The sequence below is a fragment of the uncultured Microbacterium sp. genome (assembly GCF_964244775.1).
Classification (GTDB): domain Bacteria; phylum Actinomycetota; class Actinomycetes; order Actinomycetales; family Microbacteriaceae; genus Microbacterium.
In genome coordinates this window covers 1-55,788 of the sequence record NZ_CAXTJR010000011.1, presented here as the reverse complement: position 1 = coordinate 55,788, position 55,788 = coordinate 1, and the positions used below count along the sequence as shown (strand labels likewise).

At 68.9% G+C, this 55,788-nt stretch carries 54 protein-coding genes (1 of these 54 only partly in view); 29 read left to right on the top strand and 25 right to left on the bottom strand.

Annotation, left to right across the window (positions count from 1 at the left end; genetic code table 11):
• Positions 1-128: the 5' end (the start) of a metal-dependent transcriptional regulator gene (locus ACFE6Z_RS14520; protein WP_375386411.1), read on the bottom strand. Its footprint begins 508 nt before the window's first position; only the first 128 of its 636 coding nucleotides appear in the window; it begins with the start codon at positions 126-128; its stop codon lies beyond the left edge, outside the window.
• Positions 129-160: 32 nt separating this feature from the next.
• Positions 161-1,471 carry an Nramp family divalent metal transporter gene (locus tag ACFE6Z_RS14515; RefSeq protein WP_375386410.1) on the bottom strand — a complete coding sequence of 437 codons (1,311 nt, stop codon included), beginning with the start codon at positions 1,469-1,471 and terminating at the stop codon, positions 161-163.
• A 207-nt stretch (positions 1,472-1,678) separates the two neighbouring features.
• Between ACFE6Z_RS14515 and ACFE6Z_RS14510 the strand changes: the two genes are divergently transcribed.
• The gene (locus ACFE6Z_RS14510; protein ID WP_375386409.1) at positions 1,679-2,326 is read left to right on the top strand and encodes a TrmH family RNA methyltransferase; all 648 of its coding nucleotides are present in this window, start codon (positions 1,679-1,681) and stop codon (positions 2,324-2,326) included.
• Between the two features lie 5 nt (positions 2,327-2,331).
• Here the strand turns inward: ACFE6Z_RS14510 and ACFE6Z_RS14505 are convergent, their stop codons facing one another.
• Both ACFE6Z_RS14505 and ACFE6Z_RS14500 read right to left on the bottom strand, forming a co-directional pair.
• Complete coding sequence (locus ACFE6Z_RS14505; RefSeq protein WP_375386408.1) at positions 2,332-3,654, bottom strand: MATE family efflux transporter; 1,323 nt, start codon at positions 3,652-3,654, stop codon at positions 2,332-2,334.
• 23 nt (positions 3,655-3,677) lie between these two features.
• Positions 3,678-4,229 carry an isochorismatase family protein gene (locus tag ACFE6Z_RS14500; protein ID WP_375386407.1) on the bottom strand — a complete coding sequence of 184 codons (552 nt, stop codon included), beginning with the start codon at positions 4,227-4,229 and terminating at the stop codon, positions 3,678-3,680.
• A 68-nt stretch (positions 4,230-4,297) separates the two neighbouring features.
• Between ACFE6Z_RS14500 and ACFE6Z_RS14495 the strand changes: the two genes are divergently transcribed.
• Positions 4,298-6,259 (top strand): M13 family metallopeptidase, encoded by a 1,962-nt coding sequence (locus ACFE6Z_RS14495; protein ID WP_375386406.1) that lies wholly within the window; start codon positions 4,298-4,300, stop codon positions 6,257-6,259.
• Positions 6,260-6,341: 82 nt separating this feature from the next.
• A complete protein-coding gene (locus ACFE6Z_RS14490) occupies positions 6,342-7,307 on the top strand; it encodes a serine hydrolase (protein WP_375386405.1) in 966 nt (321 codons plus the stop codon).
• Here ACFE6Z_RS14490 and ACFE6Z_RS14485 read toward each other — a convergent pair.
• The 5 genes from ACFE6Z_RS14485 to ACFE6Z_RS14465 all read right to left on the bottom strand — a co-directional run bounded on the left by ACFE6Z_RS14485 (position 7,304) and on the right by ACFE6Z_RS14465 (position 11,946).
• Positions 7,304-7,885, bottom strand: a complete 582-nt coding sequence (locus ACFE6Z_RS14485) for a PadR family transcriptional regulator (RefSeq protein WP_375386404.1) — start codon at positions 7,883-7,885, stop codon at positions 7,304-7,306. The two genes, ACFE6Z_RS14490 and ACFE6Z_RS14485, sit on opposite strands and share 4 nt — an antisense overlap.
• Positions 7,886-7,976: 91 nt before the next feature.
• Entirely contained in the window at positions 7,977-9,389 is a 1,413-nt protein-coding gene (locus ACFE6Z_RS14480; RefSeq protein WP_375386403.1) for an aminomethyl transferase family protein, read from the bottom strand.
• A gap of 63 nt (positions 9,390-9,452) precedes the next feature.
• Positions 9,453-10,337, bottom strand: coding sequence for a formyltetrahydrofolate deformylase (purU, locus tag ACFE6Z_RS14475; protein WP_375386402.1), 885 nt, complete (start codon positions 10,335-10,337; stop codon positions 9,453-9,455).
• A 12-nt stretch (positions 10,338-10,349) separates the two neighbouring features.
• A complete protein-coding gene (locus ACFE6Z_RS14470) occupies positions 10,350-11,156 on the bottom strand; it encodes a methylenetetrahydrofolate reductase (protein ID WP_375386459.1) in 807 nt (268 codons plus the stop codon).
• A 220-nt stretch (positions 11,157-11,376) separates the two neighbouring features.
• Positions 11,377-11,946, bottom strand: a complete 570-nt coding sequence (locus tag ACFE6Z_RS14465) for a MarR family winged helix-turn-helix transcriptional regulator (RefSeq protein WP_375386401.1) — start codon at positions 11,944-11,946, stop codon at positions 11,377-11,379.
• 192 nt (positions 11,947-12,138) lie between these two features.
• Between ACFE6Z_RS14465 and ACFE6Z_RS14460 the strand changes: the two genes are divergently transcribed.
• From ACFE6Z_RS14460 to ACFE6Z_RS14405, 12 genes are all read left to right on the top strand, one after another.
• Positions 12,139-13,017: a transketolase gene (locus ACFE6Z_RS14460; RefSeq protein WP_375386400.1), complete on the top strand. Its 879-nt coding sequence runs from the start codon at positions 12,139-12,141 to the stop codon at positions 13,015-13,017.
• Positions 13,017-13,982, top strand: a complete 966-nt coding sequence (locus tag ACFE6Z_RS14455; protein ID WP_375386399.1) for a transketolase family protein — start codon at positions 13,017-13,019, stop codon at positions 13,980-13,982. Before ACFE6Z_RS14460 ends, ACFE6Z_RS14455 begins: the two co-directional genes overlap by 1 nt.
• Before the next feature lie 45 nt (positions 13,983-14,027).
• The gene (locus ACFE6Z_RS14450; RefSeq protein ID WP_375386398.1) at positions 14,028-15,098 is read left to right on the top strand and encodes a zinc-binding dehydrogenase; all 1,071 of its coding nucleotides are present in this window, start codon (positions 14,028-14,030) and stop codon (positions 15,096-15,098) included.
• On the top strand, positions 15,095-16,624 hold the full coding sequence (locus tag ACFE6Z_RS14445) for a sugar ABC transporter ATP-binding protein (RefSeq protein ID WP_375386397.1): 1,530 nt from the start codon (positions 15,095-15,097) through the stop codon (positions 16,622-16,624). The genes ACFE6Z_RS14450 and ACFE6Z_RS14445 overlap by 4 nt, the downstream gene beginning before the upstream one ends.
• A complete protein-coding gene (locus ACFE6Z_RS14440; protein ID WP_375386396.1) occupies positions 16,621-17,610 on the top strand; it encodes an ABC transporter permease in 990 nt (329 codons plus the stop codon). The genes ACFE6Z_RS14445 and ACFE6Z_RS14440 overlap by 4 nt, the downstream gene beginning before the upstream one ends.
• A gap of 106 nt (positions 17,611-17,716) precedes the next feature.
• A complete protein-coding gene (locus ACFE6Z_RS14435) occupies positions 17,717-18,712 on the top strand; it encodes a sugar ABC transporter substrate-binding protein (protein ID WP_375386395.1) in 996 nt (331 codons plus the stop codon).
• 95 nt (positions 18,713-18,807) lie between these two features.
• The gene (locus ACFE6Z_RS14430) at positions 18,808-19,590 is read left to right on the top strand and encodes an SDR family NAD(P)-dependent oxidoreductase (protein WP_375386394.1); all 783 of its coding nucleotides are present in this window, start codon (positions 18,808-18,810) and stop codon (positions 19,588-19,590) included.
• A gap of 13 nt (positions 19,591-19,603) precedes the next feature.
• The gene (locus tag ACFE6Z_RS14425; protein ID WP_375386393.1) at positions 19,604-20,530 is read left to right on the top strand and encodes a sugar phosphate isomerase/epimerase family protein; all 927 of its coding nucleotides are present in this window, start codon (positions 19,604-19,606) and stop codon (positions 20,528-20,530) included.
• A 42-nt stretch (positions 20,531-20,572) separates the two neighbouring features.
• On the top strand, positions 20,573-22,072 hold the full coding sequence (locus ACFE6Z_RS14420; protein WP_375386392.1) for an aldehyde dehydrogenase family protein: 1,500 nt from the start codon (positions 20,573-20,575) through the stop codon (positions 22,070-22,072).
• Between the two features lie 33 nt (positions 22,073-22,105).
• The gene (locus ACFE6Z_RS14415) at positions 22,106-23,308 is read left to right on the top strand and encodes a cytochrome P450 (RefSeq protein ID WP_375386391.1); all 1,203 of its coding nucleotides are present in this window, start codon (positions 22,106-22,108) and stop codon (positions 23,306-23,308) included.
• 24 nt (positions 23,309-23,332) lie between these two features.
• The gene (locus tag ACFE6Z_RS14410; RefSeq protein WP_375386390.1) at positions 23,333-25,057 is read left to right on the top strand and encodes a dihydroxyacetone kinase family protein; all 1,725 of its coding nucleotides are present in this window, start codon (positions 23,333-23,335) and stop codon (positions 25,055-25,057) included.
• On the top strand, positions 25,057-25,998 hold the full coding sequence (locus ACFE6Z_RS14405) for a PDR/VanB family oxidoreductase (protein WP_375386389.1): 942 nt from the start codon (positions 25,057-25,059) through the stop codon (positions 25,996-25,998). Before ACFE6Z_RS14410 ends, ACFE6Z_RS14405 begins: the two co-directional genes overlap by 1 nt.
• A gap of 16 nt (positions 25,999-26,014) precedes the next feature.
• Here ACFE6Z_RS14405 and ACFE6Z_RS14400 read toward each other — a convergent pair whose 3' ends face one another.
• From ACFE6Z_RS14400 to ACFE6Z_RS14375, 6 genes are all read right to left on the bottom strand, one after another.
• Positions 26,015-27,238 carry a CynX/NimT family MFS transporter gene (locus ACFE6Z_RS14400; protein WP_375386388.1) on the bottom strand — a complete coding sequence of 408 codons (1,224 nt, stop codon included), beginning with the start codon at positions 27,236-27,238 and terminating at the stop codon, positions 26,015-26,017.
• 109 nt (positions 27,239-27,347) lie between these two features.
• Positions 27,348-28,835 (bottom strand): aldehyde dehydrogenase family protein, encoded by a 1,488-nt coding sequence (locus tag ACFE6Z_RS14395; RefSeq protein WP_375386387.1) that lies wholly within the window; start codon positions 28,833-28,835, stop codon positions 27,348-27,350.
• A 145-nt stretch (positions 28,836-28,980) separates the two neighbouring features.
• Positions 28,981-29,949: a VOC family protein gene (locus ACFE6Z_RS14390; RefSeq protein WP_375386386.1), complete on the bottom strand. Its 969-nt coding sequence runs from the start codon at positions 29,947-29,949 to the stop codon at positions 28,981-28,983.
• Positions 29,946-31,067, bottom strand: a complete 1,122-nt coding sequence (locus ACFE6Z_RS14385) for a PrpF domain-containing protein (protein ID WP_375386385.1) — start codon at positions 31,065-31,067, stop codon at positions 29,946-29,948. The genes ACFE6Z_RS14390 and ACFE6Z_RS14385 overlap by 4 nt, the downstream gene beginning before the upstream one ends.
• Positions 31,060-31,773 carry a 4-carboxy-4-hydroxy-2-oxoadipate aldolase/oxaloacetate decarboxylase gene (locus tag ACFE6Z_RS14380; protein WP_375386384.1) on the bottom strand — a complete coding sequence of 238 codons (714 nt, stop codon included), beginning with the start codon at positions 31,771-31,773 and terminating at the stop codon, positions 31,060-31,062. The genes ACFE6Z_RS14385 and ACFE6Z_RS14380 overlap by 8 nt, the downstream gene beginning before the upstream one ends.
• Entirely contained in the window at positions 31,770-32,540 is a 771-nt protein-coding gene (locus tag ACFE6Z_RS14375; RefSeq protein ID WP_375386383.1) for a PIG-L deacetylase family protein, read from the bottom strand. The genes ACFE6Z_RS14380 and ACFE6Z_RS14375 overlap by 4 nt, the downstream gene beginning before the upstream one ends.
• Positions 32,541-32,753: 213 nt before the next feature.
• On the opposite strand from ACFE6Z_RS14375, the gene ACFE6Z_RS14370 reads away from it, so the two are divergent.
• Both ACFE6Z_RS14370 and ACFE6Z_RS14365 read left to right on the top strand, forming a co-directional pair.
• A complete protein-coding gene (locus ACFE6Z_RS14370; RefSeq protein ID WP_375386382.1) occupies positions 32,754-34,154 on the top strand; it encodes an aminomethyl transferase family protein in 1,401 nt (466 codons plus the stop codon).
• Positions 34,155-34,218: 64 nt separating this feature from the next.
• A complete protein-coding gene (locus ACFE6Z_RS14365; RefSeq protein ID WP_375386381.1) occupies positions 34,219-35,577 on the top strand; it encodes an aminomethyl transferase family protein in 1,359 nt (452 codons plus the stop codon).
• A gap of 224 nt (positions 35,578-35,801) precedes the next feature.
• On the opposite strand, the gene ACFE6Z_RS14360 is transcribed toward ACFE6Z_RS14365, so the two are convergent.
• Positions 35,802-37,172 (bottom strand): aminomethyl transferase family protein, encoded by a 1,371-nt coding sequence (locus ACFE6Z_RS14360; protein WP_375386380.1) that lies wholly within the window; start codon positions 37,170-37,172, stop codon positions 35,802-35,804.
• Positions 37,173-37,260: 88 nt separating this feature from the next.
• Positions 37,261-37,917, bottom strand: coding sequence for a GntR family transcriptional regulator (locus ACFE6Z_RS14355; RefSeq protein WP_375386379.1), 657 nt, complete (start codon positions 37,915-37,917; stop codon positions 37,261-37,263).
• 71 nt (positions 37,918-37,988) lie between these two features.
• Between ACFE6Z_RS14355 and ACFE6Z_RS14350 the strand changes: the two genes are divergently transcribed.
• Complete coding sequence (locus ACFE6Z_RS14350; RefSeq protein ID WP_375386378.1) at positions 37,989-38,798, top strand: NAD(P)-binding domain-containing protein; 810 nt, start codon at positions 37,989-37,991, stop codon at positions 38,796-38,798.
• Positions 38,799-38,936: 138 nt separating this feature from the next.
• On the opposite strand, the gene ACFE6Z_RS14345 is transcribed toward ACFE6Z_RS14350, so the two are convergent.
• Positions 38,937-40,049 carry a 5-methyltetrahydropteroyltriglutamate--homocysteine S-methyltransferase gene (locus ACFE6Z_RS14345; RefSeq protein WP_375386377.1) on the bottom strand — a complete coding sequence of 371 codons (1,113 nt, stop codon included), beginning with the start codon at positions 40,047-40,049 and terminating at the stop codon, positions 38,937-38,939.
• 52 nt (positions 40,050-40,101) lie between these two features.
• On the bottom strand, positions 40,102-40,965 hold the full coding sequence (locus ACFE6Z_RS14340; RefSeq protein ID WP_375386376.1) for an IclR family transcriptional regulator: 864 nt from the start codon (positions 40,963-40,965) through the stop codon (positions 40,102-40,104).
• Between the two features lie 272 nt (positions 40,966-41,237).
• Between ACFE6Z_RS14340 and ACFE6Z_RS14335 the strand changes: the two genes are divergently transcribed.
• Genes ACFE6Z_RS14335 through ACFE6Z_RS14315 form a run of 5 tightly spaced genes read left to right on the top strand, consistent with a single transcriptional unit; the run spans position 41,238 to position 45,952 of the window.
• A complete protein-coding gene (locus tag ACFE6Z_RS14335) occupies positions 41,238-42,020 on the top strand; it encodes an ABC transporter ATP-binding protein (protein WP_375386375.1) in 783 nt (260 codons plus the stop codon).
• A complete protein-coding gene (locus ACFE6Z_RS14330) occupies positions 42,010-42,717 on the top strand; it encodes an ABC transporter ATP-binding protein (protein WP_375386374.1) in 708 nt (235 codons plus the stop codon). The genes ACFE6Z_RS14335 and ACFE6Z_RS14330 overlap by 11 nt, the downstream gene beginning before the upstream one ends.
• A 3-nt stretch (positions 42,718-42,720) precedes the next feature.
• The gene (locus ACFE6Z_RS14325; RefSeq protein WP_375386373.1) at positions 42,721-43,602 is read left to right on the top strand and encodes a branched-chain amino acid ABC transporter permease; all 882 of its coding nucleotides are present in this window, start codon (positions 42,721-42,723) and stop codon (positions 43,600-43,602) included.
• Positions 43,603-43,613: 11 nt separating this feature from the next.
• Positions 43,614-44,687, top strand: coding sequence for a branched-chain amino acid ABC transporter permease (locus tag ACFE6Z_RS14320; RefSeq protein ID WP_375386372.1), 1,074 nt, complete (start codon positions 43,614-43,616; stop codon positions 44,685-44,687).
• On the top strand, positions 44,684-45,952 hold the full coding sequence (locus ACFE6Z_RS14315) for an ABC transporter substrate-binding protein (protein ID WP_375386371.1): 1,269 nt from the start codon (positions 44,684-44,686) through the stop codon (positions 45,950-45,952). The genes ACFE6Z_RS14320 and ACFE6Z_RS14315 overlap by 4 nt, the downstream gene beginning before the upstream one ends.
• A 62-nt stretch (positions 45,953-46,014) precedes the next feature.
• Here ACFE6Z_RS14315 and ACFE6Z_RS14310 read toward each other — a convergent pair whose 3' ends face one another.
• The 4 genes from ACFE6Z_RS14310 to ACFE6Z_RS14295 are packed head-to-tail and all read right to left on the bottom strand — an operon-like array spanning position 46,015 to position 48,293.
• Entirely contained in the window at positions 46,015-46,791 is a 777-nt protein-coding gene (locus tag ACFE6Z_RS14310) for an ABC transporter permease (RefSeq protein WP_375386370.1), read from the bottom strand.
• Positions 46,788-47,564 (bottom strand): ABC transporter ATP-binding protein, encoded by a 777-nt coding sequence (locus ACFE6Z_RS14305; protein WP_375386369.1) that lies wholly within the window; start codon positions 47,562-47,564, stop codon positions 46,788-46,790. The genes ACFE6Z_RS14310 and ACFE6Z_RS14305 overlap by 4 nt, the downstream gene beginning before the upstream one ends.
• A complete protein-coding gene (locus ACFE6Z_RS14300; RefSeq protein WP_375386368.1) occupies positions 47,564-47,935 on the bottom strand; it encodes a DUF1048 domain-containing protein in 372 nt (123 codons plus the stop codon). The genes ACFE6Z_RS14305 and ACFE6Z_RS14300 overlap by 1 nt, the downstream gene beginning before the upstream one ends.
• 1 nt (position 47,936) lies before the next feature.
• Positions 47,937-48,293 (bottom strand): PadR family transcriptional regulator, encoded by a 357-nt coding sequence (locus tag ACFE6Z_RS14295; protein ID WP_375386367.1) that lies wholly within the window; start codon positions 48,291-48,293, stop codon positions 47,937-47,939.
• A 161-nt stretch (positions 48,294-48,454) separates the two neighbouring features.
• Here ACFE6Z_RS14295 and ACFE6Z_RS14290 point away from each other — a divergent pair, with 161 nt between their 5' ends.
• The 6 genes from ACFE6Z_RS14290 (at position 48,455) to pcaC (ending at position 53,600) form a co-directional block, all read left to right on the top strand.
• Positions 48,455-49,216, top strand: coding sequence for an IclR family transcriptional regulator (locus tag ACFE6Z_RS14290; RefSeq protein ID WP_375386366.1), 762 nt, complete (start codon positions 48,455-48,457; stop codon positions 49,214-49,216).
• 400 nt (positions 49,217-49,616) lie between these two features.
• Entirely contained in the window at positions 49,617-50,465 is an 849-nt protein-coding gene (pcaH, locus tag ACFE6Z_RS14285) for a protocatechuate 3,4-dioxygenase subunit beta (RefSeq protein WP_375386365.1), read from the top strand.
• Position 50,466: 1 nt separating this feature from the next.
• A complete protein-coding gene (gene pcaG, locus ACFE6Z_RS14280) occupies positions 50,467-51,069 on the top strand; it encodes a protocatechuate 3,4-dioxygenase subunit alpha (RefSeq protein WP_375386364.1) in 603 nt (200 codons plus the stop codon).
• Complete coding sequence (locus tag ACFE6Z_RS14275) at positions 51,059-52,426, top strand: lyase family protein (protein ID WP_375386363.1); 1,368 nt, start codon at positions 51,059-51,061, stop codon at positions 52,424-52,426. Before pcaG ends, ACFE6Z_RS14275 begins: the two co-directional genes overlap by 11 nt.
• Positions 52,423-53,190 carry an alpha/beta fold hydrolase gene (locus tag ACFE6Z_RS14270; protein WP_375386362.1) on the top strand — a complete coding sequence of 256 codons (768 nt, stop codon included), beginning with the start codon at positions 52,423-52,425 and terminating at the stop codon, positions 53,188-53,190. Before ACFE6Z_RS14275 ends, ACFE6Z_RS14270 begins: the two co-directional genes overlap by 4 nt.
• Positions 53,190-53,600: a 4-carboxymuconolactone decarboxylase gene (pcaC, locus tag ACFE6Z_RS14265; RefSeq protein WP_375386361.1), complete on the top strand. Its 411-nt coding sequence runs from the start codon at positions 53,190-53,192 to the stop codon at positions 53,598-53,600. The genes ACFE6Z_RS14270 and pcaC overlap by 1 nt, the downstream gene beginning before the upstream one ends.
• Before the next feature lie 31 nt (positions 53,601-53,631).
• Here pcaC and ACFE6Z_RS14260 read toward each other — a convergent pair whose 3' ends face one another.
• Together ACFE6Z_RS14260 and ACFE6Z_RS14255 are read right to left on the bottom strand one after the other, a co-directional pair.
• Positions 53,632-54,837, bottom strand: a complete 1,206-nt coding sequence (locus ACFE6Z_RS14260; RefSeq protein ID WP_375386360.1) for a 4-hydroxybenzoate 3-monooxygenase — start codon at positions 54,835-54,837, stop codon at positions 53,632-53,634.
• A 122-nt stretch (positions 54,838-54,959) separates the two neighbouring features.
• Positions 54,960-55,712: an IclR family transcriptional regulator gene (locus ACFE6Z_RS14255; RefSeq protein WP_375386359.1), complete on the bottom strand. Its 753-nt coding sequence runs from the start codon at positions 55,710-55,712 to the stop codon at positions 54,960-54,962.
• Positions 55,713-55,788 lie beyond the last annotated feature (76 nt).

Sequence of the window (55,788 nt, the reverse complement as noted above, 5' to 3'; positions counted from 1 at the left end):
ATCTCGGTGACGCTCGAGGGGGCGAGGCCGAGTTCGAGCGCGAGCTGCGACGGGGTGATGTGCTCGCTCTGCCACTCGGTGTGGTGGTAGATCGTCTTGAGGTAGTCGTCGACCGCAGGAGATGCCACGGTTTCAGGCTACCGGTCGGCACCTGCGTGCTTCAGGTTCCGCTGATCACGAGCCACAGCAGCACGCCGTTGAGCGCGATGAGGAAGACGGATGCTGCGACCCCCGCCGCCGTCGTACCCCACCGGTTGCGGAAGGGCCCGAGCACGTCGCCGCGCGCAGTGAGCGCGACGAGCGGGATCAGCGCGAACGGAATGCCGAACGACAGCACGACCTGGCTCAGCACCAGGGCCACGGTGGGATCGACGCCGATGCCGAGCAGGATGAGCGCCGGGATCAGCGTGACCAGCCGGCGGGCGAGGAGCGGCACGCGCACATGGAGGAGGCCGCGCATGATCTCGGCGCCGGCGTAGGCGCCCACCGAGGTGCTCGCCAGTCCGCTGGCGAGCAGCCCCACCGCGAACAGGGTGGCCACGACCGGACCGATGCCGGCGCTGAGCGCGGCGTACGCGCCCTCCAGCGAATCCGTCCCGCGGACCCCCGCGAGGTTGGCGGCGGCCAGCAGCAGGATGCACAGATTCACGGTCCCCGCGATGATCATCGCGATGCTCACGTCCCAGCGGGTCGCGCGGAGCAGGCGAGCGGTGGGGATGCCGCGGGCGAGTGCGAGCGCAGCATCCGTGGTCTGCTCCGCACCCATGACATCCGCCGGCGCGGGGAATCGGTCGCGGGCGAGGGCGGAGTGCGCATAGATGGCGTGCGGCATGATGGTCGCGCCGAGGATGGATGCTGCCAGCAGCACCGAGCCGGACCCCTCGAAGCGGGGAACCAGCCCGCCGAGCACGGCGGCGCCGTCGGGCGGGGCGACGAAGACTCCGAACGTGAACCCGATCGCGATGATCGCGATCAGGCCGATGACGACGACCTCGAACGTGCGTGCGCCGTGACGCGACTGCAGGATCAGGAGGCCCAGCGAGACGACGCCGGTGATCACGCCGCCGAGGACCAGGGGGAGCCCGAAGAGCAGGTTCAGGGCCACGGCGCCGCCGATCACTTCGGCGATGTCGGTGGCCATCGCCACGAGTTCGGCCTGCAGCCAGTACGCGCGACGGCCCCAGGGATTGCGGATGCGACGGCCCAGCGCCTCCGGCAGGCTCTGACCCGTGACGATGCCCAGTTTGGCGGAGAGGTACTGGATGAGCCACGCCATGACGTTGCCGAGCACGACGACCCACACGAGGAGGTAGCCGAACCGCGCGCCTGCGGTCATGTTGCTCGCGACGTTGCCGGGGTCGAGATAGGCGACCCCGGCCACCAGCGCGGGACCGATGAGCCAGGCCACCCGCGGCACGGAGGTGCGCCGGGCAGAGGCGACCCGTCCTTCCATCCCGGCAGTTTTCGGCATACCGAAATCCTATACCCTTCATATTTCGGGTCACCGAAATATGGCGGCTACGCCGCGTCGTTGTGCCATAACTCCTCCTCGACTTCTCGGCCATCGGCGGGCTCACCCCACCGCACCTCGAGGGCCCGCCTCCCGCCGCTGCCCCAGGCGGAGTTATGGCACACCCCGCCGCGAGAAGACGCCGGGCGCGCGCGATACCGTGGACGGATGGGTCACACCGAACGGATCGCCGCAGAGCCGGACGAGCCGAGTGCTCCGGTCGGCGTCGGGCCGTGGCCCGGCGGGCCCGACGAGTGGCCCGACGACGAGCGGTACGACCCCGACCTGCTCGCCGGCGGCGACGCCCGCAACGTGATCGACCGCTACCGCTACTGGCGGATGGACGCGATCGTGGCCGATCTCGATGAGCGCCGGCACCCGTTCCACGTGGCGATCGAGAACTGGCAGCACGACATGAACATCGGCTCGATCGTGCGCAGCGCCAACGCGTTCCTCGCCGACACGGTCCACATCATCGGCCGCCGCCGCTGGAACCGCCGGGGCGCGATGGTCACCGACCGGTATCAGCACGTCGTGCATCATCCGGATGTCGCGTCCTTCGCCGCATGGGCGGCCGAGGCCGGGCTGCCCGTCGTCGCGGTCGACAACGTCGGCGGGTCGGTGCCGGTCGACCGCGCTGACCTCCCCCAGCGCTGCGTGCTGCTGTTCGGTCAGGAGGGGCCCGGGCTCAGCGATGAGGCGCTGGCCGCGGCATCCGGGATCGTCGAGATCACCCAGTACGGCTCGACCCGCTCGATCAACGCGAGTGCGGCGGCCGCCGTCGTGATGTACGAGTGGTGTCGCCGCTGGGCGTAGCCGGCTCAGGCGCCCGCGGTCATCCAGGCGGCGCCCCGGATGCGCCAGCCGAGCGTCGCCAGCCGGGCGAGCATGTACACGCCGAAGAACGACGCCGAGAGCCAGGCGAGGCCCGCCCACCCGTCCGGTGAGAGCACGGCCACGAGTGCCAGTGCGGGGGCGAAGACGACGAGATTGATGACGCCGGCCACCGCGAGGTACCGGCCGTCGCCCGCGCCGATGAGCACGCCGTCGAGCACGAACACGATGCCGCAGATCGGCTGGGCCACGGCCAGCACGATGAGCGCGGGCTGGATCAGGGCGGCGACCCCCGCATCCCCGGTGAAGACGATCCCGATGACTCCCGACAGCGCACCGACCACGAGCCCGACCGCGACGCCGAACCACGCCCCCCACGCGACCGTGCGGCCGAGCACGCGCCGCACGAGCGGCTGGTCGCCGGCACCGAGGCCCTTTCCGATGAGCGCCTGCGCGGCGATCGCGAGGGCGTCGAGGGCGAACGCGGTGGTCGTGAAAATCGTGAACACGACCTGCCATCCGGCGAGCTCGCCGGTGCCGAGCCCCACCGCTACCGCAACCGTCGCGAGCAGCGCCGTCCGGAGCGACAGCGTGCGCAGGAAGAGCCACCCGCCTGACCGCGCCGATGCGCGTACTGAATCGCGCTGCGGACGGATGGATGCCGAGTGCCGCCGCGCGAGACGCCCGATGACGTACGCATAGGCGCCGACCATGCCCCACTGGGCCAGCACCGTTCCGGCGGCCGATCCTGCGATACCCCAGCCGAACCCGTAGATCAGGAGCCAGTTGAGCAGCGCGTTGGCGGCGAAGCCGAGGCCGGCGATCCACAGGGGAGTGACGGTGTCCTGCATGCCGCGGAGGAGACCGGTGGCCGCGAACACGATCAGCATCGCGGGCAGGCCCCACATCGACAGGCCGAGGTAGATCTCGGCCTGTTCCGAGACCTCAGCACCCGCGCCGAAGAGCCCGACGAGGAACGGTGTCGTCACATACCCGACGAGCGCGAGCACCGCACCGAGCCCGAGGGCCAGCCACATCCCGTCTATCCCCACCGACACTGCGCGCGAGGGATCGCCCCCGCCGAACCGCCGGGCGACCGCCGGGGTGGTGGAGTAGGCCAAGAACACCATGAGCCCGACGATCGTCTGGAGCACCGCCGAGGCGATTCCGAGCCCCGCGAGCGGCACGACGCCTAGGTGCCCGACGAGCGCCGAGTCGACGATGAGAAACAGCGGCTCGGCGATCAGCGCCCCGAGCGCGGGCACCGCGAGCCGCAGGATGTCGCGGTTCAGCGTGTGGCCGGTGCTCACGGTCTGAGCCTAAGCGGGGTGGGTCAGGAGAACTCGACGTCCTCCGCGTCAACGACGCCTGCCGTCTTACCGGGCGCGGCCTGGTGCGACCAGTACAGGTTGGTGTGCGCGGTGACATCGGCCGGTGACGGCGCGCCCCACTGCGACTTGTCGTTGCTCGTATGCGCGTCGCCCACCAGGATCGTGTCGTAGCCGCGCGCGAACGCACCGTGGATCGTCGAGCGGATGCAGGCGTCGGTCTCGGCACCGGCGACGACGAGGCGCCCCACTGCGAGGCGCGCGAGCACTTCTTCGAGATCGGTGCCCTCGAACGAGTCGCCGTACTCCTTGCGCACCCGGGCGTCGCCCTCGGCGGGCACGAGCTCGGGCACGATCTGCCAGCCGGCCTCGTCGATCACGAGCTCTTCGTCGGAGTGCTGCACCCACACGACCGGCACGCCCGCGCCGCGCGCGCGATCGACCAGCCCGCGGATCCGGCCCACGACCGCGTCGCGCTCGTACGCGTCGGAGACCACGTCATGCTGCACATCGACCACGAGCAGCGCGGTGTTCTCTCTGTCGGGAAGCGTCGTCATAGCAAGGTCCTCTCATTTCTCCTGACGATACCGGCGGCGTCCGACATCCAGACGCATATCCTTGACGGATGACCGAGCCCCGAACCGGTCTCGCGCTCGACGATCTGAGCGCCGAGATCCGCCCGCAGGACGACCTCTTCCGCCACGTCAACGGACAGTGGCTGGAGCGCACCGAGATCCCCGAAGACAAGGCGCGCTGGGGGTCGTTCCACCTCATCGCCGAGCAGGCCGAGAAGCACGTTCGCACGATCATCGAAGAGTCGCAGGACGCCGAACCGGGCACCGAGACCCGCAAGATCGGCGACCTCTATGCGAGCTTCCTCGACACCGAGCGCATCGCCGAGCTGGGCGCCGCGCCGCTCGCGGAGAACCTCGCGCTCGTCGACGGGATCGACAGCATCCCCTCGCTCCTGCGCACGATCGGCACGCTCGAGCGCGACGGCGTCAGCGGCCTCATCGAGCTGTACGTCGAACCCGATCCGGGTGACCCCGAGCGCTACGTGCCGTTCCTCATCCAGGGCGGCCTGTCGCTGCCCGACGAGAGCTACTACCGCCTCGAGAACTTCACCGAGACGCGCATCGCGTACCGCGAGCACATCGAGCGGATCCTCGCCCTCGCCGGCATCGAGAACGCATCGGATGCCGCAGACCGCGTCGTCGGGATCGAAGCCGACCTCGCGACCCACCACTGGGACAACGTGCGCAGCCGCGACGCCGTCGCCACGTACAACCTCATGTCGTGGGACGACCTGCTGGCCCTCGCCGGCGTCGACCTCCAGCCGTGGCTCGAAGGCATCGCCGCTGATCACGCCGCCGCGTTCACCGAGGTCAACGTGTACCAGCCGAGCTTCGTCCAGGGTCTCGGCGCGGTGCTCGCGGAAGAGCGACTCGATGACTGGAAGGCGTGGCTGCGGTTCAAGATCGTGCACTCCGCCGCCGCGTTCCTCTCGGACGAGTTCGTCGCCGAGAACTTCGCCTTCTACGGCACGCAGCTCACCGGCGTACCGGTCAACCGCGAGCGGTGGAAGCGCGGCGTGAGCCTGGTCGAGGCGGCTCTCGGCGAAGCCGTCGGCAAGGTCTACGTCGAACGCCACTTCCCGCCGGCCGCCAAGGTCGCGATGGACGAGCTGGTCGGCAACCTCGTCGAGGCGTACCGCCAGAGCATCGCGGCGCTCGAGTGGATGACCCCCGAGACCCGTGAGCGTGCGCTCGCCAAGCTCGACGCCTTCACTCCGAAGATCGGCTTCCCCGTCACCTGGAAGGACTACGCGGCCCTCGAGATCGACGCGTCCGACCTGGTCGGCAACGTGCGTCGCGCGCACATCTGGGAGCACGACAGGCAGCTCGGCAAGGTCGGCCAGCCGATCGACCGCGACGAGTGGTTCATGACGCCGCAGACGGTCAATGCCTACTACAACCCGCTCATGAACGAGATCGTGTTCCCGGCGGCGATCCTGCAGTACCCGTTCTTCGAGCCCGATCGCGATGCCGCAGCCAACTACGGCGGGATCGGCGCCGTGATCGGTCATGAGATCGGCCACGGCTTCGACGACCAGGGCAGCCGCTTCGACGGCGACGGGTCGCTGCGCGACTGGTGGACGGATGCTGATCGCGAGGCGTTCGAGGAGCGCACGAAGGCACTGATAGAGCAGTACAACGCGCTGGTGCCCGTGGGGCTCGCGGATGAAAATACGGTGAACGGCGAGTTGACCATCGGCGAGAACATCGGCGACCTCGGCGGCCTGGGCATCGCGCTGAAGGCCTATGAGCTGTCGCTGCGCGGCGCCGAAGCCCCGGAAATCGACGGATTCACCGGCATCCAGAGACTGTTCCTCAGCTGGGGGCAGATCTGGCAGCAGAAGGGACGGGATGCTGAGACGATCCGCCTGCTGACGATCGACCCGCATTCTCCCAACGAATTCAGATGCAATCAGATCGTGCGCAACATCGACGCGTTCTACGATGCTTTCGGGGTCACCGAATCCGACCAGCTCTGGCTCGACGAGAGCAAGCGCGTCACGATCTGGTGATCGCACACCGAGGATGACGGAACCCGAACTCCCGATTCCCCGACCCCCGCCACTGCGTTCCCCCATCGGAAGGACCCCGCTCGTGGGCATGCCCCCTGAGCCCTTCGACTCGCCGGCCTCGCCGCCCCTGCAGATACCATCCCTTTCATCGCGTGAGCACGACCCTGCGCGAACCTCGCGCCGAGGCAACAGACGACTGCCGCGTCGCGCGGCCGCCGGTCGCCGGTCGTTCACCTCCACCCTCACCGCGCTCGACGGGCTCGCCGCCTCCGGCGCGAAGGTCTCGGTGCGCATCAACGACCTCGATCGCGGCACCTCGGTGCTCAGCGGCGACGACTTCGTCACGCTGCCGGTCGCCGGGCTCGGAGTGGTGCCGCTGCTCATCGAGCTCGCCGCCGCCTTCGAATCGGGCGCGCTCGACCCGCTCGAGATCATCGAGCGCAGCTCGGTGCCGCCGGTCACGGTCGGCGGGATATGGCAGCACCTCAAAGCGCCCGCACTGCCGCTGGCCGACCTCGCCGTCCTCACCGGCGCGGCGGGCGACGCCACCGCGGCCAACGCGCTGCTCCACCGCGTGGGCCTTCCCGCGGTCCGGGCGCGGATCGAGCAGCTCGGCCTTGCGCGCTTCGCACTCCTGGACGGTTTCCGTGATCAGCGCGGGCCCGATGACGCACCGCAGGTGGCGCTCGGCTCGGCGCGGGAGCTCGCCGAGATCTTCGCCGCGCTCGTCAACTCGCAGGTCGTCTCGGCCGGCGTGTCGGCGCAGGTCGCCGAGTGGTTGAGCCTCAACCACGACCTGTCGCTGGTCGCCGCGGCGACCGGGCTCGACCCGTTCACGCACGAGAACGACGAGCACGGGCTGCTCTTCATCAACAAGACGGGGCGGGATGCCGGCATCCGCGTCGAAGCGGGTGTGCTCGCGGGGCCTCGGGCAGGCGTCTCGTACGCGCTGATCGTGTGCTTCGACGACCTGTCGATCTCGCACCGGCTGCGGGCGCACGAGGCGTTCCGCGTGCTCGGCCTCGACCTGATGGAGTACGTCTTCTAACCGTCGAGCCGGTCGATCAGCTCCAGGCCGCGACGGGCCCACTCGATCTCGATGCGGGCGCGTTCGACCAGGCCCTCGTACGCGAAGCGCTTGAAGGCGACGGTGCGCACGTGCTCGGACTCGGGCGTCGCCTCCAGGCGACGCTTGAGCATCGGGTTGGCGCGGGCGTCGATGCGGGAGAGCTCGGTGACCCACTGCTCGAGCTCGCTCTCCCACTGGGCGATGTGCGCCTGCAGGAACCGGCGTGCTCCCTCCGGGGTCGCGCTCTCGAGATAGGCAGCGCGCAGGTGGGCGGGATCACGGACGCGCTGATAGTCCAGCGGCGACTCGAGCCAGTCGAGGTAGGCCGCTTCTCCGGCATCCGTCACGTGGTAGACCCGGCGCACACCGCGCACTCCGCGGGTCTGCTCCTCGCCCTCGATGAGGCCGTCGAGCTGCATCTTGCGCAGTTCGGGGTAGATCTGGGAATCGGGGGCGTGCCACACGTGCCCGACCGACAGCGTGAACTCTTTCTGCAGGTCGTAGCCCGAGAGCGGGCCGACGCGCAGCAGCGCGAGCAGGGCGTAGCGCAGGCTCACCGGCACTCCTTGATCAGCTCATCGGTCGGAAAATAGTGCGAGGGGGTCCAGTGACCGCAGCCGCTGAACCCCCTCGAGCCTATTGGCGGGTCTACTCGGACTTGTACTGCGTGCGCCAGCCGCCTTGGTAGGTCGCTCGGGCGACGGTCGAGTAGGGCACCGGGCTGACCACGGCGCGGACCTCGGTCTGCTCGTGGGGCTCGACGCTCGCCTTGGTGGTGCCGCCATTCGGCTCGCCCCAGACGACCTTGAGCTCGGTGCCCTCGGGCACGCTCGGGTCGATCGTGGCGAGCGACAGGCCGCGGCGCTCGTTGGCGCTGTAGCCGGTGAACATCGAGTAGCCCACGACGGTGCCATCGGCATCCACCACGGCGTCGTAGTTCGCCGAGCCGTAGTTCGCGAGCGGCAGGTCGAAGAACTTGTAGTTCGGGCCGTCGACGTTCAGGAGCGAGGTCCACACCTTGCCGAGGTCGTCTGCGTCCCACGCGAGCGTGACCTTCTTGCGCTGCGAAGCGGGGTCGATCTTCTCGAGGGCATCGCGGCCGATGAAGTCGTGGTCGAACTTGACGAACGACCCGTAGCCGAGCTCCCACGGAGTCAGGTAGTAGTCCTCGATGTCGTCCGAGACGAACGACCCGGCCAGCGTCCCGGTCGCCTCGTAGCCGTCGGCGGGCAGCCATTCGCGGTAGGCGCGCTCGGCCTCACCCGTGTAGATGGCGGGGAGCGGGGAGGGGATCCAGCCCGACTCGAGCGTGTTCGAGGGGTAGGCGCGCGATCCGACCGGAAGCAGCCCGAACTCGGCGCCGGCGGTCACGATCGCCGTCCAGATGCGGTCGTGATCGGCGTACGGGCCCCAGATCTCCAGGCCCGGCGCACCGGCCATGCCGTGGCGCAGGGTGCGCACCGTGGTGCCGTCGATCGTCATCGTCGACATGGTGAAGAAGCGGAGCTGCTCGAGCGGGCCGCCGTTGAGCTTCTCGATGACCTGCCACGCGTTGGGCCCCTGGATCTGGAAGCGGTAGTACCGACGGCTGACCTCGTGCCCGTAGGGGCGCGACGGCGAACGGCGGTCGACGGTGACCTCGAGGTTCGAGTATCCACCGGTCTCGCCGTGGTACAGCAGCCAGTTGGAGGCGGGCGCGCGCCCGACGTACGTGTATTCGTCTTCACCCTCGCGGAACAGGATCCCGTCGCCGATGACGTGGCCCGCGGCTGTGGTCGGAACGTACTGCTTGGCCTTGTCGACGGGGAAGTTGGCCACCGAGTTGATCGCGGTGTCGGAGATCAGGTTGATGGCGTCCGAGCCCTTGAGGAACACGTTGTCCATGTGGTGCGACTGGTCGTAGAGCACGGCCGTGTCACGCCACGCCTTCTGCTCCTTGATCCAGTTCTGGAAGTCGGCCGGCACGACCGGGTAGATGTACGAGCCGATCTGCGAGTTGCGCAGGAGTTCGACGGGATTTCCTGCCGCGTCTATGACTTCCTGCAAGTTCCTGGGTGCCACGATGAACCTCGGTTTCTCTGTGTTGTGGAAAGGGGGATGCCTCGGCCCGAGGCATCCATTCGGTCAGGGTCGGTCGGTGAAGACGATGGTCTGGTTGCCGTGCCGGATGACGCGGTCTTCGGCGTGCCATTGGACGGCGCGCGACAGCACGGCGCGCTCGACGTAGGCCCCGCGTGCCTGGAGGGCGGCGGCGTCCATGGCGTGGTTCACCCGTGCGACGTCCTGCTCGATGATGGGGCCCTCGTCGAGCTCTTTCGTCACATAGTGCGAGGTCGCGCCGATGAGCTTCACGCCGCGCTCCTTGGCCTTGCGGTAGGGGGCGGCGCCGATGAAGGCGGGCAGGAAGGAGTGGTGGATGTTGATCACCGGCACCTGGACGGCGTCCAGGAAATCCTCCGAGATGATCTGCATGTAGCGGGCCAGCACGACGAAGTCGACGTTGCCGGTGAGCAGCTCGAGGATGCGACCTTCGGCCTCGGATTTGTCCGGCCCCTGCGACGGGATGTGGAAGAACGGGATGCCGAAGGAGCGGACGTCGTCGGCCACGTTGGTGTGGTTGGAGATCACCATCGGGATGGTCACGTTCAGCTCGCCGTGACGGTGGCGCCAGAGGAGCTCGAGCAAGCAGTGATCGCTCGTCGAGGCGAGGATCGCCATCCGTTTCGGTATCGACTGGTCGGTCAGCTGCCAGGTCATGCCGTACGGCTCGAGGGTGCTCTGCAGGTCGGCCTCGATGTCGGGGAGGACGGCTGAGAGGTCGCGGCGATGGAACACGACCCGCTGGAAGAAGTGGCCGCCCTCCGGGTCGTCGGAGTACTGGTCGAGGCTGACGATGTTCGCCTCATTGCGGGTGATCAGCGCCGTCACGGCGGCGACGATTCCGGGCTGGTCGGGGCCATGGACGATCAGGCAGGCGCGATCTGCGAGCGCGGTGGTGTGCACAGTCATGAGACAACCCTGTCAGGACTGGACGGCGGCGTAGGCGTGTGCCCAGTCGGCGGTCGCCTTGAGGCCCCCGAACGTGTAGAAGTGCAGCTTCACCGTGCCGGCCGAAGGGTCTGCGGCGAGGAGTCCGGACAGGTCGGTGACGAACTTGTCGGGACCGGCGGTGCCCATCAGGTTGGTCAGCGAGAAGCCGTACTTCTTCACGATCATCGCGTTGGCTCCGATGCCGAACCGGCGGGCGAAGCCGAGCAGCCGCTTGATACCTGCGGGGCCCGGCGTGCCGATCCGGATCTGGGTGTCGATGCCGCGTGCTCGCACCGCATTGATCCACGTGATCACCGGATCGGTGTCGAACGCGAACTGCGTCAGGATCGTGGCATCCAGTCCCTGCTCGCGCAGCGACCACGACTTGTCGTCGAGTGCTTTCCAGAGCTTCTCGTCGGAGATGTCGGGGTGGCCCTCCGGGTAGCCCGCGATGCTGACGTGCGTGACGCCGTAGTCGCGCAGCAGGCCGGTGCGGATGACGTCGAAGGAATCCTCGTACGGTCCTTCCGGAGTGCTGGGATCACCGCCGACGACGAATACCTGGTCGGTCGCGCCCACCTCCTGCAGGGCCGAGAGGAACTCCTCCAGCTGCGCGCGCGACTGCAGCCGACGGGCGGAGATGTGCGGCACCGGGATGAAGCCGAGTTCGCGCACGGTCTTGGCGGCGGACACGCGCATCCCGAGATCTTCGTTGCCCAGAAACGTGACGTTGATCCGGGTGCCGAGGGGAATCGAGTCCTTCGCCTCGAGGAGGCCCGGCACATCCTTGCCGGTCATCTCCAGCGAGAAGTCGGAGATGAGCGCTCGCGCTGCAGCCTTATCGGGTGCGGGGGTCGTGTGTGCCACTGATCGGGGTCCTTTCCACTCTCAGCCGGATCGCGTCATCGCGCTCCTGAGGATGAATATACCTATAGCCATAGGGAATGTCCATAGGCAAGGAAAGAGAGAGGCATCACCTCGCCCGAGCGCCGTCGTGGCGGCGCCGGGAGAGGCCCGATCAGTCCTGCTCGGCGCTCCCGACCGCGTCGAGCGTCGGCGAGAGATCCGGTGTCTGCTTCAGCAGGCGCACCAGCAGATGGTTGAGCTGCGCGACTTCGTCGGCGGTGAGATCGGACAGGACGATCTCTTGACCCTGCAGCGAGATCGGCTTCATCCGATCGTGCATGTCCGCCCCGGCGCGGGTGAGGTAGAGGTGACGTGATCCGCGTCTGCCGTCGGCGGGCACGATGAGCTCGCGGGCGATCAGCGTGTTCACGCTCTTGGAGACGATGGCCTTGTTCATGGCCACGAACTCCGAGATCTCGGTGGAAGTCGCCCCGGGCCGGATCGAGATGGCCGAGATCACCCGCCAGTCGTTGGTGCCGAGGTTGAACTCGTTGCGCAGCAGTCGCGACTCTCGCCACACCAGGGCATTCGAGATCAGGTGCAGCAGGCGGGGCGTGAAGTTCTCGCTGTCGACGACGTCTCTCAGAGGCTCCGTGATGACTTCCGCGGCGCCGAGGAATACAGGGCCGCCCAGGTCATCCACCTCGCCTGCCAACCGCACTCCCATCCAGCGCCGGATCACGGAGAAATCCGTGACGAGAGCATAGCAGCATCCCTAAACAGGTTTATACACATTCCTGTTTACTTGTAAACCGTATCGTGTTACTGTCGCAACGTGAGCATCCGGCAGTCCGGATCAGATCACGAGCGAATGTCGATGGAGACCGCACAGCCGGCCCCTCGTCGACGCGTTCCGACGACGAGGAGACATGTGATGGGCGATCAGACCCTGCAGACAGTGGGTGATACGCACACCGTCGAAGAGCTGGAAGACCTGGCATTCGAGCTGCGATCGAAACTGCTGTACCTGTGCGGCAACTACGAGGGAGCCGTCCACATCGGCGGCGACCTCTCGGCGGCCGATATCTTCACCGCCCTCTTCCACTACGGCCTGCAGGTCGATCCCACCGACCTGCGCAACCCGGCGCGCGATCGCTTCGTGCTGAGCAAAGGCCACGCGGCGGTCTGCATGTACATCGCGATGTCGATGCGCGGCTTCTTCTCGTTCGAGGGGATCGTCGACACCTATGGACAGCTCGACAGCGCGTACGGGATGCACCCGTGCAAAGTGCAGCTGCCGGGTGTGGAGTGCTCGACGGGATCGCTCGGTCACGGCCTGCCGATCGCGGTGGGCATGGCCCTGAGCGCCCGAGGCCGCGGAGAGTCGCACCGGGTCGTGTGCCTGCTGGGCGACGGCGAGACCGGCGAAGGATCGGTGTGGGAGGCCGCGATGGCAGCCCGCAGCAACGAGCTCGGAAACCTGGTCGCGTTCGTCGACCGGAACCGGCAGATGATGACGAGCTTCGCCGAGGAGCGGGTCGTGTTCGAGCCCTATCCCGACAAGTGGGCGGCGTTCGGGTGGAACGTCGTGCACATCGACGGCCACGACATGGGCGAGCTGGTCGAGGCGATCGATGCCCTGCCGCCGACCAGCGCCGATCGTCCGACCGTCGTCATCTGCGAGACCGTCAAGGGCAAGGGCGTGGACTTCATGGAGCACAACCTCGCCTGGCACGCCGGCTCGCTCGGCGCCGCCGACCTGGAACGCGCAATGGCCGCGCTGCAGGCCTCCCGCGAGAAGGAGTCCGTCTGATGCCCGTCACCTTCACCTTCGGAGAGATGCTCTCCGCCCGATCTGTGATCGGGTCGACCCTCGCAGAGCTCGGCGAGGAGCATCCGAACCTCTGGGTCATCACGCCGGACATCGGCGCGACGCTCGTGGAGTTCCGCGACAAGTACCCCGACCGCTTCCTCGATGTCGGACTCGCCGAGCAGGTCAGCGTCGGCATCGCCGCGGGCCTCGCCTACGACGGCAACATCCCGGTGGTCTCGGGCATGCTCCCGTTCCTCTCGATGCGCGCCCTCGAGCAGGTGCGCAGCGACGTCTGCTACCCGAATCTGCCGGTGAAGATCATCGGCACCCACGGCGGCCTCGTCGGCAACGGTGGCTCGACCCACTACGCGGTCGAAGACCTCGCGCTGATGTGCGCCCTGACGAACATGACCGTCACCTCCATCGGCGACCCGCTGATGGTCGGCGAGATCCTCCGGCAGTCGATGTCGATGGAGGGGCCCATCTACATCCGCCTCGCCGTCGGCAAGAAGGACAAGGTGCTCTACGAGCCCGGCCAGCACGACATCCGCATCGGCAAGGGCATCATCGCCCGGCAGGGGACGGATGCCACGATCTTCACGCACGGGACGGTAGTGGCGCAGGCGCTAGAGGCCGCGGACGAGCTCGAGAGGGAGGGCTTCTCGGTGCGGGTGGTCGACATGTTCACGCTCAAGCCGATCGATCAGGACCTGATCGCGCAGTGCGCGGACGAGACCGGCGGGCGCTTCGTGATCCTCGAGGATCACCTCGCCTATGGAGGTCTCGCATCACGCGTGGCCGACGTCATCGCCGACCGGGGCATCCACCTCACCGCCTTCGAACGCCTCGGCATCCCGCAGGTCTACGCCGGGTTCGGCGAAGACGAGCAGTTGCGCGACAAACACGGCTACGGCCTGTCTGCGACGATCGCCGCCACTCGCCGGGCCATCGCCGCCGGCGACTGACCCCCGCACCCCCACCGCCGGAAACCTCGCTCAACGGAGAGACGAATGAGAACAGTCGCCGTCACCAAGATCGGCAGCCTGCGCGATCCTGACGAATCAACTCGCGGACGCATCGGCGTCGTCGACTTCCCCGACCAGCCGCTCGGCCCCGAGGACGTGCGCATCCGCGTCGCGTACTCGGCGATCTGCGGCTCGGATCCGCACCTCGCCGAGGGCTTCTTCGGCACCGACGTGCCGATCGGGCTGGGGCACGAGCTGTCGGGCGTCGTCGAGGCGATCGGTGAGAAGGCCCACCGCAACGGTCTGGAGGTCGGCGACCGTGTCGCCGGCAACTTCCTGCGGTTCTGCGGCACCTGCACGCCCTGCCGGGCGGGCCGGCAGCAGTTCTGCGAGCACATCCAGGACTACAACCGGCCGGGAATGGCGGAGACGGTCACCTGGCACGAATCGCAGGTGTACGCGCTGCCCGACGAGGTGTCACTGCTGCACGGATGCCTGCTCGAGCCGACCTCGGTGGCGGTGCGCATCGCCGACAAGACCCGCATCAGGGTCGGCGACCGCGTCGCGATCTGCGGCGGCGGACCCATCGGCCAGCTGGCTCTGCAGGTCATGAAGATGAACGGCGCGACCTCGCTCACGCTGATCGAGCCGATCGCCGAGCGTCGTGAGATGGCGCAGCGTCACGGTGCGGATCACGTCATCGACCCGGTGGGCGAAGACCAGTACCTGCGGGCGGACGAGATCACCGACGGTCGGGGCTACGACGTGGTGATCGATGCATCCGGTTCGCCTCGTGCCGTCCGCGGACTGCTCGACATCGCGGCCAAGGGGGCCACGGTGATCTACGGCGCGATGTACCCGCACGACTTCGAGATGCCCCTGGGCCTCTCTGACTACCTCTACCTCAAAGAGCTCACGCTCACCGGGGTCTTCGTGTCACCGTACGCGTTCCCGCGCGCGCTGCAGATTCTGCCCTACCTCGACCTGGATGAGCTGACCCAGTCGGTGTTCGACCTCGAGGAGGCGACGGAGGCGTTCGCTGTTCACGTCAGCGGGCGGTTCCCGAAGGTCATCATCCGATGCAACGACATCGACGACGCCGGGAGTGCATCATGACCCTGCTGGGCGACGCGCCCGTGATCGCTGCGGCCATCCCCGCGCTCGAGGCCGTCGACATCGTCAAGAGCTTCGACGGGGTGCACGCTCTGAAGGGAGTGCACCTGTCGGTCAGGCCGGGCGAGATCCATGCGCTCCTCGGTGAGAACGGCGCGGGCAAGTCGACGCTCATCAAGGTGATCACCGGGCTCTACGACCCCGATTCGGGCCAGATCCGGCGCAACGGCGAGGAAGTCGTGTTCGCCAATGTACGGGCGGCCCACAAGGCGGGCATCGTCGCGCTGTACCAGGAGCTCTCGATCGTGCCGACCACGTCCGTCGCCGAGAACGTGCTGCTGGGGGAGCAGCTGCCGAGTCGATTCGGCTTCGTCGACGGCCGTGCGCTCCGCCGTCGTGCGCGTGAGCAGCTCGAGCGGCTGAACCAGAAGATCTCGATGCGCAAGCTCGCCGGAGACCTCTCACCGGTCCAGCAGACGATGGTTGCCGTCGCGCGTGCCCTCGCAACGGACGCACGCGTCCTCATTCTCGATGAGCCGACCGCATCCCTCACCGACACCGAGATCCGCGAGGTCTTCACGGTGCTGCGCTCCCTCCGCGACGACGGGGTGGCCATCATCTACGTCTCGCATCGCCTGGAGGAGGTCTTCGAGCTCTGCGACCGCCTCACGATCATGCGCAACGGAGAGACGATCACGACGAAGGATGTCGGCGACACGACGATCAGCGAGGTCATCTCCACGATGGTCGGCCGCAACGCCGACTCGCTCTATCCCGACCGCGGCGACACCTCGACCGAGGTCGCGATCGTCGTCGAGGGGCTGGAAGGCCGCCGCGTCACGGACGTCTCTTTCACGGCGCATGTCGGCGAGGTGCTCGGCATCGGGGGCCTCGCCGGCTCCGGACGCAGCGAGCTGCTCCGCATCCTGGCCGGGGCGCAGGGTTACCGGGCCGGCACGGTCACCGTCGCCGGCGAGGTCATCCCTCGTCGTTCGGGCGTCGGCCGGGTACTGGCGGCGGGAGTGGCACTCGTACCGGAAGAGCGTCGCAGCCAGGGAGTCCTCCTCGGGTCATCCATCCAGGACAACATCGCCCTCGCCAACATCTCGGCGGTCAGTCGCGGCGGCCTCGTCTCGCGTGGCCGCATCGCGCAGATCGCGAACCGCGGCATGGCCGACCTCCAGATCAAGGCGCGCAGTCCGCGTCAGACCGTCGGCGAGCTCTCCGGCGGCAACCAGCAGAAGGTCGTGCTGGCCAAGATGCTCGCGCGCCGCCCCAAGGTCCTCTTGATGGACGAGCCCACCCGCGGCATCGACGTCGGCACGAAGGCGGAGATCTACCGGCTCATCCGTGAGTTGGCCGCCACCGGCACGACCGTGATCGCAGTCAGCTCGGAGCTGCCGGAACTCATCGGGATGTGCGATCGCATCCTCATCATGCACGAGGGCTCGATCGCGGGTGACGTCCCCGCGGCGGGCGCCGACGACGAACTCCTCCTCTCATACGCCTACGGAAGGTCGACATCATGACGATTCAGAAGGAGCCGACGCGGACGGGGACGATCATCGCCCAGCAGTCGCGGACGGCCGGCCGCGCGCTCGTGCAGAGTGGCACGATCGTGGCGCTGATCCTGCTCATCCTCTTCTTCTTCGCGATGCGACCCGACACATTCCTGTCGTTCGTGAACGTCCGGAACATCCTCTACCAGATCTCGATCCTGGCGATCATCGCGGGGGCGCAGACCATCGTGATGGTCGTCGGCGACTTCGACCTGTCGGTGGGCGCCACCTCGAGTCTCGCCGGCGCGGTCACCGCAGCGCTCCTGCTCGGCGACAACCCCCTGCCGATGGCCATCTTGGCGGGCCTGGCGGTCGGACTCCTGGTGGGCCTGGTCAACGGCGTGCTGATCGCCTACCTTAGGCTCTCCGCGTTCATCGCGACACTGGCCACGATGACCTCCGTCATCGGCTTGGCCTATCTGGTCACCGGCGGCACAACGGTCTTCGGCATGCCGGCCCCGTTCAACGAACTGGGTCAGGGCAAGTTCCTCAACGTCCCGCTTCCGGTGTACTTCGCGGTGGTGATCTCGGTGCTGATCTGGGCGCTGCTGCGCTTCACGACTCTGGGGCGGCGCCTGCACGCGATCGGCGGGAATGAGGAGGTCGCCCGGCTCTCCGGCGTCAATGTGCGCTGGGCGCGCCTGCTCGCCTTCACCATGGCCGGATTCATCTCCGCGATCGGCGGCATCCTGCTCGCCGCGCGGCTCGGCAGCGCGGCTGCCGAGCAGGGCGGCGACAACACCCTGTTCTCGGTCGCCGCGGTCTTCCTGGGCATGACCGTGATCCGCTCAGGGGCGGCGAACCTCGGCGGCACGATGATCGGCGTCGCCATCATCGGCGTCATGAGCAACGGGCTGAACATCCTGGGCGTGAACGCCTACGTCCAACAGGTGGTGACCGGGATCATCATCATCCTGGCCGTCGTCCTGTCGGGCCTCAAGACGCGGGAGCGATAACCCGCGCCCCGCTGAGCGCCAGGCGGCCACCGCCCGCGTGCGCACCGAGAAGCAAGAAGCAAGCAAACCCAAGAATCACGAACGCATTCACACAGAGGAGTAACACATGCGTACCAACTTCAAGATCGCCGCGGCGGTCGCCGTCGCGGCCGCTCTCGCGCTGACGGGGTGCTCGAGCGGGGGCTCGGGCTCCGGCGGCAGCAGCGGCGGCACCGGCGACGAGCCGTTCAAGGTCATCGCGTTCACTTCCGGCAACCAGACTCCGGTCGGAGCATGGTGGGTCAAGGCCGTCACCGCGAAGGCGGCCGAGCTCGGCTGGGATCTCACGATGATCCAGGGCGACTTCGACTTCCAGAAGATGAACCCCGCCGTCGAGAGCGCGATCGGGCAGGGCGCTGACGTCATCCTCGACGGGTACACCGACGTGTCGTCGATCGGGTCGATCGTCTCGGCGGCGAAGGATGCCGACATCCCGATCTTCTCGATGGATGCGGGCACCGAGGCCACCGACGCCTTCGTCACGAACATCACCACCAACCAGCAGCAGATCGTCGACAAGACGGTCGACGCGATCGACACGTCGATCGGCAGCCTCAAGGGCAAGACCGTGATGGTCATCGGTCACGACCCGCACGCCGGTATCCGGCTGCGCTCCGCGCTCGCGGTGAAGGCGTTCGAGGCCGCCGGGGCCACCGTGGTCGGCGGCGCGCCGCAGCAGGTGACCAACCCGGCGACGGGTCGCACCGAGGCGCTGAACTTCGTCTCCGACTACCTCTCGGCCAACCCCGACGGCCTTGACGCCGTCTGGGCGGGCTGGGACGACGCCGCGCTCGGCGCCGCACAAGGCCTGTCGGAGGGCGGCTCGTCCGCACCGGTGACAGGGGTCGACGCTCTCGCGGAGACGCTCGCGTCGATCGAGGCCGGCGGGAACATGCTCGGCACGATCGACCAGCCCTGGCCGAAGGTGCTCGACATGCTCGTCACGGACGTGCAGGCCTACCAGAAGGACGGCGCGATGCCGGCGGAGAACTTCGTCGCCGTCGACGTGACGCTCGTGAACAAGGACAACGCGGCCCAGACCACGCCGTCCGACAAGCTCTGACCTTCTGCAACACCGGTGGGGGCGGATGCTCCGGCATCCGCCTCCGCCACCCTCCACTTTCGCTGCACACACACTCTCCAGGAACAGGAACACCCATGCGTCTCGACGGGAAAGTCGCGCTCATCACCGGCGGAGCAAGCGGTATCGGTCTCGCCACGGTACGGAAGTTCGTCCGCGAGGGCGCCAAGGTCATGATCGCCGACATCAACCTGGGTCAGGCGCAGGCCGCCGCTGACGAGATCTCGGGCGAGGGCTTCGAGGGCAGCGTCGCCGCGGTCGGCGTGAACGTCGCGGTGTTCAGCGAGGTCGAGGCGGCGGTGGCGCGCGCGGTCTCGGTCTTCGGAAAGCTCGACGTGATCTTCAACAATGCGGGCATCGCGGGCGGCAAGCCCCTGCTCGACCACGACCCCGAGGTCGACTACGCCCCCCTCATCCGCATCGACCAGGACGGCGTGTACTACGGCATCCTCGCCGCGGGCCGGCAGTTCCGCGACCAGGGCACCGGCGGCGTCATCATCAGCACCTCGTCGATCTATGGCGAGCAGGCCGCCGAGCTCTCGTTCACCTACAGTGCCGCGAAGGCCGCCGTGATCTCCTTCACCCGATCGGCGGCGTACGAACTCGCCGAATTCGGCGTCCGCGCCGTCGCGATCACCCCCGGGCGCGTGTCGACGCCGATCATCAACCAGTTCAGCGAAGAACTCCGCGCGCTGTTCGCGTCCGAGCAGCTGCGGGGCAAGATGACCGCTCCGGAGGAGATCGCCGACGTGGTCGCCTTCCTCGCCTCCGACGAATCCAACGTGATCAACGGAACGGTCGTGCACGTGGACGACGGCTATTCGGCATACAAGCAGCGCCTCGACCTGCCGACGTTCTGACCCGAGCACGCGCATGACACTCGAATCGCTCATTCCGCACCTTGATGTGGCCGCACACATCAACGTGCTGCTGCCCGACGCGACGCCGACCGCCCTGGCCTCCGCGCTCGAGGTGCTCGCGGCGCAGGGCTACTCGCGGGTGGTCCTGCCTCCGCTGGACCCTGCGGCGACGGATGCTGCGACCCTTCGCCGCATCTTCGCCGACCGGGCCGTCGCACCCATCACGATCGCCGGCGGACAGGCGGGGGCGGCGGACGTGTCGTCGGCTGACGCGGCCGAGCGTGCGGCAGGCGCAGCACTCCTGCGCGCCGTCGTCGATCTGACGGTCGAACTCGGCGGTGATCAGATGAACGGCGTGCCGTACGGACCCTTCGGGGCGCCGGGCGGCCCGACCTCGCCGGCGGCGGTGGAGCGCGCTGCTCGCGAGGTGGGCGCGGTCGCCGATTACGCCCACGATCGCGGCATCACGATGACGTTCGAGGTGCTCAACCGCTACGAGACCTCCCTTCTGAACACCGCGGCGCAGGCTCTGGCGTTCGTCGAGCTGAGCGGGTCGGCCAATCTCAGCATCCATCTCGACACCTTCCATATGGCGATCGAAGAAGCCGACATCGCTGCTGCCGTCCGGCTCGCCCTTCCGAAGCTCGCCTACCTCGAGCTGGGTCAGTCGGGGCGGGGGATGCTGAGCACCGGCGCCGTGGACGTCGCCGACATCGTCCGGTCCGCGCTCGACGACGGCTACGCAGGGCGGTGGGGCGTCGAGGCGTTCTCGCGCTCGGTGCTGCCCGCGCCGGCCGCCGACATGCTGGCCATCTGGCGCTCACCGTATGACGATGGAGCCGAGCTGACGGCCGACGCGATGCGGGTCATCCAGCGCGGCTGGACCGCCAGTACGGTCGGGCGCCGCGCGCAGCGGCTCGCCCGCAGCACCTCAGCCTGAACCCCACGAACATCCCCGACAGCATCCGACGAAGGAGTCCTCATGAGCACCGCGATCCAGACGAAAGACACCATGACCGACACGCTGATCGACCCGGCGGTGTTCGCCGGCAAGATCTTCATCGACGGCGAATGGGTCGTCGGAGGCGGCGGCGAGGTCGCCTCGGTCGAGCCCGCGACGGGCGAGACGCTCGCGATGGTGGGCATTGCGGATCCCGCGGATGTCGCGCGCGCTGCGGAGGGCGCGGCGCGGGCGCAGAAGGAGTGGGCAGCCCTGCCGCACCCCGCCCGCGCCGCGGTCCTGCGCAAGGCCGGCCAGCTGTGGGAGCAGTACGCCGACGAGATCGGCGGCTGGAACATCCGTGAGGTCGGGGCGATCCCGCCGCTCGCCGGCTTCGCGCTGCACGTGACGGCCGCCGAGACCTATGAGGCCGCCGCGCTGCCGTCGGCACCGCTCGGATCCATCCTGGCCAGCGAAGAACCGCGACTCTCGCTCGCTCAGCAGGTTCCCGTCGGCGTCGTCGGCGTCATCGCACCGTTCAACGTGCCCCTGATCCTCGCGATCCGCGCCGTGGCGCCGGCGCTCGCGCTCGGCAACGCCGTGCTGCTCAAGCCCGACCCGCGCACGGTCATCACCGGCGGAGTGTCGTTCGTGCGGATCTTCCAGGAGGCGGGCCTGCCGGCCGGGCTGCTGCAGCTCGTACCCGGCGGCGCCGATGTCGGCGAGGCGATCGTCGCAGACCCGCGAGTCCGTGTCGTCGCATTCACCGGATCCACTCGGGCCGGTCGCGCTGTCGGCGAGGTCGCGGCGCGCCACCTGACCCGCGTGCACCTCGAGCTCGGCGGCAACTCGGCGTACATCATCCGCGCCGACGCCGATGTCGACAAGGCCGTCAACCTGGCGACGTGGGGCTCGTTCCTGCACCAGGGCCAGATCTGCATGACCGTCGGCCGGCACATCGTGCACGAGTCGCTCTTCGACGAGTACGTCACCAAGCTCGCGGCGAAGGCCGAATCGATGCACGTCGGCGACCCCGCGGCCGGCCAGGTGCATCTCGGGCCGCTGATCGACGAGGTGCAGCGCGATCGTGTACACACCCTCGTGCAGGATGCTGTCGCGCAAGGCGCCGAGCTCCGCGCAGGCGGAACCTACGACCAGCTCTTCTATCGTCCGACCGTGCTGGCGAACACGCCGAAGGATGCCACGGCCTACGCCGAAGAGGTCTTCGGCCCCGTGGCATCGGTCGTCTCCTTCGCCACCGACGACGAAGCCGCCGCCCTCGCCGCCGACACCGAGTACGGACTCGCGCTCGGAATCGTCACCGCCGACGTGTTCGCGGGGCTCGCCCTCGCCCAGCGCATCCCGACCGGGATCGTGCACATCAACGATCAGACGGTCAACGACGAGGCCAACGCCCCGTTCGGCGGCACCGGCTCGTCGGGCACGGGGTCGCGCCACGGGGGAGCGCAGGCCAACATCGACGCGTTCACCGACACCCGGTGGATCACGATGCGCCGCGAGCCGGGACAGTACCCGCTTTAGCGTTCGCCCGGCGATCGAAAGAGGGAGTTCATCATGAGCCGACCCACCGCCGTGCGCGGCCCCGCGATCCTGGGGGTCGATCCCTTCTCCCGTGCGGGGCTGAGCGACCCGACCGCCGTCGACACCGCGATCCGCGAGACGGCCGCCGTGGTGTGGAGCCCGCAGTACGGGGTCTGGTTCACCGGACGCCACGAGATCGTCGAGCAGGTCTTCCGTGACTACGAGACCTTCGAGTCGTCCGCGGGCACGGGGCTCACCAACACCAAGAAGTCCGAGAACTGGCGGACGCCCAGCGTGATCCTCGAGAACGATCCGCCCGGGCACACGAAGTACCGCCGGGTGATGACCTCGATCCTCAGTCAGCGCGTCGTGCGCCGACTCACCGAAGACTTCCAACGGCAGGCCGACGACCTCGTGGACTCGGTCGTGGGCGCAGGTGAGTTCGACGCGGCCGACCTCGCCGAGACGTTCCCGCTGACGGTTCTCCCCGACGCCGTCGGCGTGGCGCCGGAAGGCCGTCGGCACCTGCTGCCGTACTCGAACCTGAACTTCCAGGCGATGGGGCCGCACAACGAGTTCTACGACGCCGCTGTCGCTGCCGCGGAGGAGGCATCCGCGTTCGTGAACTGGCAGATGCGTCGCGACGCGCTCGCGCCGGGCGGCCTCGGCCAGACGATCTACGGGTACGTGGACGCAGGTGAGATCAGCGAGGAAGACGCGGGGATGCTGGTGCGGACGTTTCTGTCGGCGGGCATCGACACCACCGTGTTCGGCATCCAGTTCGCCCTCAAAGCGCTCGCCGAGAACCCGGACGCATGGTCGGCGCTGCGCGACGATCCGGCGCTCGCACGGAAGGCGTTCGAGGAGGCACTGCGCTGGAATCCGCCGAGCCCGTACATCGGGCGCACGACGGCGTGCGCGACCGACCTCGCGGGCACCTCGATCGGGGAGGGAGAGAAGGTCATCATGGCGCTGGGCGCTGCCAACCGCGACCCGCGACGGTGGACCGACCCGGATGAGTACGACATCACCCGCGATGCGAGCGGCCACCTGGCCTTCGGCACCGGCATCCACGGCTGCGTCGGTCAGATGATGGCGCGCATGGAGGCGTCGTGTCTGCTCTCGGCCCTCGCCCGGCGCGTCCAGACCATCGAGCTCGCCGGAGAGCCGGTCCCGTTCTACTCCAACTGGCTCCGCGGCTTCGAAGCGCTGCCCGTTCGCGTGACCCTCCGATAGCCGTTCGAGAGATCGCCTCGCGCCATGAAGAAGATCATCAACGCTCCGGATGTGGTCGTCGAGGACTACATCGCCGGACTGGTCGCCGGCACCCCGCACCTCGCGCGCGTGGACGGACTCCCGATCGTCGTCCGCTCTCCGGGATCCCGCAAGCCCGCCGACCGTGTCGCCGTGGTGTCGGGCGGCGGATCCGGGAACGAGCCCGCGCATGCCGGGTACGTCGGGACCGGGATGCTGGATGCCGCCGTCCTGGGGCCGATCTTCACGTCGCCCTCCGTCGATGCGGTGTTCGCGGCGATCCTCGCGTCGGCGACGAGCGCCGGTGTGCTGCTGATCGTCAAGAACTACACCGGCGACCGGTTGAACTTCGGCCTGGCTGCCGAGATGGCCCGTGCCGCCGGCATCCCGGTCGAGATGGTGGTCGTCGCGGACGACGCGGCGCTGGGCGACGCGTCCCGTGCCGGTCGCCGGGGCCTGACCGCCACGGTGCTCGTCCACAAGATCGCGGGGGCCGCCGCGGAGCGGGGATGGACGCTGGGGCGCATCGTCGAGACCGTCGAGCGCTTCCTCGGCGGCGCCGCGACCATGGGGGTCGCGCTCGGGCCCTGTTACCTGCCCGGCTCCGATGCGCCCAACTTCAGCCTCGACGCATCGGAGATCGAATGGGGTCTGGGCATCCACGGTGAAGCGGGCGTCGAACTGGGTGCGCTCGTTCCCTCTGCGCAGATCGCTCGGCGCCTGGTGGAGGTGATCGTCGCCGACCGCGACCTCGCGCCCGGCACCGAGGTCGTGGCGCTCGTCAATTCGCTGGGTGGCACCCCCGACCTCGATCTGCGGATCCTGCAGTCAGACGTGCTCGCCGCGCTCGCCGAGCGCGGCCTCCGCGTTCGGATGACGTGGGCAGGGCCCTTCCTCACCTCCCTCGACATGCCCGGCGCATCGCTGACCGTCGCTGCGATCGATGACGAGCTGCTCGAACTGCTCGGAGACGTGGCCCTCGTCGCGGCCTTCCCGAGGTCGACGCCCCAGCTGGACCCCGACCGGGTGACGGTCGTGCCCGCCCCGGCGACACACGACGACCCGACGTCCGAGCCGGCCACCGGCGCCGTTTCGGCGCACGTCGCGGCCACGCACGCCGTCGGCGCGACGATCGCGCATGCGCTGATCGACGCGGAGGAGCGGCTGACCGACCTCGACCGTCAGGTCGGTGACGGAGACCTCGGGACGAACCTCGCCCGTGGCGCCGCAGCAATGGTCGCAGCATCCGATCTGCTTCTCGCGCACCGCGGCACGGCGCGCTACCTGACCGCGGTCGCTGAAATCGTCCGGCGCGAGGTGGGCGGTACCTCCGGCCCGCTGTACAGCCTCCTCCTGCTGGCCATGGCCGAAGCGGTCACCGGTCTCGGGGAGTCGCTGACCGCAGACGAGTGGTCGGCGGCGGTGACCACCGGCTGCGCGCGGGTGCGGTCGGTGGGGGGCGCCGCCCCGGGAGACAGCACGATGATCGATGCGCTCCAGCCGGCCGTCGATGCGCTGAGGGCCGCCGACGGAGCCTCGGGGGCAGAGCGCGCCCGCCGAGCTGCCCGGGCCGCCCACGCCGGAGCCGAGTCGACCTCGGCGCTCACCCCGAGCCTCGGTCGCAGCAGCTACCTCGGGGCGCGTGCGGTCGGCATTCCCGACCCGGGAGCGGTGGCCATCGCGCTGCAGTTCGACGCGGTCGCCCAGGCGCTCGCGGGAGAGGAGCGCTGATGCTCACGCTGCAGGTCGCGTCGCGCATCGACGAGGCGAGCGGGGTGGCCGGCCTCGTGCTGACCAACCCGCAGGGCACGCCGCTGCCGGAGTGGCAGCCAGGTGCCCACATCGATGTGCACATCGACCGGCCGGGCGAGCCTGGGCTCGTCCGCCAGTACTCCCTCTGCGGTGACCCCGCCGATCGCTCGACCTATCGGATCGCGGTCCTGCGGGAGGACGAGGGGCTCGGCGGGAGCCGCCACCTCCACGCGCACGTCCGCACGGGCCAGCTCGTGCGGGTCTCGCCGCCCCGCGATCTGTTCGGGTACGAGATCGCTCCGCGGATGGTCTTCGTCGCCGGCGGGATCGGGATAACGCCGATCCTGCCGATGATCGCGGCGGCCGAGGCATCCGGTGCCGACTGGCGATTGCACTATGCCGGCCGCGAGCCGTCGAGGATGGCCTTCGGCGCCGACCTGGCGCGGTACGGCGACAAGGTGCGGGTATACGTGAGCGCGGAGGGAGAGCGCATGGCGCTGACCGGCATCGTCCACGAGGCCGCCGGGGCCGTCGTGTATGCGTGCGGACCTTCCCGCCTGCTCGATGCGCTCGAGCGGGAGGTGGCGGGGACGGATGTCGCGCTGCACGTCGAGCGGTTCACCAACGACACCATTCTGGTGGATGCCACGGATCAGCCGTTCGACGTGGAACTGTCGATCACCGGCACCACGCTGACGATCCTGCCGGGCGAATCGATCCTCGATCGGGTTGCCGAGGCCGGCGTGCCGGCTCCGTCGTCGTGCCGCGGCGGAACCTGCGGCACCTGCGAGACGTTCGTGCTGGAAGGACAGCCCGACCACCGCGACGCCGTGCTGAGCGCGAAGGAGAGGGAGGAGTCGGAGGTCATGATGATCTGCGTCTCGCGATGCGTCGGAGAGCGGCTCGTCCTCGAGTTGTGACGTCGCGCCGTGCGGCTCACGGCCGACGGGCGGGCGGCGACGAGTACGCCCGCTCCAGCACGAACCGGTCGCGCCCGACGAACAGCCCGGTCACGAGCTGCCCGATGAGCACCAGCGCGACCAGGATCAGCGAGGCGAGCCATCCGCCGCTCCAGGTCACGAGCGCGCCGAAGAGGATCGGACCGGTGGCGGCGATGAGATACCCGCCGGACTGCGCCATGCCGGAGAGGGCGCCGGCGGCGTGGTGCGTGCGCGCGCGAAGGCTGAACAGGCTCAGTGCCATGCCCAGCGCCGCACCGCATCCGATTCCGCAGAGCACCGCCCACAGCGTGAAGAGCTCGGGAAGCGCGATGAGCCCCGCAATGCCGATGAGTGTGACCGCGGGGACGAAGGCCGCCGCGAATCGACGGAATCGCCCGCGAAGGATCAGCGGCACGATGAGCGAGCCGCCGAAGCAGAACAGCTGGTAGATCATGACGTCGATGCCGGCGACGACCTCACTGCGCCCGAGCGACTGCGCGATGGGGGCCAACCAGGTGACCAGCATGTAGAAGGTCATCGACTGCAGTCCCATGTAGAGAAGGACCTGCCACGCGAGCCGGTCGCGCCAGATGCCGGTGGCACCGGAGCGCTCGGTCGGCTTCTCGTGCCGCGGCTGCCGGCGCATCGAGGCGACCCATGCGCCGAGGGCGAAGGGGAGCAGGGCTCCGGTCCACACCAGCGCCACCTGCCAGCCGAGCGCCGCTCCGTTCACCTCGATGAGCGAGATCGGCACGACCACGCCCGAGGCCACGGCGCCCATCCCCGACAGGCACGCGGTGAAGACGGCTGTCATCGCCGGCACCCGGTCGGCGAAATCGCGCTTGATCACGGCCGGCATGAGGACGTTCACGATGGCGATGGATGCTCCGATCAGCGCGGTACCCACCCACAGGTTCGCCGCGAAACCCGGAAGAGAGCGCACGACCGTGCCGACGCCGAGCAAGAGCAGCGACCACAGCACGGTGCGGGGGATGCCGAACCGGGCGCTCAGCCCGTGAGCGAGGGGCGAGACGACCGCGAAAGCGATCAGCGGGACGGCGGCCAGTGCACCCAGCGCCGCTTCGGTCGTGCCGAGCGTCGCCGAGATCTGCGAGAGCAGCGGTCCGACTCCGGTGATCGTGGGGCGCAGGTTGAGCGCGATGAGCAGCACCGCGACGCCGAGAAGCCAGCGGGATGCTGTCGGCGTCGGCGCATTCATCGGCTCGCTCCCGCATGGCGCACGCCGAGAAACCACATCCGTGCCGAGACACCACGCAATGCGTGATGTCTCGACCGGGATGTGGTTTCTCGGATGACGACGGGGATCGTCAGTGCGCCTGCGCGGCCAGTGCCGCCGCGTCGATGTGGGCGATGGAGCGCGTGTCCTGGAACGCGCGGATGCCTTCGATCCCCTGCTCGCGTCCGAAGCCCGACTGCTTCATCCCGCCGAACGGCGCGCGCAGGTCGAGGCGGGTGGCTCCGTGGTCGTTGACCCAGACATACCCGCACTCGAGCTTGCCGCCGACGCGGTTGGCAGCATCCACGTCCGCCGTCCAGACCGACCCGCCGAGACCCGCCCACGTGTCGTTGGCGGCCGCAATCGCCTCGTCCTCGGTGTCGAAGGGGATGATCGGGATGACGGGACCGAACTGCTCCTGCGTGACCACGCGCAGCGACGGGTCGGGGTCGACCACGATCGCGGGGCGCAGGAAGTTTCCGCCCGCCAGGTCGCCACCCGGCAGCTCGCCGTACTCGCGGACGTCGGCACCGGCATCCTTCGCCTCCTGGATGATGTCGGCGACGAACGCCTTCTGCACGGGCGAGTGCAGGGGGCCCATCGTCGTGCCCTCGTCGAGGCCGTAGCCGATCACGGTCTTCTGCAGGCGCGCGGCGATACCGTCGACCACCTCGTCGAGGCGCGAGCGGTGCACGTACAGCCGCTTCGCATTCATGCAGATCTGCCCCGTGCTGTCGAACACGGCGGCGAAAAGGCGGTCGAGGTGCACGTCGTCGAGGATCGCGTCTTCGAGGAGGATCGCCGCGTCGTTGCCGCCGAGCTCCAGGGTGACGCGGGTCAGCGACTTCGACGCCATCTCCATGATGCGCTTGCCGCCGCCCACCGAACCGGTGAAGCAGACCTTCGCGATGTCGTCGCTCGAGATCAGGGCCGCCATGTCGGCGTCCTTGCCCGTGACGACGTTGAGCACGCCGGCGGGCAGCTTCGCGGCGAGGCGCTGCACGAACCGGGTGGTGGCCAGCGGCGCCGACGGCGGTGGCTTGACGATCGCCGTGTTGCCCGCGAGCAGGGCGTGCGGGAGGGCGGCGCCGAGGATCGCGATCGGCCAGTTGAAGGGCACGATCACGGTGACCACGCCCAGCGACTGGTAGGTGACCGTCGTCTCGACGGGGATACCGGGGGCGACAGGGAGGACCTTGCCCGTGTCGACCTCGTCGGCGATCATCAGCGCGAGGTTCCAGCGGATCTCGAACACCAGGGCGTCGATCCACGACTCGAAGCGGATCTTGCCGTTCTCCTGCGACAGGATCGCGGCATCCTCATCGCGGTCATCGGCGATGCCGGCGATCGCCTCGGTCATCTTCGCCGCGCGCTCGGTCGCGGAAAGGGCCGACCATGCCGGATAAGCACCCTTCGCGGCGGCGATCGCGTCGTCGACGTCCTGCGCGCTCGCGGCTGCGGCGTGCCCGACGATGACGCCTGGCTTGCCCGGGTCGACGACCTCGAGGGTGGCGTCCGTGAAGCGCTCCTCGCCTCCGATGTACAGTCCGGTACGGACCGACTCCAACGTTCCACTCATGAAGATCAAGCACCTCTCTGTGTTTGCACTGATTGCTTCGGGCATCCGCGCGACGGGAGCGACTGCGCACCCGTCACGAGTGTACGTCCAGGTGTGTTTACTTGTAAACCCGTTCTGCTGCCGGGGAGCGCCTCGTCTGCGGAGCTCATTGCGCCACCACCGGGGTTCCGTGGGTGTGGAAGCTCTCGATCGTCTTCATGCCCCACGCCTGGCCCTTCTTGCGTTCCTCGGCGGTCCACTCCACGACGGGCTGATCGGGATCGAGCAGCAGGCGGGCGCCGGCGTTGGCGAATTCGATGCGGTTGCCGCCCGGCTCCCACACGTAGAGGAAGAAGGTCTGATTGATCGCATGCTTGTGCGGGCCCGATTCGATGTAGATCCCGTTCTCGAGGAAGATGTCGGCGGCCTTGAGGATGTCTTCCCGAGTGTCGGGCGCGAAGGCGATGTGATGCAGGCGGTCGCCGTGCTTGGTCCAGTCGTCGGAGTAGACGACGTCGTACGACTTGTTGTTGAAGTGGAACCACCACGCGGCGTAGCCGATCGGCTCGCCCTCGGCGGTGTCGAGCTTGATGCGTTCGCTCTCGCGGCCGCCGAGCGCCTGAGCGATGAACTCGCCGTTGGCGACCACATCCTTGGCGAGGTAGTTGATGTGGTCGAGCCGCCTCGCGTTGACCCCGCGGCCGGGGAAGGCGGACGCCTGGTTCTTCAGCGCCGGCTTGTCATCGGTCGCGACGTAGCGCTCGGTCTCGTAGTAAATGCCCATCGCGTGCCCGTCAGGGTCGCGGAAGGCGTAGGTGGGGCCGGTGCCCTGCTCGCCATCGACCCACCCCTCGCCGAGACCGAACCGGTCGATCGCGGCGACGCGTCGCTCCAGGGCCTCCTGACTGGAGGCGCGGAATGTGGTGCGCCCCACACCGCCGGCGCCCGCGGCGGTGAGCTTGATCGTGTACCGCTGGTACTCGTCCCACGTGCGCAGGTACACCGAGTCGCCGTCTTCGGCGACCACGCGCATGGCCAGCAGATCCCGGAAGAACCAGAGGCTCTTGTCGAACGTGGGGGTGAGCAGTTCGATATTGCCGATGTGGGCGACATCGAACGAGGTGTAATCCGTCATCGTGCGGTCCTCTCTGAGGGCTGGCGGCGCGGTCGCGGGAACACGACGCCGTCGAAGATCTTGCGGGCGGTGCGGAGGGAGGTCGAAGTGGCCGACCAGGTGCCGTCGTCGCGTCGGACGACGCGGACGCGGGCGGGGAACGTGCCGCTCGGATGCTCGATATCGACCGGACCGGCATCGCGACCGGCATCACGACCGGCATCGCGACCGGCATCGGAGGCGAGGTCGCTGCCGACAGCTCCAGGGATACGGATGCCTGCGGCCACGGATGCCGCCATCAACACCCCGATCGACGTGTGCACCCGAGCCGGGATGAAGGCGCGGGTCGAGATCGCGCCACCCGCGCGGGCGGGCGAGAGCAGGAACATCTTCGGAACCGTGGCGTCGGCGACATCCCCCAGCCCCATGAGGGGGCCGGCCAGCAACCGCACACGCTCGACGGCCGCGGCGAGGTCGGAACGCTCTTCGAGGTCGGCGGGAGTCTCGTCTCCGCTCACGCCGAACTCGTCCGCGCGCAGCAGCGCCACCGGCATCCCGTTGTCGACGAGTGTGACCCGGTGTCCGTCGAGTTCGTCCACGACGTTGCCGGTCGGGAGGAGTCGCCCCCCACCGGCGAGCTCGATGTGGATCGCGCCTGCGGTGCCGGGCACGCCGTCGATGCGCGCACCCCCGTCGTAATCCACCCGGCCGTCGGATGTCGCGAAGGTCTCGGTCGCGAGGTCGCCGGTGTTGATCAGCCGGATGCGCACGGTGGTGCTCGTCGCACCCGCGGTGACGAGGCCGCGTTCCACCGCGAACGGACCGACCCCCGCCAGGAGGTTGCCGCACGTCTGCGCGTCGCTCACGGTGGGCTGGTCGACGCCGATCTGCAGGAACAGGTAGTCGATGTCGACGTCGGGCTCGGCCGATCGCGACACGATCGCGACCTTGCTCGTGAGGGGGTGCGCGCCGCCGAGTCCGTCGATCTGCGCCGGATCGGGGCTGCCCATGATGCGGAGCATGAGGTCGTCGCGTTCCTCCGCGTCGGCCGGCACATCTTCTGCGAGGAAGTAGGCGCCCTTCGACGTTCCGCCGCGGAGCATCATGCAGTGGATGCCGTCACGGACCGGATCACTCATCGTCGTATTCCGCCTGTGACATATACCTCACGCCGAGGTCGGCGATGACGGGCCGGAGGCCGTTGAGGTCCATCGAGATCTCGCCGGCGGCGTAGCGGGCGCGGCCTGCCGCCTCTTTGGCGGCGCGGGCGCGGGATGCCTCGAGGGTCGCGGCCGCGAGGGCGCGCGGAACGATCGTGACGCCGTCATCGTCGGCGACCACGATGTCGCCGGGGTGCACGACGACGCCGTCGAGCACGACGGAGATGTTGACGGATCCCGCGGTGTCTTTCACCGTCCCCTGCGCGCTGACGTGCGCGGTCCACACCGGGAACCCCATTCGGCGCAATTCCTGCGTGTCGCGCACGCCCCCCGAGGTCACGTAGGCGCGGACGCCGCGCACCTGCATCTGGGTGGCCATGAGTTCGCCGATGAATCCGAACGGCGCATCCGTGACCGGCACGACGACGATCACATCGCCGGACTGCGCCTGCTCGATCGCCGCGTGGACCATGAGGTTGTCACCGGGCGCGACCCGCACGGTGATCGCGCTGCCTGAGATGGCGGCATCCTGCTGGATCGGCCGGATGCGGGGGCCTGCGTATCCGATCCGGCCCATCGCCTCGTGCACCGTCGCCGAGCCGTACTGGGCGAGCGCGTCGACAATGGCGGGGTCTGCCCGCGCGATGTCGGTGACGACCACGTGGGCGACCGGGAAGCGGGTCACGCGAGCACGTCCGTGACCTGCGGGTAGTACCGCTGGTACGCCTCGCCCATGGTGGGCGACCCGTCCGTTGCGGGCGGGAGGCCGAGGTTGGGGCCGGCGTTGCGCTTGACCTGCACGCCGCGACGGATCGCGAGAGAGGTGTAGTACTCCCACATGTGCTTCTGGGCGGGCAGGCACTCCATGGCCTTCTGCTTGAGCGCGAACGCGGCGGTGATGTCCAGCAGCACGTTCGGCTTGAAGTCGGACTGCTCGGGCTGGTGCGGCTCGAAGAAGAAAACCGGGGGCGCCCCGATGATCTCATCGACCTTCGGATACGACCCGTCGGAGTTCGCCACCCCGATCGCCTGCGCGAGCACGCGTGCCTGCAGCGCCATCCGCGCGGCGGCCGGGTGATCGCCGTTGTACGGGTCGGCGAGCGGGTGGGTCAGCACCACGGTCGGCTGGGTGCGGCGGTAGACGTCCACGAGCGCCGATACGGTCTCGGTCGATTCGAGCAGCGGGTAGTCACCGGCATCCAGGAATTCGATGTCGGCACCGAGAGCGGATGCTGCAGCCGTGGCCTCATCGCGACGGATCGCCTTGATCTCATCGAGCGACTTGCCCGCCAGCCACTGCGAGGCCGACTCGCCGCGCTCGCCGTACGACACGCACACCACAGTGGCCCGCTCGCCCCGCAGGGTCGCCGCCGCGATCGCCCCGCCTGCGCGCCACACGAAATCACCGGCGTGCGCGCTCACCACCAAGAGGGAAGGGGGCGTGTCGGCCAAGGAAGTCTCCTGTCTGCGCCGTCGTGAACGCGCCGCGACTCTGCGTCGAGCGTGCGACCGCTGCGCGGCCCTCACAGCGAACCACACCCCTGGCGCAATGGTCAAGATTTTGGTTACAATCCTGTAGACCTGAAAATAACTATGGACAGAGGTAAATCTCGTCCGTACGATCGCGGTCAAGACCATACGACGATGAAGTTGAAGGGAATACCCATGGCCGGCACTCTGCAGGAAGTCCTCGACGAGGCGGGAAACACCGTCGAGCACCTGCGTAACTCGCAGGTCGGCACCTATATCTATCCGGTGGTGCCGGCTGAATTCACCAACTGGCGCCGCGAGCAGATCTCCTGGCGCGAGACCGCGGTGCTGTTCGATCAGTCGCACCACATGGTGAACTTCTTCGTCTCGGGACCCGACTCGCTGAAGCTCCTGTCGGCCACGGGCATCAACAGCTTCGAGAACTTCCCCCTCAACACCGCGAAGCAGTTCGTGCCCACCGCTTCCAACGGTGGAGTGATCGGTGACGGCATCCTGTTCCACGAAGGTCGTGACGAGTACGTCTACGTCGGCCGGGCGCCCGGAGCGAACTGGCTGCAGTTCCACGCCGAGACCGGCGGGTACGACGTCGAGTTCCGCTACGACGACCGTTCGCCCTCGCGCCCCTACGGTGCCGCGGTGAACCGCGAGTACTACCGCTTCCAGATCCAGGGCCCGAACGCCTGGCAGGTCATCGAGAAGCTCAACGGCGAACCGCTCGAGAAGGTCCGCTTCTTCCACATGGGCGAGATGACGATCGCCGGCCAGAAGGTGCGCACCCTCCGTCACGGTATGGCGGGCGCCCCGGGCCTGGAACTCTGGGGCCCATACGAGCAGCACGGCAAGATCCGCGACGCGATCCTCGAGGCCGGCCGCGAGTTCGGTCTCGAGCCCTGCGGCTCGCGGGCGTACTCGTCGAACACCCTCGAATCGGGCTGGATCCCGTCGCCGCTCCCGGCGATCTACTCGAGCGAGTCCGAGCGGGCCTACCGTGAGTGGCTCCCCGCGACCAGCTACGAGGCCACCAACGCTCTCGCCGGATCGTTCGTCTCCGACGACATCGAGGACTACTACCTCAACCCCTGGGAGCTCGGCTACGGCTCGTTCGTCAAGTTCGACCACGACTTCATCGGGCGCGACGCGCTCGAGAAAGTGGATGCCGCATCCCAGCGCAAGAAGGTCACGCTGGCGTGGAACGACGAAGACCTCGCGAAGCTCCTCACCACACCGATCGACCGCGACGGCACCGGCTACCAGGTGTTCGACCTGCCGAACGCGAACTACGGCTCGTCCAACTACGACGCCGTCATCGACGCGAACGGCGACACCGTCGGCCTGTCGCTGTTCACCGGCGTGACCGCGAATGAGAAGCGCGGCCTGTCGCTCGCGACGGTCGACGCGGGTGTGCCGGTCGGTGCCGAGGTGCGCGTGGTCTGGGGCGAGCCGAACGGTGGATCGCGCAAGACCACCGTGCAGCCGCACGAGCAGCTCGCCGTCCGCGCCGTCGTCAGCCCCGTGCCGTACGCGGTCACTGCACGCAGCGAGTACCACGGCGGATGGCGCACCGCGTCGGTCTGACACCCCCTGAAGTGAGCGGGATGCGGATGCCTCGGCATCCGCATCAACTGAAAAAGGAGTTCGCATGACAGAGTCTGCTGCCCAGGCCATCGCCCGTGCGGGAAGCGCCGTCGAGGTGCTGCGCAACGCGCAGTCTCGTCCGACCATCTTCCCGGTCACGCCCGAGTTCACGAACTGGCGCTCCGAGCAGCTGTCGTGGCGCAACTCGGTCGCGCTGCTGGATCAGTCGCACCACATGACTGACCTGTTCATCTCCGGACCCGATGCGCTCCGCTTGCTCTCGGACACCGGGGTGAACTCGTTCGCGAACTTCGAGGTCGACCGGGCCAAGCAGTTCATCGCCGTCAACCACGAGGGCTACCTGATCGGCGATGCGATCCTGTTCCATCTCGGAGAGGACTCGTTCGACCTCGTCGGCTGGTTCATGGTGCTCGACTGGGTGCAGTTCATCGGCGAGACCGGTGACTACGACGTCACGTTCGAGCGCGACGCGAACTCGCTCATGCGGGCGGCCGGGCAGAGCCCCACCCTATACCGCTACGAGATCCAGGGACCGCGGGCGCTCGCGCTCATGGAGAAGGTCACCGGGGCGCCGGTGCCGCCGACGAAGTTCTTCCACATGGCCGCCTTCACGATCGATGGCCTCGAGGTGCGTTCCCTCCGCCACGGAATGGCCGGGCAGCCCGGCTTCGAGCTGTTCGGCCCGTGGGCCGAGGGCGAGCAGGTGCGGGACGCCTTGATCGCCGCGGGCGAGGAGTTCGGGCTCGTTCTCGTCGGTTCGAAGGCGTACTCGTCGGCGAACCTCGAGTCGGCGTGGGTGCCGTCGCCGCTGCCGGCGATCTTCACCGGCGAGGGCACGGCGGAGTACCTCGAGTGGCTGCCGGCGAACCGCGCCGGCTCACTCGCCGGCAGCTTCGCGTCGGACGATATCGAGGACTACTACCTCACCCCGTACGACCTCGGCTACGGTCGCAGCGTCGCGTTCGACCACGAGTTCATCGGCCGCGCCGCGCTCGAGGAGCACGCCGCCGGCACGTTGCGCTCGAAGGTGACGCTGGTGTGGAACCCGGAAGACGTCGCCGCCGCGCAGCGCTCGCTCTACGAGCCCGGCATCCCGGCGAAGTACATCGACTTCCCGAAGGCGCGCTACGGCGTGTACCAGGTCGACCGGGTGCTCGCCGGGGGCGCGGATGTCGGCATCTCGCACGATGCGGGCTACATCACCGGAGAACAGGTCTTCGCCTCGCTCGCCAGCATCGACGCCGACCATGCGGAACCCGGCACCGAAGTCGTCGTGGTGTGGGGCGAAGACCCCGTTTCGACCAAGCCGGCCGTCGAGCCGCACCGGCAGGTCGAGATCCGCGCGACCGTGTACCCGGCGCCGTACTCGTCGTTCGCGCGAGAGAACTACCGCAAGGACTGACGCGCGCCGCGGTGATCGAGTAGCGAGCTTGCGAGCGTATCGAGATCTCTTGGGCCGACGTAGTACGTCGAGTCGGGGGGTCTCGGTACGGCGCTGGCGCGCCTACTCGACCACCGCCGGGCGTCAGCCGTTCGCGCGCACCGCGCGGCGGTGATCGAGTAGCGAGCTTGCGAGCGTATCGAGATCCCTTGGACCGACGTAGTACGTCGAGTCGGGGCCGGGCGTCAGCCGTTCGCGCGATAGACCGTGCGCGCCCACTCGTGGTACGGCGCCGGAGCCACCGTCGCGCGGATACGCACCTGGCGGTGTGCGGCGTCGACCGAGACCTTGGCCGAGACCGGGTTCTCGCCCCACACGATCTCGACCTCATCGCCGTCTGCGATGTCGATGTCGATCGTGGCGAGCGACATGTACAGCTGGTCGTACGCGATGTAACCAGCATCCGTCGAAATCCCGACCAGCCGATCGCCCACGCGCACTTCGTCCATCTGGAACAGCCCGTAGCGGGCCTTCGGGAAGTCGAGGAACTTCGCGGGGATGCCGGGCTCGAGCTGCGACCGGACGACCGAGGCGACATCCTCTGCGTTCCACAGCAGCGTGGTCTTACGCCGCCGCGGATTCTCGGCATGCTTCTCGAGCGCGGCGCGGCCGTGGAAGTCGTGGTCGAATCGCACCGACTTGCCCAGCCCGATGTCGTAGGGGGTGAGGTAGTAGTCGTGGATGTCGGCGGAGTACAGCGATCCGCCGATCGATCCCGCCCGCGCCGCGGGCAGCCACTCGCGGTACTCGGCGAAGTCGTCGTCGAAGATCGCCGGAAACGGGGTCGGCACCCATCCCGACTCCAACGGCGTGGCCGAGTAGGCCTTGGCGCCGACGCGACGGATGCCGAACTCGGCGCCCGCGTCGAGGATCGCCTGCAGCACGATCTCGTTTTCGGCCCAGGGTCCGAAGAACTCGAACCCGGGCTGGCCGGCCATGCCGTGTCGCAGCGCTTTGACGCCGCGTCCGGCGATCTGCGCGTCGCCGATGTGGAAGAACTTGACCTCCGGCGCAGGCCCCCCGAACACCTTCTCCATGACCTCGTTCGCCTGCGGGCCCTGCAACTCATACCGGTAGAACGTGGGCGGGCCCTGTCGCATGTGCGAGTTGCCCTCGAGGCGGTGGTGCACGTCTTTCCCGGCCGCCTCGCCCTTCTCGACGTTGAAGCGGACCCAGTCGATCAGCAGATGGTGCCCGATCAGCACCAGTCCTTCGGGTGCGTCCTCGTTGTAGAAGAGGATGCCGTCGCCGATCAGGTACCCGTCGTGGTTGACGGAGATGAGCTGCTTGGCGATGCCGGGGCGGAACGTGGCGAAGGTGTTCGGCGAGATCGTCTCGAGCAGCGGAATCAGGTCGGCCCCGCCGAGGAAGAGCTGCGTCATGTGGTGCGACTGGTCCATGAGGGCGACGGTCGTGTTCCACGCCCGCTGCTCATCGCGCCAGTTGGTGAACTCGGGCGCGACCGGAAATGTGAACGCCGGCCAGTCCTGGTTGCGCAGCAGCTCTACGGGGCTGCCTGCTCGGGTGATCGCCTGCGCGAGGGATTCGGATGTCATCGTCGACCTTTCCTGCGTGGAATGGCTCCACGCTAGGACGCCGCCGTCTGCGCGCCACCCGGTATTCCGTTGAACGGAATTGAACGCGTCAGGCGACCTCGCGCAGGGCGCCGATGACGCTCAGCAGGTGCACCCGGACGGCCCGCTCGGCGGCGTCGGGATCACGAGCGACGATCGCATCGATGATCGCGACGTGCTCGAGCACCGACACCTTCGCGCGCTGCGGGCGCGAAGAGAGCTTGAACTGGTGCCGCACGCTCTGCGCGTGCAGGCGTCCGAGCACCTCGGCCGCGGTGGCGTGCCCGCTCCACTCGCGCACGCGCTGGTCGAGGAGCTGGTTCAGCCGGGAGTACTCGACGAGGTCGCCGTCGGTGACAGCATCCAGCATCCGCTCGCGAAGCCGCGCGAACTCGTCGACCTGCGCGTCGGTGATCGAGCCGGCGGTCTTGGCGGCACAGAGTCCTTCGACGCCGATGCGGACCTCGAGGATCTCGATCGCCTCCTCGACCGAGATGGCGCGCACCCGCGAGCCGCGGTTGGGCAGTCGCTCGACGAGGCCTTCGTTGGCGAGCTCGAGCAGCGCGGTGCGCACGGTGGCGCGGCTCGCCGCGAACGTGTCGCTGAGGTCGGCCTCGATCAGCCGCTGGTTCGGCACGTACTCGCCCCGCACGATGGCGCGGCGGATCAGATCCGTCACGCGCCCCGCCGACTCCTCGACCGATGCGCTCTCCGTGATCGTCGACATGACTCTCCTTCGATCCGGATCAGCACGACCCGTTGAGGTTCCCACCACTATTGTCAACAATACAGAGGCGGATGCCTCGCACAGGAGGTTCGACGATGCACATCGCGGTGCTGGGCCTGGGTGAAGCAGGGAGCATCTACGCGGCAGATCTCGCCGTGCGCGGAGCCACCGTTCGCGGCACCGATCCGCATGTCTCCGCCGCGCTGCCGGGGGTCACCCGCGCCGCCGATATCGCCGACGCCGTGCGCGGAGCCGATCTCGTGCTGAGCCTGGTCGGAGCGGATGCTGCAGCATCCGTCCTGGACGCCGCAGCGTGGGCGATGGAGCCGCACGGGGTGTTCGCCGACATGAACACCGCCTCGCCCGACGACAAGCGACGCCTTGCCGCGTCCGCCGACGCCCGCGGTGTCGTACTCGTCGACGTCGCCATCATGGCTCCTGTGCCCAGGGCCCGGATCGAGACCCCCCTGCTCCTGAGCGGTGCGGGCGTCGAGCGGCTGGCGCCGCTTCTCGCCCGCCTCGGGATTCCCGCGACGCCCGTCGGGGATCAGCCCGGAGCGGCCGCCCAGCTCAAGCTGCTGCGCAGCGTCTTCATGAAGGGCCTCGCCGCGGTCGTGTACGAGAGCGTGGAAGCGGCCGACGCGGTCGGCGCACGCGAATGGGTGATCGGTCAGATCGCCGGCGAGCTCGGGCCCGGAGGCGATGAGGTAGTCCGTCACCTGATCGAGGGGACGGCCAAGCACGCCCTGCGCCGGGAGGCTGAGATGCGCGAAACGCGCGACCTGCTCGACTCGCTCGGCGCCCGCCGCGCGATGACCGACGGCACGATCGAGTGGCTGGGGGCCCTCGCGGCGCGGCCGGCCCCCGCGACGATCGAGTAGGCGCGCCAGCGCCGTATCGAGATCATGACCTGCGTAATACGTCGGCCCGGGCGATCTCGATACGCTCGCTGGCGCTCGCTACTCGATCACCGCAGGGGGGTCACTGGCGCTCGCTACTCGATCACCGCAGGGTGGGGATCAGCCCCAGACCTCCGCGGCGATCGCGACCGTGGCCTCGACCTTGGCCCACTGCTCGGCCTCGGTGAGCACGTTGCCCTCTTCGGTCGACGCGAACCCGCACTGCGGGCTGAGCGCGAGCTGCGCGAGGGGAGCGATCTGCGCCGCCTCGTCGATGCGGCGCTTGAGCTCGTCGGGGTCTTCCAGGGTGCCGGACTTGGTCGTGACCAGACCGAGCTCGACGACCTTCTCGCCCTCCGGCAGGAACCGCAGCGGCTCGAACCCGCCGGCGCGCTCGCTGTCGTACTCGAGGAAGTAGCCGTCGTAGGTCGTTTCGCCCAGCAGCTGCTCGGCGACCGGCTCGTAGCCGCCCGACGAGATCCACGTCGAGCGGAAGTTGCCACGGCACACGTGGGTCGTGATGATCATGTCGGCGGGCTTGTCGCGCAGCGACGCGTTGATGAGTGCGGCGTACCGTTCGGCGAGGTGATCGGTGCGGATGCCGCGCTCGGCCGCCTTCGTGAGCTCCTCGGTCGAGCACAGGTACGCCCATGCCGTGTCGTCGAACTGCAGGTAGCGGCATCCGGCGTCGTAGAACGCCTGCACGGCCGCCCGGTAGGTGGCCGCGAGGTCGTCGAAGATGTCGTCGTGGCCGTCGTACTGCGACCCGGCGAGCGCGTCGCGCTCGAGGCGGAAATCGAGGACTGTCGGAGCGGGGATGCTGAACTTGGGCACGACACCGGCCGCTTCGGCGACGGGCTTGAGGAATCGGAAGTGCTCGAGCATCGGGTGATCGGCCGGGAAGCCGATCGGACCGTCGATGTGGAGGCCGAGCGGGCGGGTCTGGACCCCCTGGAACTGGATGCCGTGGTCGAGCTCGACGACGTTGACGCCGTCCAGCATCCCGAAGTAGTCGAAATGCCACCACGAGCGGCGGAACTCGCCGTCGGTCGCGAGCTGGAGCCCTGCCTGAGCCTCGCGCGACACGAGCGCGGTGATCGCCTCGTCTTCGACCGCGGCGAGCTCGGCCGCGTCGATCTCGCCGGCGGCGAGCCGCGAACGCGCGGCCTTGACCGACTCGGGACGCAGGAAACTGCCGACGATATCGGCGCGGAAGGGAGGGTTCACAGACATGCCGCTCAGCCTACGTGAGCCGCCGCTGCGGCCTCCAGCGGCGCAGTCACGACTACGAAACGGGTGCCGAGATCGACTCGAGATACTCCATCGATCTGACCGATGACGTCACGAGCGGGCGGAATCGGCCGCCGGGGGTGGCGGCAGGGTGCCCCGTCGGCAGATAGGCGGCCCGCAGCGCCGCGGTGATCTCGTGCGATGCGCGGGTCAGCAGCTCGATGTGACCCAGCGGAGGGGTGTCGTCATTGGCGACGACGACGCCGATCGCGGCGATCACGTCGTGATGCGCGCCGTAGACGGGCACCGCGATCCCGCGCGACTCTTCGTGGATGTGGCCGTCGGTCACCGACCATCCGTCGGCCCGCACGCGTCGCAGGACGGCGAGGAGGGTGCGCTCCGACCCGATCGTGTGCGCCGTGAAGCGCCGCATCGGTGCGGCCGACACCTGGTCGACGAGATCCTGCCCCGCGTGCGCGAGGAGCACCAGCCCGCTGGAGGAGGCGTGCAGCGGGATGCGGCCGCCGATGAGGGTGGCGTTGAGCACGGCATCCCGTGCCGACAGGCGATCGAGGAAGACGACCTCCGTGCCGCTGAGCACGCCCAGCTGCACGTGCTGGCGCACGTGCGCGTGAACGGCCTGCAGGTGGGGCCTGGCCAGCTCGCGCAGGCCCAGGGCGCCCGGTGTGCGGCATGCCAGCTCCCACAGACGCACGCCGAGCCGGTAGGTGCGGTCGGGGAGGCGCTCGAGCAGCCCCTCTGCTTCGAGCTCGGCGACCAGGCGGTGGGCAGAAGAGGGTGCCAGCTCGGCGCGCTCCGCGATCTCGGAGAGCGTCAGGAACGGCACCGCCGCATCGAACGCGCCGAGGACGCGCAGGTGCCTGCTCAAGACCGATCGCCCCGCGGATGCTCGTGCCACCGTGACCTCTCCCCCCGGCCGCCGCGTAGGGGCGATGGGGCGCCAGCCTACGCCCGGATTCCGTTCAAAGGAATCCACAGGCCGCGCGGATGCAGGTCGTCATAGCGTGTGATTCACCGGTGCGAGTACAGCGAGATCACGACCCGATCACCATCGCTCACATTCGTTCCAAAATCGTTGACAATCTCGTCTGCGATCTCTAGCGTGATTTTCGAGCGGTCCGCCGTGGCCGTTGTACCCGTGAGCGACGATGCGATCCGGAAGGGCGACACATGGCCGCGCGCCTGAGTCTGCGAGACGTGAATCTGCGTTTCGGCGGCATCAAGGTGCTCGAAGATGTGAGCTTCGAGGTCGAGCCGGGCGCGATCTTCGGCCTCGTGGGGCCCAACGGTGCGGGCAAGACCTCGCTGTTCAACTGCATCAGCGGCCACTATCGGCCGAGCGGCGGTTCGATCACGATCGACGGTGACGAGGTGCTCGGCCTCGTGCCTGCACGGCTCGCGCGCCACGGGCTGGCACGGACCTTCCAGCATCCCGCCCTCCAGCTCAAGGCCACCGTGCTCGAGAACGTCCTGCTCGGAGGGCACACCAGCCTCCCGGGCGGGCCCGTCTCCTGGGCTCTCCGCGTGCCGCGCACGGTGCGCGCGGAGCGTGCGCTGCGGGCCGACGCGCGCGCCCTGCTCGAGCGCAACAGTCTGGGCTGGGCGGCCGACCTGCCTGCGGACGAGCTCAGCCACGGCCTGCACAAGGGCATCGAGCTGTGTCGCGCCCTGATGCTGAAGCCGTCGCTCCTCCTGTTGGACGAGCCTGCCGCGGGTCTGTCGCACGGCGAGGTGGAGCAGTTCATCGCCACGGTCCGCAAGCTTCGCGAGGAGGACGACGTCACCGTGGTGATCGTCGAACACCACATGGGACTCATCTCGGCCCTCACCGATCGGGTCGTGGTGCTCGATCACGGGCGCAAGCTCATGGAGGGCACGGCCGCCGACGCGCAGGCCGATCCGCGTGTCATCGAGGCCTACCTGGGCAAGGACGCGGTCGACGATGCTGCTTGAACTCGAAGACGTCACCGCGTCGTACGGCCCCGTCCAGGTGCTGGAGGGGGTCTCACTCTCGGTTCCCGACGGCGGTGCGGTCGGGATCCTCGGCGCCAACGGAGCGGGCAAGACCACCACCCTGCGCGCGATCAGCGGGACGGTGCACACCGGCGGCCGGATCGTCTTCGACGGGAGCGACATCCGCGGGCTCGGGCCCGACCGGGTCGCGGCGCGCGGCATCGCGCATGTCCCCGAGGGGCGGGGAACACTCACCCAGCTCACCGTGCGCGAGAACCTGCGCGTGGGCGCGTACCTCCGCAAAGACCGCAAGGCGATCGCGTCCGACATCGACTACTGCCTCGATCTTTTCCCGCAGCTGCAGGACCGGATCGGATCGAGCGCCGCGGCGCTCTCGGGCGGCGAGCAGCAGATGCTCGCCGTGTCGCGCGCGTTCATGGCGCGTCCCCGGCTGCTGCTGCTGGACGAGGCATCGCTGGGGCTCGCGCCGAGCACTGCGAAGAACGTGTACGCGGCCATCGGGCGCCTGCGCAGCGAGTCGGGCATCGCGATGCTCGTCGTGGAGCAGAACGCAAATCTCGCCTTCACCCTCGTCGACACCGCCACCGTGCTGGAGACGGGACGCAACGTCTTGACCGGAACGTCGGCCGAACTCAAAGGCATGGACCAGATCCGCCGCGCCTACCTGGGAGGCTGACCGATGGGAACCTTCGTCCAGCTCGTCATCGACGGCCTCTCCACGGGGTCGATCTATGCGGCTCTGGCCCTCGCGATCGTCCTGGTCAATCAGTCCACCGGCCTGATCAACTTCGCGCAGGGCGGCATGGCCGTCCTGTCCGCCTACATCGCCTACGTCTTCACCCAGCTCGGCCTGCCCGTGCTCGTCGCGATCCTGATCTCGGTCGTCATCTCGTTCTTCCTGGGCGCGATCGTCGAGCGCTTCCTCGTCCGCCGGTTCGAGCGGGGCGACCCCGACACCGCGGTCGTCGTCACGATCGGCATCCTGACCCTCGTGACGGGAATCTGCGCGTGGATCTGGGGGTACAACAACCGGCAGTTCCCCTCGCTCTTCCCGCTCACCACGGTCGAGATCGCGGGCGCGGTGATCAGCTGGCGGTCCCTCGGCACGATCCTGGCGATCCTGCTGATCATGGGTGTCCTCCAGCTGCTCTTCATGCGCACGACGCTCGGCCTGGCGCTGCGCGCGGTCGCAATCAACCCGCAATCCGCGGCGTTCTCCGGCCTGCCGGTCGGGCGTCTGCTGATGGTGGGGTGGGGCCTGGCCGCCTCGCTCGGCGCGATCGCGGGTTCGCTCGTGGCGCCGCAGCTGACACTCACTCCCGGGATGCTGGACACCGCGCTCGTCTACGCGCTGGCCGCCGTCATCATCGGCGGACTCACCAGTCCGATCGGCGCGGTCGTGGCCGCGTGGCTCATCGGCGTGCTCGAGAACCTCGCTGCCGTCTACGTGCCCTTCATCGGCCACGACCTGAAGATCGCGGTGCCGTTCATCCTCGTCTTCGTCGTGCTCATCCTCCGGCCGCAAGGCCTGTTCGGCCGCAGAGTCGTGGTGCGCGTCTGATGGCCGGCTCGGTGAGGGGCGCAGCAGCCTTCTTCCGCACCCCATGGGTGCGGTGGACCATCGTCGCGCTCGTGGTGATCGTGCTCATCGTCGCGCCGCTCGTCCTCCCGCAGTTCGCGAATCAGACGCTCATCCGCATCGGGGTGTATGCCGTCGCCGTGCTGGGCCTGAACATCGTGATGGGCTACGGGGGGCAGGTGAACCTCGGGCAGATCTTCTTCCTCGGGCTGGGCGCCTACGTCACCGCGTACGGGGTGGTTAACGACTGGAACATCGTGCTGGTGTTCGCCGCGGCCTGTGTCATCCCCGCCGTCGTCGGACTGCTGATCGCGCTCGCGGCGGCCCGGCTCGGCGGGCTGGCGATCGCGATGGTGACGATCGCCCTCCCCATCGTCGGGGTGCCGCTGGCCAAGCGATTCTCGGATGTCACCGGCGGATCGCAGGGCGTCTCGGCCCGGTTCTCGGATGCGCCGGATTGGACGGGGCTCTACGACGACCAGTGGCAGTTCTACATCGTGCTGCTGATCGGCGCCGTCTCGTTCCTGCTGGCGCGCAACTTCGTGACCGGTCGCTTCGGCCGGGCGCTGGCGATCGTCAAGGAGAACGAGTCGGTCGCCTCGTCCATGGGCATTTCGCCGTACCGGTACAAAGTGCTCGCGTTCACTGTGGCCTCTCTGTTCGGCGGGGTGAGCGGCTTCCTCTACATGGTCGCCGTGCAATACACCTCGCCCGAGACCCTGAGCTTCGGGCACTCGATCAGCCTGCTCGCCGCGATGGTCATCGGCGGCGCGGGCAGCATCGTGGGGTCGCTCATCGGTGGCGTCTACTACGTGTTCGTCCCGCAGGCGACGGCCGCGATCGACCCGAATCTCACCGCGATCATCCAGGGCGTGATCCTTCTCGTCGTCCTGTTCGTGCTGCCGGGTGGGCTGGTCAGCCTGCCTCGGGTGATCCGGCGGCTGCGGCGACGCTCGGGCTCTTCGCACGACCAGCAGCACACCCCACAGACCGCTTCGCCGCAGAGCCCGGGGTCGGGTTCCGCCCCGGAGGGACCCCAGGAGACAGAGAGGCAAGGACAAGCATGAACATGCACAAGAGAGCACGGGGGGTCGTCGGCATCGTCGCCATGGCCTCCATCGTCGCGCTCGCGTTGGCAGGATGCTCGCGCGGCGGCGACACCGGAGGTGGGGCGTCCGGCAGCGCCGGGGCTGCAAGCCCCGGCATCACCGACACCACCCTCACGTTCGGCATCACGAGCCCGCTCACCGGCGCGACCGCCGGCCCGGGAAACTGCACGGTCGACGGTGCGACGGCGTACTTCGACGCGAAGAACGACGCGGGCGGCATCACGTTCGGCGACGGCAAGACCCGCAAGGTCGAGATCAAGGCCTACGACGACGCGTACGACCCGCAGAAGGCGCTGGCCAACTTCCAGCAGATGGTCTCCGACGGGGTGTTCGCCGCCGGCATCGGCCTCGGCACGCCGACCAACCGCGCGTGGCGCGAAGCGGCGATCGACGAGGGCGTGCCGCAGGTGCTCGTCATGACCGGCGACCCGCTGTTCAGCGACCGCACCCAGAGCCCCGAGCAGCTCGGCCTCGTCCCGATCTACCAGCAGGAGGGCGCCGCCTTCGGCGAGCTCCTCGCCTCATCGGATGCTCCGCACAAGGTCGCGATCCTGTCGCAGAACGACGACTACGGCAAGGGCTACGTCGAGGGCCTCAAGAGCGCCATCGAGGGAGCATCCAACATCCAGATCGTGGGCGAGCTCACCTACGAGGCCACCGACACGGCGGTGGATGCGCAGCTCACCGAGCTGGCAGCATCCGGAGCCGACGTCTTCTTCAACGCGATGTCGATCACGCCGCTCGTGATCTCGTCGCTGCAGAAGACGCAGCAGCTCGGCTGGCTGCCGAGCTGGTTCCTGCCGTCGAACACCTCGAGCCCGTCGGCCATCCTCGAGCCGGGCGGCGCGAGCGCGTACCCCGGCGTCTACTCGGTCGCGTTCTCGCAGTCGGCAGCCGCTCCGACGTTCGCGAGCAGCGACGACGGCAAGGCGTTCCTCGACGCGATCGCCAAGTACACCAGCCAGGACGGCGTGCCGGCGTTCCCGCACTGCGTGTGGAGTTGGATCGCGGCGGCCACCCTCGAGCAGGCCTTCATGAAGATGACGGAGCCGACGCGCGAGAGCTTCATGACGGCGCTGGAGAGCATCAAGGACTTCCAGGCCCCGCTGATGCTCGACGGATCGACCATCGACACGACCCAGGACGGCAAGCCCGCCGTGTCGAGCGTGACCGTGCAGAAGTACAACGGCAAGGGCTACGCCCCGGCGACGACATTCGGATGATCGCCGGATGAACGACGACCGCCCGCTCCCTCAGGGGGGCGGGCGGTCATCGTTCGTGCGAGTCAGCGGAGCTTGCGGCGGTAGATCGCGATCGCCCAGGCGTACGCGATCACGAGGATGCCGACGAGCCACGCGAGGGCGACCCAGATGTCGGTGCCGGCGGGCTGCCCGGCGAAGAGCGCTCGCAGGGTGTCGACGATCGAGGTGACCGGCTGGTTCTCGGCGAACCACGCGACCGGGGCCGGCATCGATTCGGTGGGCACGAAGGCCGAGCTGATGAACGGCAGGAAGATCAGCGGGTAGCTGAACGCGCTCGCGCCGTCGACCGTCTTGGCCGAGAGCCCGGCGACCACGGCGAGCCAGGTGAGGGCGAGGGTGAACAGGATCAGGATGCCGATCACCGCCAGCCACGCACCCGGCGAAGCTCCGGTGCGAAAGCCCATGAGCAGGGCCACCCCGACCACGATCGCGACCGAGACGAGGTTCGCGATCACCGACGTGAGGACGTGGGCCCAGAGCACGCTCGAGCGGGCGATCGGCATCGACTGGAACCGGTCGAAGATCCCGCCCTGCATGTCGAGGAACAGCCGGTACGCGGTGTAGGCGACGCCCGAGGCGATCGTGATGAGGAGGATGCCGGGGAGCATGTAGTCGATGTACGACTCGTTCGAGCCGGTGCTGATGGCGCCCCCCAGCACGTACACGAACAGGAGCATCAGCGCGACCGGGGTGATCGCGGTGGTGATGATCGTGTCGGGGCTGCGGAGGATGTGGCGCAGTGACCGGCCGGTCAGGACGCCAGTGTCGGTAATGACGTCGCTGAGGACGTGCGTGGTCATCGTGGTTCCTTTCCGGAGTCGCCCACCAGGGCGAGGAAGACCTCCTCGAGGGAGGGCTGCTTCTCGATGTACTCGACGCGGGCGGGCGGCAGCAGCCGCTTCAGCTCGTCGAGGGTGCCGTTCTGGATGATCGTGCCCTCATGGAGGATCGCGATCCGGTCGGCGAGGTGCTCGGCTTCATCGAGGTACTGGGTGGTCAGGAGCACCGTCGTGCCGCTCCGGGCCAGTTGCTTCACGGTCTCCCACACCTCGATGCGCGCCTGCGGGTCGAGCCCGGTGGTGGGCTCGTCCAGGAAGATGACCGGCGGATCGCCGATCAGGCTCATCGCGATGTCGAGACGGCGCCGCATCCCTCCGGAGTATGTGGCGGCCTTCCGGTCGCCGGCCTCCTCCAGAGCGAAGCGGGCGAGCAGCTCGTCGGCGATCGCGCGGGGCTTGTTCAGATGGCGGAGCCGGGCGACCAGCACCAGGTTCTCCCGACCGCTCAGCACCTCGTCGACCGCGGCGAACTGCCCGGTGAGGCTGATCGAGCGGCGGACGTCGTCGGGAGCATCCGCGACGTCGAAGCCGCCGACCGTCGCCGTGCCGGCGTCGGCCTTCAGCAGCGTCGAGAGGATGCGCACGAGCGTGGTCTTGCCGGCGCCGTTGGAGCCGAGGAGCGCGAAGATGGTTCCCGGCGCCACATCGAAGTCGACGCCGCGCAGGACGCGGAGATCCTTGAACGACTTCTCGATCCCCTGCACGCGGATGGCCGGTGTCGTGACGGCATTCATCACACGTCCTTCTTGCCGAGTCCGTGAATGGTGTCGGTCAGGCGAGCGCGCTCCTTGTCGATCCAGCGCTTGCCCGAATAGGCGGCGGCGAAAGCCTCGGCGAACTCGACCGGGTCGTCGCCCACGATCTCGTCGACGGGCGTCCCATCGGCGGCGGCCCGCTCCCACAGGTCGGCGAAGTCACTCAGCATCGTGATCATCATGGTGGGGTCGCCGTCGGTGATCCCGCCGTTGTACATGAAGTAGCGCTCGAAGGCCTTCGCGGCCGTTCGGTGCGGCTCGGGCAGCGCGGCGATACGGGCTTTGTACTGCCGGTACGCCTTCTTATCGTCGAGCGATCCGGTGAGGATCTCGATCCACTTGGCGGCCATCTCAGTTCTCTCCTTCTGCGTTGTGGGTTTCTGCATGTTCGTTGTGGAGCTTCCCGATCCGTTCGGCGAGGAAGCTCCAGGTCTTCCAGAACTCTTCGAGCTGTGCGCGGCCCGTCGCGTTCAGCGAGTACACCTTGCGCGGCGGTCCCTTCTCGGAGGGGACTTTCTCGACGTCGACCATCCCGCGCTGCTCGATGCGCACGAGCAGTGCGTAGACGGTTCCCTCGACGAGATCGGAGAAGCCCTCCTCGCGCAGTCGCGCCGTGATCTCGTAGCCGTACGCCGGCTGAGTCGAGAGCACCGCGAGGACGATGCCCTCGAGAGTGCCCTTGAGCATCTCCGTCATCTGGTTGCCCATGTCCGACTTCCTTCATCTACTCTGTGTTGCTGACTACTAGTAGACCGTAACACTAAGTACTGGTAGCTGGCAACACTGAGTACCGCTTGATTTCCCTGACGGGGGATGCCGGCATCCGGTCGTCCTGTTCCGCTCGGATAGCCTCGCCTCGGGAGGAACGGATGCCGGACGAGCCAGACGCCGAGGGCGTCCTCTCTCGCGCGGTGCGGATGCTCCGCGCGTTCTCGGCCGACGATGAACGCCTGACCGCGACCGACCTCGCGCGGCGCACCGGCCTCGCTCGCACGACGGCCCACCGGCTCGCGACGGAACTGAGCGGACTCGGGATGCTGGACCGGCACGCCGATGGGCAGTACACGATCGGCACGGGGCTGTGGGAGCTGGGCGAACTGGCGCCCGTGTCGATGCGGCTGCGCGAGCGCGCCCTGCCGCACGTGCTGCGGCTTTACGAGGCCAGCAGCGAGGTCGTGCACGTGGCTGTGCTGAGTGGCGACGAGCCCGAGAACGCCGAAGCGCTCTACGTGGCACGGGTCACCGGCCCGCATTCGATCCCCACCCTCAGTCGCATGGGCGGACGCCATCCGCTGCACACGACCGGCGTCGGCAAGGCGCTCCTCGCGGCGCAGGATGATGCCTGGCTGGATGCGTACTTCCGCCGCACCCTGCAGCGCGAGACCGTGTACTCGGTCATCGACGAGCGTCGGCTGCGCGATGAGATCGCCTCCGCCCGCGAGCGCGGTTTCGCGACCACGCGACAGGAGATGACGCTCGGGAACGTCTCGATCGCGGCGGCGATACCGCCGACGGCCGGTCTGCCGCCGGCCGCGGTGGGAGTGGTGACGCACCTCGCGCGGGCCGATGAGGGGCGGCTGGCCCCGCTCGTGATGGCCGCCGCCCGCGACATCGCCCGCGACCTCGCCTGATGCGGCGGTGATCGAGTAGCGAGCTTGCGCGCCCACCCGCGGTGATCGAGTAGCGAGCTTGCGAGCGTATCGAGATCGCCCGGACCCGCGTAGTACGCCGGCTTCGATCTCGATACGGCGCTGGCGCGCCTACTCGATCCCCGCGGGGGGACGGTGCGCTGCACAACTTCGGTGATCCGCGCAGGTTCGGGGCATGCTGGGGGCGGCCGGCCCGAAGAACCGCAGATTCCCGATGTTGTGCGACGTGATGCGGCGGTGATCGAGTAGCGAGCTTGCGAGCGTATCGAGTCGGCCGAAACGCGATCGCCGTCTCCCCGAGCCCACTCAGTGGGATCGAAAGCTTCGGAAACGTCGACCGGCGTGTGACGCTGGGCGACAGCATCCGTCGAAGGAGACCTCCATGAGCATTGCCGATTCCGACCCGGCCGACGCGGAGGCCTTCTCGTCCTCCGTCGTCCTCGAGCAGGCGGCGGCCGCGCCCGAAAGCCTGCTCGCGTCGCCCGACATGCCCTCGCAGCGCGAGATCACAGCCGAGATCGGCGCGCTGCACGCGGCAGCCAGCGACAGCGCGCCGCACACGCTGTACGACTTCGCCCCTTATCGCTCGAGCGTGCTGCGGCATCCCACGAAGAACCCCCGCCTTGTCGACCCCGAGAGGATCGAGCTGTGGTCGCCCGCGTTCGGGCAGCGTGACGTCGCGCTGCTGGAGTCGGACCTGACCCTGCAGCACACCGGCGAGCCGCAGGGCGAGCGGATCACCGTCACCGGCCGGGTGCTCGACTCGTGGGGGCGTCCGCTGCGCAACCAGCTCGTCGAAGTGTGGCAGGCCAACGCGGCCGGTCGCTACATCCACCAGCGCGACCAGCATCCCGCCCCGCTCGATCCGAACTTCACCGGCGCGGGCCGCACGATCACGAACGACAAGGGCGAGTACTTCTTCACCACGATCAAGCCCGGCCCCTACCCGTGGAAGAACCACGTGAACGCCTGGCGGCCGGCGCACATCCACTTCTCGCTGTTCGGCACCGGCTTCACGCAGCGGATCATCACGCAGATGTACTTTCCGGGCGACCCGCTGTTCGCGCTCGACCCCATCTACAACACGATCCGCCGGCCGCAGGATCGCGAGGCGCTGATCAGCGCATACGACCACGACCTGACGGTGCCCGAGTTCTCGATGGGCTACCGGTGGGACATCGTGGTCGACGGCCCGGATGCCACCTGGTTCGAGTCTGATGAGGAGCACTGACATGGGTCTCGACAAGCTCGACCACCGCGGGGCGCTCGACCACCGCGGAGCGGGAGCCAAGACCCTCGCGCCGACCGCCGGCCAGACGATCGGCCCGTTCTTCGCGTTCGGCCTGCAGTACCCGAAGATGCACGAGGTCGCCTTCCCGCATTCGCCCGGCGCCATCGTGCTCGGGGGCACCGTGTACGACGGCGCGGGCGCCCCGATCCCCGATGCGTGCGTGGAGATCTGGGGCGCCGACTCGGACGGCACGATCTCGCGCGAGCGCGGCTCGCGCCGCCGCGACGACCACACCTTCACCGGGTTCGGGCGATCGTTCACGACCGACGAGGGCCGCTACGAGTTCTGGACGCGCAACCCCGGGCCGGTTGACGGCAAGGCACCGTTCTTCGCCGCCATCGTCTTCGCGCGCGGCCTGCCCGACAAGCTGCACACGCGCATCTACCTTCCCGAGTCGGCCGAGCTGCTCGAGGCCGATCCGCTCCTCGCATCGCTCACGCCGGACGAGCGCGCTACGCTCATCGCAACGCGCACCCCCGACGGGTACCTGCGGCACGACATCCGTCTGCAGGGCGAGAAGGAGACCGTGTTCCTTGCCTTCTGACCTCGGGTCGGCGGCCCCGCCGACCGACGTGGGACTGCTCTCGCCCGTGTCGATCGGCGCGGTGGCCGAGGCATCCGATCGTGAGGTCGTATCGCACCTGATCGGGGCAGAGCTCTCGCTCACTGCCGCGCTGGTGGCGGCGGGCCTGGCTCCTGCCTCCGTCGGCACCGCGATCGCGGCGGTGCGCGCTGCGCCTCCCTCGGTCGATCTGGGTGCGCTCGCGCAGGAGTCGGTCTCGGGCGGCAACGCCGTGATCCCGCTCATCCCGCTCGTGCGCGCCGCGATCGCCTCCCACGACCCGGGCGCGGCGATCTGGGTGCACCGGGGCGCGACGAGCCAGGACATCCTCGACTCGGCGCTCATGACCCTGTCGCGCGACGTGGTCGCCAGCGTCGTCGAGAACCTGTGGCGGGCGGCCGGCGCGCTCGAAGAGCTCGCGCGTGCGCACCGTGACCACCCCGCCGCGGCGCGCACGCTCACCCAGCACGCGGTGCCGACCACCCTGGGCCTCAAGGCAGCGACCTGGCTCAGCGCCATCGCGCGTGCGCGCCGTCGGCTCGCCGACACCGCTACGCGGCTTCCCGCGCAGCTCGGCGGCGCCGGCGGCACCCTCGCCTCGTTCGTCGAGCTCTTCGGCGGGACCGCCGCGGCAGAGCTTCCCGCCCGGTACGCGCACGAGCTGGGGCTCGCCGCCCCTGCCGCCCCGTGGCACACCGACCGCTGGCCGATCACCGAGCTGGGTGATGCGCTCGCCGCCGCCGTCGCCGCGGTGGGCAAGTTCGGCTCGGACGTCTCGGTGATGGCGCGCACCGAGATCGGCGAAGCGAGCGTCGCGGTCGGCGGCGGGTCGAGCGCCATGCCGCAGAAACAGAACCCCGTGGATGCTGTGCTCCTGCGTTCGGCCGCGCTCCGCGCCCCCGGGCTCGCGGCCCAGCTGCACCTGGCCGCCGGTCTCGCGGTCGACGAGCGCCCCGACGGCGCGTGGCACGCGGAGTGGCCGGCCCTGCAAGACCTGCTCGCGCTGGCGCTCGGCGCATCTCACAGGGCGGCGCACCTCGCCGCCGGCCTGACGCTGGATGCACCGCGCGCCCGCGCGAACCTCGACCTGACCAGCGGCCTCATCGTCAGCGAGCGCCTGGGCCTGGTCCTCGTCCCGCTCATCGGCACGGCCCGGTTCGACGCGCTGATCGCGGGTGCGGCGTCCGGCGGCGACCTCGGGGCACTCGTGAGGGCGCTCCCCGAGGCGTCGCATCTCGACGTCGATGCGCTCGTGGATCCTGCCCGGTACGTCGGGCTCGCCCCCCACCTCGTCGACCTCGCCGTGCGCGCCGCGGTCACAGACGGCATCCGCCCGTGACCGTCCCCACCATCACCCTCACCGCCCCCGTGGGCGACGCCGGCGCGCCGCTCCTCGTGCTCGGCCCCTCGCTCGGCACCTCGACGATCCTCTGGGAAGACGTCATTCCCGCGCTCGCGGTCGACCATCGGGTCCTCGCGTGGGACCTGCCCGGCCACGGAGCATCGCCTGCCGCGACCGAGGCGTTCACGGTGGACGAGCTCGCCGACGGCGTCGCCGCGGCTGTCGCCGATCTCGGCCCGTTTGGCTACGCCGGGGTGTCGCTCGGCGGAGCCGTCGGGCTCACGCTGGGGCTGCGGCATCCGTCCCTCGTCCGTCGCGCCGCGATCATCGCCTCGGGAGCGCAGCTCGGCGAGTCGCAGGGCTGGCACGACCGCGCCGCGCAGGTGCGGGCGCAGTCGACGTCGAGCCTGATCACCGCCTCCGCGCAGCGGTGGTTCGCCCCCGAATCGATCGCGCGGCGGCCCGAGCTGTCGGGCCGGCTGCTGCATGCGCTGCAGGACGCCGACGACGAGAGCTACGCACTGTGCTGCGAGGCGCTCGCGGGCTACGACATCCGCGGAGAGCTGGGCAGGATCGGGATGCCGGTGCTCGCCGCGTGGGGAACGTTCGACCGGGTCGCCCCCGAGGAGAAATCGGCCGAGATCGCGCGGGGGGTGCAGAGCGGCACGGTCGTCGAGATCCAGGATGCTGCGCACCTGCCCCCCGCGGAGGCGCCGGAGGCGACCGCCGCCGTGCTGCGCGACTTCTTCAAGGAGGCATGATGAGACCGCTCGATGATTCACCCGGTGGGGGCCTCTCGGACGCAGACCGTTACGACCAGGGGATGACGGTGCGGCGTGAGGTGCTCTCCGACGCGCACGTCGACGGGTCGATCGACGCGGCGACCGAGCTGACGGCGGAGTGGCAGGACTTCATCACTCGCGTCGCGTGGGGAGACGTGTGGTCGCGCCCAGGGCTCGATCGGCGGTCACGGTCGATCGCGGTGCTGTCGTCGCTCATCGCGCACGGGCATCAGGAGGAGTTGGCCATGCACCTGCGCGCCGCACGGCGCAATGGCCTGACGCTCGGCGAGATCAAGGAAGTCATCCTGCAGAGCGCGGTCTACTCGGGCGTACCGGCCGCCAACACGGCGTTCCGGATCGCCGGCGAGGTGTTCGCCGACGAGCTCTGAGCCTCGGCCCTGCGGTGATCGAGTAGCGCGCCTACTCGATCTCCGCGGGCCCGGCCAGCGGCCACCCCGTGTACGCCTCCGCGAGGTACCGGCTCCCGGCCTCCGACTCGACCACCGACCGCAGCTCGCCGAGCTGACGGAGCCGGTCGAAGTCCGAGGCATCCGGAGTGCTGTGCAGCATGCTCGTCATCCACCAGCTGAAGTGCTGCGCCTTCCAGATGCGACGCAGCGCCGTCTCGGGGAACGCCTCGAGCAGGCGCGAGTCGTCTTCGAGGAGAAGCGCGCGGAGTGCCCGGTCGAGCAGCACCACGTCGGCGATCGCCAGGTTCATACCCTTCGCGCCGGTCGGCGGGACGGTGTGGGCGGCATCGCCGATCAGCGCCACGCGTCCGCGCAGCAGGTCGTGGGCGACGAAGCTGCGGAAGCGCAGCACGTCGCGCTGGAAGATCGGCCCCTCGATCAGCGCGGGGCCACCTGTGTCGCTCGCGACGCGCGCCTGCAGGTCGTCCCAGATCTGCCGGTCGCTCATCGAGTTCGGGTCGAGGTCGGGGTCGCACTGCAGGTACATGCGCTGAATCTCGGGGCTGCGCTGACTGATCAGCGCGAAACCGGCGGGCGAATTGCTGTAGATCAGCTCGTCGGAGCTCGGCGGTGCTTCGCACAGAATGCCGAACCAGGCGAACGGGTATTCGCGGAAGTATCCGGTGCCCGGGGCCGACACCGCCGCGCGGGCGACGCTGCGCGAGCCGTCGGCGCCGACGACGAAGTCGGCCTCGATCTGGATCGCCCGGCCCTCAGCATCCCTCCCGATGACCCGCGGTCGAGAAGTCTCGGCACCGTCGACGCGCTCGGCGGTGACACCGAAGCGCAGGTCTTGGCCGGCGGCGAGTCGCACTGTGATCAGGTCTTTGAGCACCTCGTGCTGCGGGTAGAGCCAGACCGCACGACCGACGAGCGCTGCGAAGTCGATCCGGTGCCCCTCGCCGGCGAAGCGGAGTTCGATGCCCTCGTGACGGTTGCCGGCCGTCAGCACCCGGTCGGACGCGCCCGATCGGCTCAGCACTTCGACCGTTCCCTGTTCGAGGATGCCCGCGCGGATCGTGTGCTCGATCTCGTCGCGCGTGCGCTGCTCGATCACGATCGATTCGATGCCGGCGTCGGCGAGCAGGTGCGAGAGCAGCAGGCCCGCGGGGCCGGCGCCGATGATCGCGACGCGGGTGCGGATGGTCTCGGTCATGTCGTCTCCTTCGACGGCTCGGGATGCTCGGTCCAGTGTCGCCCGCGGGCGCCGGCGCTCCGCGCGGATTCCCGTTCAACGGGCATCCGGTCAGCGGCCGGGGCGCGAGACCGGCTGGGGCTTCAGCGAGCGTGGGCCAGCCGCGTCCGGATCTCGGCCGCGGCGCGCAGCAGAGCGGCGATCGCGGCATCCGTCGGCACCGTCCGGGGGAGCACTACCGAGAGCGCGGCGATCACGTCTCCCGCGGCACCGCGGACCGGCACGGCGACCCCGGTCGACACCGCCTCGATCGAGCCGGGAGCCACGACGTACCCCCGTGTCCGCACCTCGGCGAGGGTGCGGCGCAGGGCCGCAGCATCCGTGATCGTCTCCGGCGCGACCCGCGCCAGCGGCGCCGCCAGCACGCGCTCCTGCAGCTCGGGCGGCCCGTAGGCCAGCAGCACGAGGCCCGACGACGACGCGTGCACGGGCAGGCGGCCGGCGACGCGGGTGATGTTGGCGCCGGCCGCGGGGTGCGACAGGCGCTCGAGGAAGAGTGCTTCGTCGTGCTCGAGCACCGCGAGCTGGGTGTGCTGGCGGATCTCGGCTTGCACACGCTCCATCGACGGGAGGGCGGCCTGGCGCAGGCGGAGGGCATCCGATCCGCGGAGAGCCAGCTCCCAGAGCCGCATCCCGAGCCGCACGCGCTGTTCGTCGTCTCGCTCGAGGAGGCCGGCCGCAACGAGCGCGTCGACCTGCCGGTACACGGTCGAGGAGGGCAGGGCCGCGCGCCGCCCGATCTGCGCGACGGTCTGCACCGTGCGGTCGGACGTGAAGGTCTCGAGGATGCGCACGATCCGATCCGTCGCAGAATCTCCGGACGGGGAGTTGGCCATCACCCCAGCGTCCCACACCGCCCCGCAATGCACCCTCGGTTCCCGCAATGCACCCTCGGTTCCCGCAATGCACCCT

Coding starts and splice junctions, on each gene's coding strand:
- ACFE6Z_RS14515 (WP_375386410.1), bottom strand. CDS start 1,471: ATGCCGAAAACTGCCGGGATGGAAGGACGGGTCGCCTCTGCCCGGCGC.
- ACFE6Z_RS14510 (WP_375386409.1), top strand. CDS start 1,679: ATGGGTCACACCGAACGGATCGCCGCAGAGCCGGACGAGCCGAGTGCT.
- ACFE6Z_RS14500 (WP_375386407.1), bottom strand. CDS start 4,229: ATGACGACGCTTCCCGACAGAGAGAACACCGCGCTGCTCGTGGTCGAT.
- ACFE6Z_RS14495 (WP_375386406.1), top strand. CDS start 4,298: ATGACCGAGCCCCGAACCGGTCTCGCGCTCGACGATCTGAGCGCCGAG.
- purU (WP_375386402.1), bottom strand. CDS start 10,337: ATGACTGTGCACACCACCGCGCTCGCAGATCGCGCCTGCCTGATCGTC.
- ACFE6Z_RS14470 (WP_375386459.1), bottom strand. CDS start 11,156: ATGACCGGCAAGGATGTGCCGGGCCTCCTCGAGGCGAAGGACTCGATT.
- ACFE6Z_RS14460 (WP_375386400.1), top strand. CDS start 12,139: ATGGGCGATCAGACCCTGCAGACAGTGGGTGATACGCACACCGTCGAA.
- ACFE6Z_RS14455 (WP_375386399.1), top strand. CDS start 13,017: ATGCCCGTCACCTTCACCTTCGGAGAGATGCTCTCCGCCCGATCTGTG.
- ACFE6Z_RS14450 (WP_375386398.1), top strand. CDS start 14,028: ATGAGAACAGTCGCCGTCACCAAGATCGGCAGCCTGCGCGATCCTGAC.
- ACFE6Z_RS14445 (WP_375386397.1), top strand. CDS start 15,095: ATGACCCTGCTGGGCGACGCGCCCGTGATCGCTGCGGCCATCCCCGCG.
- ACFE6Z_RS14440 (WP_375386396.1), top strand. CDS start 16,621: ATGACGATTCAGAAGGAGCCGACGCGGACGGGGACGATCATCGCCCAG.
- ACFE6Z_RS14435 (WP_375386395.1), top strand. CDS start 17,717: ATGCGTACCAACTTCAAGATCGCCGCGGCGGTCGCCGTCGCGGCCGCT.
- ACFE6Z_RS14430 (WP_375386394.1), top strand. CDS start 18,808: ATGCGTCTCGACGGGAAAGTCGCGCTCATCACCGGCGGAGCAAGCGGT.
- ACFE6Z_RS14425 (WP_375386393.1), top strand. CDS start 19,604: ATGACACTCGAATCGCTCATTCCGCACCTTGATGTGGCCGCACACATC.
- ACFE6Z_RS14420 (WP_375386392.1), top strand. CDS start 20,573: ATGAGCACCGCGATCCAGACGAAAGACACCATGACCGACACGCTGATC.
- ACFE6Z_RS14415 (WP_375386391.1), top strand. CDS start 22,106: ATGAGCCGACCCACCGCCGTGCGCGGCCCCGCGATCCTGGGGGTCGAT.
- ACFE6Z_RS14410 (WP_375386390.1), top strand. CDS start 23,333: ATGAAGAAGATCATCAACGCTCCGGATGTGGTCGTCGAGGACTACATC.
- ACFE6Z_RS14405 (WP_375386389.1), top strand. CDS start 25,057: ATGCTCACGCTGCAGGTCGCGTCGCGCATCGACGAGGCGAGCGGGGTG.
- ACFE6Z_RS14400 (WP_375386388.1), bottom strand. CDS start 27,238: ATGAATGCGCCGACGCCGACAGCATCCCGCTGGCTTCTCGGCGTCGCG.
- ACFE6Z_RS14395 (WP_375386387.1), bottom strand. CDS start 28,835: ATGAGTGGAACGTTGGAGTCGGTCCGTACCGGACTGTACATCGGAGGC.
- ACFE6Z_RS14390 (WP_375386386.1), bottom strand. CDS start 29,949: ATGACGGATTACACCTCGTTCGATGTCGCCCACATCGGCAATATCGAA.
- ACFE6Z_RS14385 (WP_375386385.1), bottom strand. CDS start 31,067: ATGAGTGATCCGGTCCGTGACGGCATCCACTGCATGATGCTCCGCGGC.
- ACFE6Z_RS14370 (WP_375386382.1), top strand. CDS start 32,754: ATGGCCGGCACTCTGCAGGAAGTCCTCGACGAGGCGGGAAACACCGTC.
- ACFE6Z_RS14365 (WP_375386381.1), top strand. CDS start 34,219: ATGACAGAGTCTGCTGCCCAGGCCATCGCCCGTGCGGGAAGCGCCGTC.
- ACFE6Z_RS14360 (WP_375386380.1), bottom strand. CDS start 37,172: ATGACATCCGAATCCCTCGCGCAGGCGATCACCCGAGCAGGCAGCCCC.
- ACFE6Z_RS14355 (WP_375386379.1), bottom strand. CDS start 37,917: ATGTCGACGATCACGGAGAGCGCATCGGTCGAGGAGTCGGCGGGGCGC.
- ACFE6Z_RS14350 (WP_375386378.1), top strand. CDS start 37,989: ATGCCTCGCACAGGAGGTTCGACGATGCACATCGCGGTGCTGGGCCTG.
- ACFE6Z_RS14345 (WP_375386377.1), bottom strand. CDS start 40,049: ATGTCTGTGAACCCTCCCTTCCGCGCCGATATCGTCGGCAGTTTCCTG.
- ACFE6Z_RS14335 (WP_375386375.1), top strand. CDS start 41,238: ATGGCCGCGCGCCTGAGTCTGCGAGACGTGAATCTGCGTTTCGGCGGC.
- ACFE6Z_RS14330 (WP_375386374.1), top strand. CDS start 42,010: ATGCTGCTTGAACTCGAAGACGTCACCGCGTCGTACGGCCCCGTCCAG.
- ACFE6Z_RS14325 (WP_375386373.1), top strand. CDS start 42,721: ATGGGAACCTTCGTCCAGCTCGTCATCGACGGCCTCTCCACGGGGTCG.
- ACFE6Z_RS14315 (WP_375386371.1), top strand. CDS start 44,684: ATGAACATGCACAAGAGAGCACGGGGGGTCGTCGGCATCGTCGCCATG.
- ACFE6Z_RS14310 (WP_375386370.1), bottom strand. CDS start 46,791: ATGACCACGCACGTCCTCAGCGACGTCATTACCGACACTGGCGTCCTG.
- ACFE6Z_RS14305 (WP_375386369.1), bottom strand. CDS start 47,564: ATGAATGCCGTCACGACACCGGCCATCCGCGTGCAGGGGATCGAGAAG.
- ACFE6Z_RS14300 (WP_375386368.1), bottom strand. CDS start 47,935: ATGGCCGCCAAGTGGATCGAGATCCTCACCGGATCGCTCGACGATAAG.
- ACFE6Z_RS14295 (WP_375386367.1), bottom strand. CDS start 48,293: ATGGGCAACCAGATGACGGAGATGCTCAAGGGCACTCTCGAGGGCATC.
- ACFE6Z_RS14290 (WP_375386366.1), top strand. CDS start 48,455: ATGCCGGACGAGCCAGACGCCGAGGGCGTCCTCTCTCGCGCGGTGCGG.
- pcaH (WP_375386365.1), top strand. CDS start 49,617: ATGAGCATTGCCGATTCCGACCCGGCCGACGCGGAGGCCTTCTCGTCC.
- pcaG (WP_375386364.1), top strand. CDS start 50,467: ATGGGTCTCGACAAGCTCGACCACCGCGGGGCGCTCGACCACCGCGGA.
- pcaC (WP_375386361.1), top strand. CDS start 53,190: ATGAGACCGCTCGATGATTCACCCGGTGGGGGCCTCTCGGACGCAGAC.
- ACFE6Z_RS14260 (WP_375386360.1), bottom strand. CDS start 54,837: ATGACCGAGACCATCCGCACCCGCGTCGCGATCATCGGCGCCGGCCCC.
- ACFE6Z_RS14255 (WP_375386359.1), bottom strand. CDS start 55,712: ATGGCCAACTCCCCGTCCGGAGATTCTGCGACGGATCGGATCGTGCGC.